General features: G+C 62.0%; 58 protein-coding genes and 1 tRNA gene (2 of these 59 running past the window's edge). 23 read left to right on the forward strand and 36 right to left on the reverse strand.

Features of this window, described 5'->3' with window-relative positions:
* The 4 genes from EK416_RS12530 to ybaK form a co-directional block, all read left to right on the forward strand.
* Window positions 1–376, forward strand: the 3' portion of a protein-coding gene (locus EK416_RS12530) for an MFS transporter (protein WP_127077977.1). The gene continues 806 nt to the left of window position 1, outside the view; 376 of the gene's 1,182 nt are visible here — the last part of the coding sequence; the start codon falls outside the window, past its left edge; the stop codon is at window positions 374–376.
* Window positions 377–449: 73 nt separating this feature from the next.
* A complete protein-coding gene (locus EK416_RS12535) occupies window positions 450–1,211 on the forward strand; it encodes a glucose 1-dehydrogenase (protein WP_127077979.1) in 762 nt (253 codons plus the stop codon).
* A 179-nt stretch (window positions 1,212–1,390) separates the two neighbouring features.
* Entirely contained in the window at window positions 1,391–1,684 is a 294-nt protein-coding gene (locus EK416_RS12540; RefSeq protein WP_127077981.1) for a YciI family protein, read from the forward strand.
* A gap of 77 nt (window positions 1,685–1,761) precedes the next feature.
* Window positions 1,762–2,235 carry a Cys-tRNA(Pro) deacylase gene (gene ybaK / locus EK416_RS12545; protein ID WP_127077983.1) on the forward strand — a complete coding sequence of 158 codons (474 nt, stop codon included), beginning with the start codon at window positions 1,762–1,764 and terminating at the stop codon, window positions 2,233–2,235.
* 321 nt (window positions 2,236–2,556) lie between these two features.
* Here the strand turns inward: ybaK and hemA are convergent, their stop codons facing one another.
* The 11 genes from hemA to egtB all read right to left on the reverse strand — a co-directional run bounded on the left by hemA (window position 2,557) and on the right by egtB (window position 13,498).
* Window positions 2,557–3,840 (reverse strand): 5-aminolevulinate synthase, encoded by a 1,284-nt coding sequence (hemA, locus tag EK416_RS12550; protein WP_127079760.1) that lies wholly within the window; start codon window positions 3,838–3,840, stop codon window positions 2,557–2,559.
* Window positions 3,841–4,067: 227 nt separating this feature from the next.
* The gene (gene carA / locus EK416_RS12555; RefSeq protein ID WP_127077985.1) at window positions 4,068–5,291 is read right to left on the reverse strand and encodes a glutamine-hydrolyzing carbamoyl-phosphate synthase small subunit; all 1,224 of its coding nucleotides are present in this window, start codon (window positions 5,289–5,291) and stop codon (window positions 4,068–4,070) included.
* Between the two features lie 92 nt (window positions 5,292–5,383).
* Complete coding sequence (locus tag EK416_RS12560) at window positions 5,384–6,328, reverse strand: 3-hydroxybutyryl-CoA dehydrogenase (protein WP_127077987.1); 945 nt, start codon at window positions 6,326–6,328, stop codon at window positions 5,384–5,386.
* 19 nt (window positions 6,329–6,347) lie between these two features.
* Window positions 6,348–7,286 (reverse strand): electron transfer flavoprotein subunit alpha/FixB family protein, encoded by a 939-nt coding sequence (locus EK416_RS12565; protein ID WP_127077989.1) that lies wholly within the window; start codon window positions 7,284–7,286, stop codon window positions 6,348–6,350.
* On the reverse strand, window positions 7,286–8,038 hold the full coding sequence (locus tag EK416_RS12570) for an electron transfer flavoprotein subunit beta/FixA family protein (protein ID WP_127077991.1): 753 nt from the start codon (window positions 8,036–8,038) through the stop codon (window positions 7,286–7,288). The genes EK416_RS12565 and EK416_RS12570 overlap by 1 nt, the downstream gene beginning before the upstream one ends.
* 184 nt (window positions 8,039–8,222) lie before the next feature.
* On the reverse strand, window positions 8,223–8,921 hold the full coding sequence (locus tag EK416_RS12575; RefSeq protein WP_127077993.1) for a rhomboid family intramembrane serine protease: 699 nt from the start codon (window positions 8,919–8,921) through the stop codon (window positions 8,223–8,225).
* Window positions 8,922–8,954: 33 nt separating this feature from the next.
* Window positions 8,955–9,512: a cob(I)yrinic acid a,c-diamide adenosyltransferase gene (locus EK416_RS12580; protein ID WP_127077995.1), complete on the reverse strand. Its 558-nt coding sequence runs from the start codon at window positions 9,510–9,512 to the stop codon at window positions 8,955–8,957.
* Window positions 9,513–9,557: 45 nt separating this feature from the next.
* A complete protein-coding gene (locus tag EK416_RS12585) occupies window positions 9,558–10,142 on the reverse strand; it encodes an acyloxyacyl hydrolase (RefSeq protein WP_127077997.1) in 585 nt (194 codons plus the stop codon).
* 204 nt (window positions 10,143–10,346) lie between these two features.
* Window positions 10,347–11,147: a hypothetical protein gene (locus EK416_RS12590; RefSeq protein WP_127077999.1), complete on the reverse strand. Its 801-nt coding sequence runs from the start codon at window positions 11,145–11,147 to the stop codon at window positions 10,347–10,349.
* Window positions 11,148–11,270: 123 nt separating this feature from the next.
* Window positions 11,271–12,230 (reverse strand): L-histidine N(alpha)-methyltransferase, encoded by a 960-nt coding sequence (gene egtD, locus EK416_RS12595; protein WP_245434046.1) that lies wholly within the window; start codon window positions 12,228–12,230, stop codon window positions 11,271–11,273.
* Window positions 12,227–13,498, reverse strand: a complete 1,272-nt coding sequence (gene egtB, locus EK416_RS12600) for an ergothioneine biosynthesis protein EgtB (protein ID WP_127078001.1) — start codon at window positions 13,496–13,498, stop codon at window positions 12,227–12,229. The genes egtD and egtB overlap by 4 nt, the downstream gene beginning before the upstream one ends.
* A gap of 175 nt (window positions 13,499–13,673) precedes the next feature.
* On the opposite strand from egtB, the gene EK416_RS12605 reads away from it, so the two are divergent.
* Entirely contained in the window at window positions 13,674–14,066 is a 393-nt protein-coding gene (locus EK416_RS12605; RefSeq protein ID WP_164730094.1) for an MmcB family DNA repair protein, read from the forward strand.
* A 445-nt stretch (window positions 14,067–14,511) separates the two neighbouring features.
* Window positions 14,512–14,787, forward strand: a complete 276-nt coding sequence (locus EK416_RS12610) for a hypothetical protein (protein ID WP_127078005.1) — start codon at window positions 14,512–14,514, stop codon at window positions 14,785–14,787.
* Between the two features lie 176 nt (window positions 14,788–14,963).
* On the opposite strand, the gene hisF is transcribed toward EK416_RS12610, so the two are convergent.
* Window positions 14,964–15,764, reverse strand: a complete 801-nt coding sequence (gene hisF / locus EK416_RS12615) for an imidazole glycerol phosphate synthase subunit HisF (RefSeq protein WP_127078007.1) — start codon at window positions 15,762–15,764, stop codon at window positions 14,964–14,966.
* 20 nt (window positions 15,765–15,784) lie between these two features.
* Window positions 15,785–16,252 carry a hypothetical protein gene (locus tag EK416_RS12620; protein WP_127078009.1) on the reverse strand — a complete coding sequence of 156 codons (468 nt, stop codon included), beginning with the start codon at window positions 16,250–16,252 and terminating at the stop codon, window positions 15,785–15,787.
* Between the two features lie 168 nt (window positions 16,253–16,420).
* Between EK416_RS12620 and EK416_RS12625 the strand changes: the two genes are divergently transcribed.
* Window positions 16,421–16,496 (forward strand) — tRNA-Phe (locus EK416_RS12625).
* A gap of 205 nt (window positions 16,497–16,701) precedes the next feature.
* Window positions 16,702–17,841, forward strand: coding sequence for a DNA polymerase IV (dinB, locus tag EK416_RS12630; protein WP_127078011.1), 1,140 nt, complete (start codon window positions 16,702–16,704; stop codon window positions 17,839–17,841).
* Between the two features lie 306 nt (window positions 17,842–18,147).
* Here the strand turns inward: dinB and EK416_RS12635 are convergent, their stop codons facing one another.
* Together EK416_RS12635 and EK416_RS12640 are read right to left on the reverse strand one after the other, a co-directional pair.
* Window positions 18,148–18,957: a lytic murein transglycosylase gene (locus tag EK416_RS12635; protein WP_127078014.1), complete on the reverse strand. Its 810-nt coding sequence runs from the start codon at window positions 18,955–18,957 to the stop codon at window positions 18,148–18,150.
* 100 nt (window positions 18,958–19,057) lie between these two features.
* The gene (locus EK416_RS12640; RefSeq protein WP_127078016.1) at window positions 19,058–19,522 is read right to left on the reverse strand and encodes an RrF2 family transcriptional regulator; all 465 of its coding nucleotides are present in this window, start codon (window positions 19,520–19,522) and stop codon (window positions 19,058–19,060) included.
* A 587-nt stretch (window positions 19,523–20,109) separates the two neighbouring features.
* On the opposite strand from EK416_RS12640, the gene EK416_RS12645 reads away from it, so the two are divergent.
* Entirely contained in the window at window positions 20,110–21,474 is a 1,365-nt protein-coding gene (locus tag EK416_RS12645) for a pyridoxal-phosphate dependent enzyme (protein WP_127078018.1), read from the forward strand.
* Window position 21,475: 1 nt separating this feature from the next.
* Complete coding sequence (locus tag EK416_RS12650; RefSeq protein ID WP_127078020.1) at window positions 21,476–22,642, forward strand: trans-sulfuration enzyme family protein; 1,167 nt, start codon at window positions 21,476–21,478, stop codon at window positions 22,640–22,642.
* 36 nt (window positions 22,643–22,678) lie between these two features.
* On the opposite strand, the gene EK416_RS12655 is transcribed toward EK416_RS12650, so the two are convergent.
* From EK416_RS12655 to EK416_RS12665, 3 genes are read right to left on the reverse strand one after another with little or no spacing between them, the layout of a single operon-like run.
* Window positions 22,679–23,476, reverse strand: a complete 798-nt coding sequence (locus EK416_RS12655; RefSeq protein WP_245434047.1) for a DUF1847 domain-containing protein — start codon at window positions 23,474–23,476, stop codon at window positions 22,679–22,681.
* The gene (locus tag EK416_RS12660; protein ID WP_127078022.1) at window positions 23,382–24,179 is read right to left on the reverse strand and encodes an ABC transporter ATP-binding protein; all 798 of its coding nucleotides are present in this window, start codon (window positions 24,177–24,179) and stop codon (window positions 23,382–23,384) included. The genes EK416_RS12655 and EK416_RS12660 overlap by 95 nt, the downstream gene beginning before the upstream one ends.
* Entirely contained in the window at window positions 24,173–25,192 is a 1,020-nt protein-coding gene (locus tag EK416_RS12665) for an ABC transporter permease (protein ID WP_127078024.1), read from the reverse strand. The genes EK416_RS12660 and EK416_RS12665 overlap by 7 nt, the downstream gene beginning before the upstream one ends.
* Window positions 25,193–25,747: 555 nt before the next feature.
* On the opposite strand from EK416_RS12665, the gene EK416_RS12670 reads away from it, so the two are divergent.
* The 8 genes from EK416_RS12670 to EK416_RS12705 all read left to right on the forward strand — a co-directional run bounded on the left by EK416_RS12670 (window position 25,748) and on the right by EK416_RS12705 (window position 35,039).
* On the forward strand, window positions 25,748–26,875 hold the full coding sequence (locus EK416_RS12670; protein ID WP_127078026.1) for an ABC transporter substrate-binding protein: 1,128 nt from the start codon (window positions 25,748–25,750) through the stop codon (window positions 26,873–26,875).
* A gap of 386 nt (window positions 26,876–27,261) precedes the next feature.
* Window positions 27,262–27,549: an accessory factor UbiK family protein gene (locus EK416_RS12675; RefSeq protein ID WP_127078028.1), complete on the forward strand. Its 288-nt coding sequence runs from the start codon at window positions 27,262–27,264 to the stop codon at window positions 27,547–27,549.
* 419 nt (window positions 27,550–27,968) lie between these two features.
* On the forward strand, window positions 27,969–28,466 hold the full coding sequence (locus tag EK416_RS12680; protein ID WP_127078030.1) for a type III secretion system chaperone family protein: 498 nt from the start codon (window positions 27,969–27,971) through the stop codon (window positions 28,464–28,466).
* Complete coding sequence (proC, locus tag EK416_RS12685; protein ID WP_127078032.1) at window positions 28,463–29,275, forward strand: pyrroline-5-carboxylate reductase; 813 nt, start codon at window positions 28,463–28,465, stop codon at window positions 29,273–29,275. The genes EK416_RS12680 and proC overlap by 4 nt, the downstream gene beginning before the upstream one ends.
* Before the next feature lie 124 nt (window positions 29,276–29,399).
* A complete protein-coding gene (locus tag EK416_RS12690) occupies window positions 29,400–29,771 on the forward strand; it encodes a hypothetical protein (RefSeq protein ID WP_127078034.1) in 372 nt (123 codons plus the stop codon).
* A gap of 84 nt (window positions 29,772–29,855) precedes the next feature.
* On the forward strand, window positions 29,856–30,323 hold the full coding sequence (locus EK416_RS12695; protein WP_127078036.1) for a copper chaperone PCu(A)C: 468 nt from the start codon (window positions 29,856–29,858) through the stop codon (window positions 30,321–30,323).
* Window positions 30,324–30,434: 111 nt separating this feature from the next.
* Entirely contained in the window at window positions 30,435–31,136 is a 702-nt protein-coding gene (locus EK416_RS12700; RefSeq protein ID WP_127078038.1) for a superoxide dismutase, read from the forward strand.
* 246 nt (window positions 31,137–31,382) lie between these two features.
* Complete coding sequence (locus EK416_RS12705; protein WP_127078040.1) at window positions 31,383–35,039, forward strand: AsmA family protein; 3,657 nt, start codon at window positions 31,383–31,385, stop codon at window positions 35,037–35,039.
* Window positions 35,040–35,161: 122 nt separating this feature from the next.
* Here EK416_RS12705 and aptA read toward each other — a convergent pair whose 3' ends face one another.
* Window positions 35,162–36,505, reverse strand: coding sequence for an omega-aminotransferase AptA (aptA, locus tag EK416_RS12710; RefSeq protein WP_127078042.1), 1,344 nt, complete (start codon window positions 36,503–36,505; stop codon window positions 35,162–35,164).
* A gap of 78 nt (window positions 36,506–36,583) precedes the next feature.
* On the opposite strand from aptA, the gene EK416_RS12715 reads away from it, so the two are divergent.
* Window positions 36,584–37,309, forward strand: coding sequence for an SDR family oxidoreductase (locus EK416_RS12715; protein ID WP_127078044.1), 726 nt, complete (start codon window positions 36,584–36,586; stop codon window positions 37,307–37,309).
* Between the two features lie 6 nt (window positions 37,310–37,315).
* Entirely contained in the window at window positions 37,316–38,092 is a 777-nt protein-coding gene (pxpA, locus tag EK416_RS12720) for a 5-oxoprolinase subunit PxpA (protein ID WP_127078046.1), read from the forward strand.
* An 8-nt stretch (window positions 38,093–38,100) separates the two neighbouring features.
* Here the strand turns inward: pxpA and tsaE are convergent, their stop codons facing one another.
* A complete protein-coding gene (gene tsaE / locus EK416_RS12725) occupies window positions 38,101–39,585 on the reverse strand; it encodes a tRNA (adenosine(37)-N6)-threonylcarbamoyltransferase complex ATPase subunit type 1 TsaE (RefSeq protein ID WP_164730012.1) in 1,485 nt (494 codons plus the stop codon).
* 173 nt (window positions 39,586–39,758) lie between these two features.
* Between tsaE and EK416_RS12730 the strand changes: the two genes are divergently transcribed.
* Entirely contained in the window at window positions 39,759–40,001 is a 243-nt protein-coding gene (locus EK416_RS12730) for a DUF2188 domain-containing protein (protein ID WP_127078050.1), read from the forward strand.
* 129 nt (window positions 40,002–40,130) lie between these two features.
* On the opposite strand, the gene EK416_RS12735 is transcribed toward EK416_RS12730, so the two are convergent.
* The 3 genes from EK416_RS12735 to EK416_RS12745 form a co-directional block, all read right to left on the reverse strand.
* A complete protein-coding gene (locus EK416_RS12735; RefSeq protein ID WP_127078052.1) occupies window positions 40,131–40,391 on the reverse strand; it encodes a hypothetical protein in 261 nt (86 codons plus the stop codon).
* A 246-nt stretch (window positions 40,392–40,637) separates the two neighbouring features.
* The gene (gene rocD, locus EK416_RS12740; RefSeq protein WP_127078054.1) at window positions 40,638–41,873 is read right to left on the reverse strand and encodes an ornithine--oxo-acid transaminase; all 1,236 of its coding nucleotides are present in this window, start codon (window positions 41,871–41,873) and stop codon (window positions 40,638–40,640) included.
* Window positions 41,863–42,726, reverse strand: a complete 864-nt coding sequence (locus EK416_RS12745; protein WP_245434048.1) for a dimethylarginine dimethylaminohydrolase family protein — start codon at window positions 42,724–42,726, stop codon at window positions 41,863–41,865. Before EK416_RS12745 ends, rocD begins: the two co-directional genes overlap by 11 nt.
* A 162-nt stretch (window positions 42,727–42,888) precedes the next feature.
* Here EK416_RS12745 and EK416_RS12750 point away from each other — a divergent pair, with 162 nt between their 5' ends.
* A complete protein-coding gene (locus EK416_RS12750) occupies window positions 42,889–43,317 on the forward strand; it encodes an Lrp/AsnC family transcriptional regulator (RefSeq protein WP_210210999.1) in 429 nt (142 codons plus the stop codon).
* An 82-nt stretch (window positions 43,318–43,399) separates the two neighbouring features.
* Here EK416_RS12750 and EK416_RS12755 read toward each other — a convergent pair whose 3' ends face one another.
* Together EK416_RS12755 and EK416_RS12760 are read right to left on the reverse strand one after the other, a co-directional pair.
* Complete coding sequence (locus EK416_RS12755) at window positions 43,400–43,621, reverse strand: hypothetical protein (protein WP_127078060.1); 222 nt, start codon at window positions 43,619–43,621, stop codon at window positions 43,400–43,402.
* 95 nt (window positions 43,622–43,716) lie between these two features.
* Window positions 43,717–43,926: a cold-shock protein gene (locus tag EK416_RS12760; protein ID WP_127078062.1), complete on the reverse strand. Its 210-nt coding sequence runs from the start codon at window positions 43,924–43,926 to the stop codon at window positions 43,717–43,719.
* A 311-nt stretch (window positions 43,927–44,237) separates the two neighbouring features.
* Between EK416_RS12760 and EK416_RS12765 the strand changes: the two genes are divergently transcribed.
* On the forward strand, window positions 44,238–46,472 hold the full coding sequence (locus EK416_RS12765; protein ID WP_245434049.1) for a primosomal protein N': 2,235 nt from the start codon (window positions 44,238–44,240) through the stop codon (window positions 46,470–46,472).
* A gap of 53 nt (window positions 46,473–46,525) precedes the next feature.
* On the opposite strand, the gene EK416_RS12770 is transcribed toward EK416_RS12765, so the two are convergent.
* The 11 genes from EK416_RS12770 to EK416_RS12820 form a co-directional block, all read right to left on the reverse strand.
* A complete protein-coding gene (locus EK416_RS12770; protein ID WP_127078064.1) occupies window positions 46,526–47,395 on the reverse strand; it encodes a GNAT family N-acetyltransferase in 870 nt (289 codons plus the stop codon).
* Between the two features lie 132 nt (window positions 47,396–47,527).
* Window positions 47,528–47,953 carry a YidB family protein gene (locus EK416_RS12775; RefSeq protein WP_127078066.1) on the reverse strand — a complete coding sequence of 142 codons (426 nt, stop codon included), beginning with the start codon at window positions 47,951–47,953 and terminating at the stop codon, window positions 47,528–47,530.
* A 318-nt stretch (window positions 47,954–48,271) separates the two neighbouring features.
* Entirely contained in the window at window positions 48,272–48,697 is a 426-nt protein-coding gene (locus EK416_RS12780) for an HIT family protein (RefSeq protein ID WP_127078068.1), read from the reverse strand.
* 63 nt (window positions 48,698–48,760) lie between these two features.
* The gene (locus tag EK416_RS12785) at window positions 48,761–49,771 is read right to left on the reverse strand and encodes a LysR family transcriptional regulator (RefSeq protein ID WP_127078070.1); all 1,011 of its coding nucleotides are present in this window, start codon (window positions 49,769–49,771) and stop codon (window positions 48,761–48,763) included.
* Between the two features lie 16 nt (window positions 49,772–49,787).
* On the reverse strand, window positions 49,788–50,162 hold the full coding sequence (locus EK416_RS12790) for a hypothetical protein (RefSeq protein ID WP_127078072.1): 375 nt from the start codon (window positions 50,160–50,162) through the stop codon (window positions 49,788–49,790).
* A 23-nt stretch (window positions 50,163–50,185) separates the two neighbouring features.
* Window positions 50,186–51,025, reverse strand: coding sequence for a hypothetical protein (locus EK416_RS12795; RefSeq protein ID WP_127078074.1), 840 nt, complete (start codon window positions 51,023–51,025; stop codon window positions 50,186–50,188).
* A complete protein-coding gene (locus EK416_RS12800; RefSeq protein ID WP_164730013.1) occupies window positions 51,022–53,406 on the reverse strand; it encodes a fimbria/pilus outer membrane usher protein in 2,385 nt (794 codons plus the stop codon). The genes EK416_RS12795 and EK416_RS12800 overlap by 4 nt, the downstream gene beginning before the upstream one ends.
* Before the next feature lie 159 nt (window positions 53,407–53,565).
* A complete protein-coding gene (locus EK416_RS12805; protein ID WP_127078078.1) occupies window positions 53,566–54,303 on the reverse strand; it encodes a fimbrial biogenesis chaperone in 738 nt (245 codons plus the stop codon).
* 96 nt (window positions 54,304–54,399) lie between these two features.
* The gene (locus EK416_RS12810) at window positions 54,400–55,005 is read right to left on the reverse strand and encodes a hypothetical protein (RefSeq protein ID WP_127078080.1); all 606 of its coding nucleotides are present in this window, start codon (window positions 55,003–55,005) and stop codon (window positions 54,400–54,402) included.
* Window positions 55,006–55,021: 16 nt separating this feature from the next.
* A complete protein-coding gene (locus EK416_RS12815) occupies window positions 55,022–55,444 on the reverse strand; it encodes a hypothetical protein (protein ID WP_127078082.1) in 423 nt (140 codons plus the stop codon).
* Between the two features lie 251 nt (window positions 55,445–55,695).
* Window positions 55,696–55,911, reverse strand: the end of a protein-coding gene (locus EK416_RS12820; protein ID WP_127078084.1) for a spore coat protein U domain-containing protein. 303 nt of this gene lie beyond the right edge of the window; only the last 216 of its 519 coding nucleotides appear in the window; its start codon lies beyond the right edge, outside the window; the stop codon is at window positions 55,696–55,698.

Consider the following 55,911-nt stretch of genomic DNA (forward strand, 5'->3'; position numbering starts at 1 on the left):
CGTTGTCAGGACCGTGATGATGGCTGAGGCGACAACAGCCTCGCTGATCGTAGCGACGCTGTTCACGCCGCTGCCCCTGACGCTCATCCTGCTGCCTCTGCTCGGAGTTGTGCTCAATGGCACATCGTCGGTGCTCTACGGCACCGTGCCTGAACTGTCGGACGGCGATACAGGTCGGGCTTTTGCGATCTTTTACACGAGCGTTATCGGCTCTGGCGGTCTCGCGCCGATCCTTTATGGCGCAATCGCCGATTACAGCAGTCGGACGGTCGGGCTGCTCGCCGCGGCGGCAACCGCCATTCTGATCATTCCGCTTGTCCTGGCGTTAGGCCCTCACCTGAAACGCCCCACAGCCAAGGCCACAACGGTCGCATAACCGACCTGAAACCCGACAGCCGGCCGGCCTGCTCCTGACCGGTCTCGTCCAATTCCCTGAGAAAGGCCAAGAAATGAATACGGTTTCGCGGACGCCCCTGATGTTGATAACCGGAGGAAGCCGTGGCGTGGGTGCTGCGACAGCGCGGCTTGCCGCTGCCAAAGGCTATGATGTCGTCATCACTTTCGTCTCCAATGAAGCCGCAGCACGTGCGGTTGCAGCCGATATTGAGGCTACCGGCCAGCGGGCTTTGGCCGTGCGGGCGGACAGTGCCGATCCTGATCAGATTGCCCAGCTATTTTCGACGATCGACCGGGAGTTTGGCCGAATCGATGTGCTGGTGAACAACGCCGGGATCATTGCGCAGCAATCCCGGCTGGAGAACCTCAGCTTCGCGCGCATGCAACGCATATTCGCGGTCAACGCGATCGGCCCGATGCTCTGCGCCCAGCAGGCGGCCAGGCGAATGTCCACGCGCAACAACGGGCGAGGCGGCGTCGTGATCAATATCTCGTCGGCATCGGCGCGGCTCGGTAGTCCAAACGAATATGTCGATTACGCCGCCTCAAAGGGCGCTCTTGAAACATTCACGACTGGCTTTTCCAAGGAAGTGGCCCGGGAGGGAATACGCGTCTGCTGTATTCGCCCCGGCCACATCTATACCGAGATGCACGCCAGCGGCGGAGAGCCGGGACGGGTGGATCGGGTCAAGGACACAATCCCCATGGGAAGAGGCGGGCAGCCGGAAGAAGTCGCTCGAGCGATACTGTGGCTGGCGAGCGAGGAAGCCTCTTTCATCACCGGCACATTCCTGGACGTTACCGGCGGCAAATAAGCGAGGTGTCGTGGTGGCGGAAGACACCACCCGCGTGAGGGGATCAAAAAACACCCTGTCGCGGACACCAAGCGCTTTGAATGTGGAGAAAACATCGCCATACCTCGGTAGAATGCGTGTTTGCAATCGCATAGAAATGACCAGAATTGACGCTCTGGCCATGAAGTAGGACATCTGCAATGACCACAATCTATGTAGCGATCCTGACCTATGTCCGGCCGGTCGAGGAAATCGACGCGCAGATGCAGGCGCATGTCGCATGGTTACGAAAAGGCTATGAGGACGGGGCGTTTCTAGCGTCGGGGCGGCGCGTACCGCGCACCGGCGGCGTCATCCTCGCCAAGGGAGATAGTCTCGAAGAGGTTGAAGCGCGGTTGAACGAAGATCCGTTCCAGCGCCTCGGCCTCGCCACGGTGGAAATCATCCCGTTCCAGGCAAGCATGGCCGCGGAGGCGTTCAAAGCTATCCTTTGACGCGCAACGGCGAAGCCGCTACCGCAAAACAGGCTTGAGCGGGTCGCTCGCCGGTGGCGGTTACGAGAGGGGCTGCGATGTCGAAATCCACGCGCGCGACGAAGATGCTTGAGAAGGCCGGGATCGCCTTCACGGTGCACATTTACGACTACGATCCCGACGCCGACCGGATCGGCATGCAGGCGGCGGAGGCTCTCGGCGAAGCGCCCGGACGCGTGCTCAAGACGCTGATGGCGCTCGTCGACGACAAGCCGGTTCTCGTTATCGTCCCGTCGGACCGCGAGGTGTCGATGAAGAAGCTTGCGGCGGCGTTCGGCGGGAAGTCTGCGCACATGATGAAGCCGGCGGATGCGGAACGAATTTCTGGCTACAAGATCGGCGGCATCAGTCCGTTCGGTCAGATGAAGAAGCTTCCCGCCGCCATCGAAGAACAGGCGATGACGCACGATCTTGTCTTCATCAACGGCGGCCAGCGCGGATTGCAGGTGCGGCTTGCCCCGCGCGACGCAGCCAGGGCGCTGAATGCAATCGTCGCGGCGCTCGTGGCTTGAGGCCAAATGGCAGATGTCCATCGCGACCCATGTCACGGTGCGGCCGGCTCAGGCGCCGACGGCCGTCGCTCCGCATTCCACCAAAGGAGGTGATGATAAGTTAGGCTTTCGAATTTAGCCTAGACGGAACTGCAAGCCGCCAGCACGTGTTCAAGAAGGGGCACGCAGAGAGAGGAAGGCGTTCATGGCATTTCGGACAGGCACCGAAAAAGGTCTCCCACCACTGTTCTTCAAAGAAGCGGCGCTGCCCTGGATAAAAAGAGGCCGCCCCAAACTTTCGTCGGGACGGCGCTTTTCAAACTACTTTGCAGCGGCTGTGCCTCAGCCGCCAGCGGCGACGCCCAGTTCAAACTGGCCGGCGACCGCGATACGGCCGCGCCAAAGCTGGCACCAGTCGTAACCGTTGCGAAGGCCCATCTCGTCCCAGAGGGTGCGGAGAGATTTCACCAGGTGCTCCATCTGGGCCTCGGTGTGCAGAGGTCCAGGTGTGAGCCGGATGCGCTCGGTGCCGCGCGACACGGTCGGGTAATTGATCGGCTGAACATAGATGCCAAAGCGGTCGAGGAGCTGGTCGGTAAGCTGCTTGCACTGCACCGGGTCGCCGACGAGCACAGGCACGATGTGGCTCGGCGTATGCATGACGGGCAGATTTTCGAGCGCGAGACGCTCCTTGAGAAGCGCCGCATTGAGCTGATGCTTCTCGCGCTCCACGTTGCTCTGCTTGAGATGGCGAACGCTGGCGATGGCGCCTGCGCAGATCACCGGGGCAAGCGATGTCGAGAAGATGAAGCCCGGTGCGTAGGAGCGGATCGCGTCGATGACCTTCGCCGTAGAAGCGATATAGCCGCCCATCAGGCCGAAGCCCTTGGCAAGCGTAGCTTCGATGATATCGATACGGTGCATCGCGTTGTCGCGCTCGCAGACGCCCGCGCCGTGGTCGCCATACATGCCGACCGCATGGACTTCATCGATATAGGTGAAGGCGTTGTACTTCTCTGCGAGATCGCAGATGTCGTTGATCGGAGCGATATCGCCGTCCATCGAATAGACGGATTCAAAGGCGATGATCTTCGGTGTGTCGTTGTCATATTCCTGAAGCAGTGTTTCGAGATGCTCCAGATCGTTATGACGCCAGACGCGCTTCGGGCCGCCACCGTGGCGAATGCCCTCGATCATCGAGTTGTGGTTCTTCTCGTCCGAAAAGATGACCGCACCCTTCAGGATCTTGACGAGGGTCGACAGCGTGGCGTCGTTCGACACGTAACCCGAGGTGAAGAGCAGCGCCGCTTCCTTGCCATGGAGGCTTGCCAGTTCGCGCTCAAGTTCAACGTGATAATGCGTTGTGCCGGAGATGTTGCGTGTGCCGCCAGAACCCGCGCCGACCGTGTCGATCGCTTCGTGCATCGCGGCGAGCACCGACGCATGCTGCCCCATACCGAGATAGTCGTTGGAGCACCAGACGGTGATCGGCTTCGTTCCTTCGGGAGTATGATGGACCGCACACGGGAAGTCCCCACGGCGTCTTAGAATGTCGGCAAAAACACGGTATCGGCCCTCGGCGGTCAAGGCTTCGAGAGCTTCGCCAAACTTCCCCTGATAGTCCATGTAGCGTTCCTCGTTGGCGGGAATCGGCGCTCGCACGGATGCGCGCCTTGGAGCGGAATGGCCAACTGTCGGGTTCGCTGGCAGGATTTCCGCCCTGCTGGGGCAGATAATTGCGCGAACGCAAGCAGAAGTCTACCACTTAGAAGGCTTACAAACTGACGCACGTCAATTTTTTATGACATTGTTGTCTGTCAACGCACCCTGACAGTGGAAGCGGCGCCAAATGATCAACCCTCGCGTGCGTTCACCGGGGGTTGCGAAGCCGCATGCGCTCGCATCAGATCGACAAAACGCTTGAAAAGGTAGTGGCTATCCTGTGGCCCCGGCGACGCTTCGGGGTGGTATTGAACGGAAAAAACAGGGCGCCCGCGAAGGCGGATGCCGCAATTGCTTCCGTCGAACAATGAGACGTGCGTTTCCTCGACATCGGACGGCAGGCTCGCGCGGTCGACCGCGAAACCGTGGTTCATTGAGGTGATCTCAACCTTGCCGGTTGTGTAATCCATGACGGGATGGTTCGAGCCGTGATGGCCATGCGGCATCTTTATGGTGCGGGCGCCGAGCGCGAGACCGAGCAACTGATGGCCGAGGCAGATGCCAAAGACCGGCACCCCTGCACCCACCACCTCGCGGATGACCGGAATGGCATATTCGCCCGTCGCCGCCGGATCGCCGGGGCCGTTCGACAGGAAGACCCCGTCGGGGTTGCGATCCAGGATTTCGTGCGCCGTCGCATAGGCGGGCAAAACGGTGACACGGCAACCGGCGGACGCGAGGCAGCGCAGGATGTTGCGCTTGATCCCGTAGTCGACCGCGACGACGTGAAATTGCGGGTTCTGTTGTTCGGCGAAGCCCTCGTCCCAGGCCCAACGCTGTTCGGTCCACGGGTAGCTTTGCGTTGTGGTGACGGCGCGGGCGAGTTCCGCACCTTCCATGGAGGGGCAGGCACGCGCCCTTGCTTTCAGAGCATCGAAATCGAAAACACCGTCGGGATGATGGGCGATGACCGCGTTCGGCATGCCGGACTCGCGGATCAGAATGGTGAGCGCGCGCGTGTCGACGCCCGAGATGCCGACGATGCCGCGCGCGCGAAGCCAGTGGTCGAGGCTCTGCCGCGCGCGATAATTCGACGGCGTGGTGATCCCGGCCTGAAGGACGCAGCCGCGCACGCCCGATGACGCAGCAAGGTTCGTCGTCTCGATGTCGTCCGGATTGGTGCCGACATTGCCGATATGCGGGAAGGTGAAGGTAATGATCTGACCCGCGTAGGACGGGTCGGTGAGAATTTCCTGATAACCGGAAATGGCGGTATTGAAGCAGACCTCGCCTTCTGCCTCCCCCTCCGCTCCGACGCCATATCCCTGAATGACCGTTCCGTTGGCCAGGACGATGGCGGCTGTGTAGGGGCGTTCCGCCCATGCAGTGCTGCCGGCGGGGTCGATAAGAGACATGGCGTGTTCCTGCTTGTTCCGCGCGAGGTTTAAGGCGGCGCGCGCCGCCTTACAACCGCGAAATTGATCGTAAGTATGCTGGACGCGCGGCCTTATCGCGTCGGAACCGGGACTTCGCCCCGATAATCGTAAAATCCGCGCTGGGTTTTGCGCCCGAGCCACCCGGCTTCAACGTATTTTACGAGCAGCGGGCACGGCCGATATTTGGTGTCCGCCAAACCTTCGTACAACACTTGCATCACCGAAAGGCATGTGTCGAGGCCGATGAAATCGGCGAGCTGAAGCGGCCCCATCGGGTGGCGCGCGCCGAGGCGCATGGCAAGGTCGATGGCCTCGACGGAGCCGACCCCTTCGTAAAGCGTGTAGACCGCCTCATTGACCATCGGCAGAAGGATGCGGTTCACGATGAAGGCCGGGAAATCCTCCGCGACGGTGACGGTCTTGTTGAGCGTTTCAACGAAATGCCGCGCGGTGTGGAACGTCGACTCGTCCGTGGCGATGCCGCGGATCATCTCCACCAGTTCCATCACCGGCACCGGGTTCATGAAGTGAAGCCCGATGAATTGTTCCGGCCTGTCGGTAACGGCCGCAAGGCGCGTGATGGAGATGGAAGAGGTGTTGCTGCCGATGAGCGTATGCGGCTTCAATTGCGGACAGAGCGCGATGAGGATCTTGCGCTTGACGTCCTCATCCTCGGTGGCCGCCTCGATCACGAGATCGGCCTCGTGGAACGCATCGACGGCGGGCGCGTAAACGATGCGCGAGAGCGCGCCATCGCGGCATTGCTCCGTGATCTTGCCGCGATGAACCTGACGGCTCAGATTGCCGTTGATGGTGGCGAGCGCGGCTTCAACGCGCTCCTTGCTGATGTCGTGCAGCAGCACGTTGTAACCGGCCAGAGCGACGACATGGGCGATACCGTTGCCCATCTGTCCCGCGCCGATAATACCTACCGTCTTGATGGCGACAGGCTCGCGCCCCTTCGCGTGGTTCACGAACGGATTTCCACGAGAGGCAGTCGTTGCAGTGTGGGACATCGTCAACTCTGGTTTGGCGTTATTTACGGCTGTCGAGTGCCGCTTCGATCTCGGGCAGGATCTGGAAGAGATCGCCTACAAGGCCGTAGTCCGCAACCTGAAAGATAGGCGCTTCCTCGTCCTTGTTGATGGCGACGATCACTTTGGAATCCTTCATGCCAGCCAGATGCTGGATCGCTCCCGAAATACCGACGGCGATATAAAGTTCCGGGGCGACGACCTTGCCGGTCTGGCCGACCTGAAAGTCGCCCGGGATGAAACCTGCGTCCACGGCCGCGCGGCTTGCGCCGACGGCGGCGCCCAGCTTGTCGGCGATCCGCTCGATAAGCTTGAAATTGTCGGCGGACCCAAGGCCGCGGCCACCTGAGACCACGACCTTTGCGGCAGTAAGGTCGGGGCGCGCGGACTGAGAGATGTCCTCGCTCACGAACTTCGAAAGCTCGCTCTGCGCGGGCGCCTCGATCTTCTCGATGGCGGCGGAACCGCCCTCGGGCGCGGCGGCAAACGCCGTCGTGCGGATCGTCAGCACCTTCTTCGGCGCGGTGACTTCGACGGTCTGGATCGCGTTGCCGGCATAGATCGGCCGCTCGAACTGCGTCGGCGACAAGATCGCGGTCGCCTCCGAGATCTGCGGCACGTCCAGCAGCGCGGCGACACGCGGCGCGAAGTTCTTGCCGGTGGTGGACGCCACCACGACGAGGGCATCGTAATTCGCCAGCAGCGGCACGATGAGCGCCGTCAGATCTTCGGCGAGATGCGCGGCGAGGTGAGGCGTGTCGGCGACAAGCACCTTTTCAACGCCTTCGAGCGCGGCGGCTTTCTGCGCAACGGCATCGACGCCGGCGCCCGCCACAAGTACATGGACGGGCGCGCCGAGCGCCTTCGCGGCGGTCAGCGCCTTTGCGGTCGCGCCGTTCAGCGCCTTGTTGTTGTGTTCAGCGACGAGAAGAACGGCCATTATTGCAACACTCCCGCTTCGGTGCGCAGCTTGTCCACGAGTTCGGCAGCAGTCTTGAGTTTGACGCCAGCCTTGCGCGTGGGCGGCTCAGCCGTCTTGAGCACTTTGAGTTTGGGCTCGATGTCGATGCCGAGAGACGCGGCGTCGATCTCTTCGAGCGGCTTTTTCTTCGCCTTCATGATGTTGGGCAGCGATGCGTAGCGCGGCTGATTGATGCGAAGATCGACAGTGACAATGGCGGGAAGGCGCAGCGCGAGCGTCTGAAGACCGCCGTCCACTTCGCGGACGACTTCGACAGTTTCGCCCTGCGGGGTCACCTTGAATGCGAATGTGGCCTGCGGCCAGTTCAAAAGCGCGGCGAGCATCTGCCCGGTCTGGTTGGAATCGTCGTCGATGGCCTGCTTGCCGAGGATCACGAGGCCCGGCTTTTCCTTGTCGGCGGCGGATTTCAGAATTTTTGCGACGGCGAGCGGCTCGACCGGAAGGTCTGTCTTGTAAAGGATCGCGCGATCCGCGCCCATGGCAAGGGCGGTGCGAAGCGTTTCCTGAGCCTTGGCGGGACCGATAGACACGGCAATCACTTCTTCGGCGTGCCCTGCCTCCTTCAGACGGATCGCTTCCTCCACCGCGATTTCGTCGAAGGGATTCATGGACATCTTTGCGTTGATGGTGTCGACGCCGCTCCCATCGGGCTTCACGCGGATCTTGACATTGTAGTCAACCACCCGCTTGACGGGGACAATTATCTTCATATGGAACCATGCCCTGATTTTTCTTGTCCGCCAATTATGCTGCACCGCAGCGCGGGGTCAACTCCGGTTGCATCCTACTTACGTAGCTGAGGTTAGCCCAGGCAAAGGTATTTCGCACTTGCGAAAGTGTCAATGGACAGCACCTTAAACAATTATTAGCGCGCCGTTAAATGAAGTCGCGGGACTACACTCCCGTTGCCGAATCGAACAGAGGGACCCCGCGCCGCTTCAGGACGACGATCAGCAGCGCGCCGGCAAAGAACCCTCCGATATGTGCCCACCAGGCCGTTCCGTGATTGGTGAGATAAAGAGCGGAAACGATCTGGTAGACGATCCAAACCCCGATGACGGCGCCAGCGGAGAAGCGAAGCGGCAGGAACGGGATGACGGGGTTCTGGAAAAGAACCCAGACCCTGATGTTCGGATGCAGCATCAGATAGGCGCCGATGACGCCGGCGATCGCGCCGCTCGCACCGATCAGCGGGATGTCCGGCGTCGTCGTGACGAGACTGTGAACGATTCCCGCCGCGACTCCGCAAACGACGTAGAACGCGGAGAAGCGCACATGCCCCAGCGCGTCCTCGACGTTATCGCCGAAGACGAAGAGAAAGATCATGTTGCCGAGAAGGTGAAAGACGCTCCCGTGGAGAAACATGTAGGTCACAAGCCGGAACTGGTCGGGGATATGGTCGATGAAGGCGCTCACCGTTTCCACATCGCGCGGCTTGAGCGCGAGCGCATCGACGAAGCTCGCGGGAGACGAGAGCAAGAGGTGCGTTTCGAAGACGAAATAGACGAGGCAATTCAAGATAATCAAGCCGACGGTCACATACTGGAATTTAACCCTCTTAAGCTGGTTCATGTCCCAGAGCGGCACAAACATCGGCAGTCCGATCGAAATTCAAATGAAGTGCAATCAGGAAGCGGAGTGTTGCTTCCATAGAAAGTCGTTTGCGCCTTTGCCGTTCACGAAACGGCTGGCCACGAAGAGATGATCCGAGAGCCGATTCATATAGGCGAGGATGGCGTCGCTCACCGGTTCGCCCTGCACGTCCTTTAGTTCGACAATGCGGCGCTCCGCACGGCGGCAGATGCTGCGCGCCAGATGCAGCGCGGCAGCGCCTTCGGTTCCGCCCGGCAATATGAAAGCATTGAGCGGCGGCAATTCGGCGGACAAAGCTTCGATTTCGTGTTCGAGGCGGGCGACCTGCTCCGCCTTCAGTCTTTGGGGCGCGGCGGCGTCGGCAGCTTCCAGATCCGCGCCGATGTCGAAGAGATCGTTCTGGATGCGTTCAAGCATCTCCGCGACGGCGGTCTGATCAGCCGGCAGCTTGAAGCGCGCCACGCCGATCGCCGCGTTCGTCTCGTCGACGGTGCCATAGGCTTCGATGCGGATATGCGATTTCGAGAGGCGGACGCCATTTGCAAGAGTGGTCTTCCCGCCATCGCCTGTTTTCGTCGAAATGCCCGTCATGCCATCACCTTTTGCCGCTGGAGCAAGGCTTCAGGGATAGCACACTTAGAACTTGTAGCCTAGACGCACACCAGCATTTGTAAGGCCGCGATTGGTGTCGCAAAGGCCAGCGTTCGACATGTGATCGATGGTGGCCATGATCTTCCAGTCCGCAGACAGCGCGATGCCAAGCGACGCCGATTCGCGGAAGTTCACGTCGCATCCGTAAGATGCTTCGGTCTTCGAGCTGAGCGGGCCGTCATGCGCCGCGCCGCCGAAGGACGTTTCGAAAAACACGCGATCCGTCAGCTTCACGTCCCAGGTGGCACCCCAGTAAATCTGACTGGTCTTGTCGAAAGCATATGTGCCGCCGATGTGGAGGCGGGGCGTCAGGAAGATATTCAGGACGCTGTTCTCGTAAGCTCCCGGGATCCGGCCGCTCAGAACCTCAAGATTGATGGCGGGGCCGCCTTCGCCGGGCGCATCGTCGATCGCTTGCTTGAAGACGCCTGCGCGCACTTCATCGATTGCCCAGAACGGATGATTGGCTTCCGTGAAAGCTTCAAGGGCGGCTGCCGGTGCCGACAACCCCGCACATATCACAGCCGATGCTGCGAGCATGCGCCCGATGCTGAATGTGTGCCCGCCCATTTTCTTTCCCCGTGGTCCGTATTCTTTTTTTGAGGCCGACCGCCCTTCTTTGTCAAACCGGGCGAGAGCTTCGGAATCCGGTTTGCCGGGCGCTGTGAGAAAATTGACACGAGAGCAAGCAACGCGGGCACGAAATCTTTGACAATGCGTTACATCTTGCAACCGGGAGCAAGCAGGGTGGCTTAATACGTCATCAGGCGATGTCTAACGGTCGAGGCGGCGATGCGTGAACACGCCGTCGCCCGCGATCCCCAACCGCTCCCGCTGTCTCCGCCACCACCAACTGTTGAGGGCACGCTCGATATCCTGATGGCCGTTGACAAGGCGTGGGTCGGGATGGCTCTCGACGCGCGCGCAGATGACGTCCAGAAAGAAGCGACGTTCCACCAGCAAAGACTGATTGGTCCAGTTCCGGTAGCGCGAATCGGTGACGAAGTTTCCGCTCGGCAGCTTCAGCACGGCCTTCGGCTGCACTTTGTCAGGCTCGCGTTCGAGGAATGTCGAGGCGGAACGAAATTTGTCCGGGTTGCCGTATTCGGCCAGCATTCTGAGGCGGGTCCACAGGGGAGAGCGCCGTGGCCCAATGCCGGGCACGAATGGATCGACCGCGCCGAAAAAACTGAGATATTTTCGGTAAATCACACCCTCTCCCGGCTCTCGCAGGGAGCGCAGCGAAAACGTTCTGATATCGTTCCCCATCATATCCGCAACGCAGGATTCGATACAGCCGCGAACATCCGCACCGGGGAGCGGGGTTATGTCGTTTTCGAGGATCAGCACATAAGGCTTCGTCGCACGCTCGGCGATCGCGCGAAAGCCGCCGTAGATGCCGCCGTTCTCTGCCGATCCCGCGAAATCGACGCCCGCTTCCGCCGCGATGGCGCGATCCGTTTCGGACAGTTCATTGAACCAGACGAAAAACTCGCCGGCAGCGTCGATCAGGCCGCTCTCGCGATGGCGGGCCAGCGCGGTTCTGATCGTTTCCGGCGCCCGAAAGCTGAGCACGCCAACGGAAACAAGAGAGGCCAGGGACGCGCGCGTTTCTTCTTGCGCTCCTCCATGAGGTACGCGGGAATCGTCAGTAAGAAGCATCGGATCAGCCGGTCAAGTTTGAGCCCGGCCTGATCTTTATGCGAGAAGGTTCACGGAAAAAAGGCGGTTCTCGTCGTAGAAAGCGCGCGATACCTCCCAGCCGCCATCTTGCGCCAGCCGTCCGAAGCGTTCGGGGGTATATTTGTGCGAATTCTCCGTGTGGATCGTTTCACCAGCCGCGAAGAAGAAGCTTCGCCCCGCAACGCTCGCGCTTTGCCGCGCCAGCGAGCGCAGATGCATCTCGATCCGGTGATAACGCTCGTTGTAAATCGCCGCGTGTTCGAAAGCGTCGAGGTCGAAGGTGCCTTCGAGATCGCGGTTGATGCGCGCGAGGAGGTTGATATTGAAGGCGGCCGTCACGCCATCGGCGTCGTTATAGGCAGGCAGCAGGATGTTCAGGGGTTTCTGAAGGTCAGCGCCAAGAAGAAAGGCCGCACCGGGACCGAGGAGACGCCGCGCCGACAGAAGGAAGTCGACTGCCTCTTGTCGCGCGAAGTTTCCGATCGTGGAGCCGGGAAAAAAGCCGATGAGCGGCGAGTCGCCGAGCGGGAGCCGCATGCGCGCGAGATCGTGGAAGCCGCCGAGAACCGGGTAGACACCCACATCGGGAAAGCCTTGCTCGATGCGGCGCGCTGCGGGATAGAGCGCGGCGGCCGAAATATCGATGGGAACATAGGCGCAGGGCCGGTCGAGCGCGGCAAGCAGCAGTTCGGTCTTGCGGCTGGATCCCGAGCCGAATTCCACCACGACCGCGCCGCTCGGCAGCGCTGCTCCGATCTCGGCCGCTCGCGCCGTCAGCAAACCGATTTCGGTGCGCGTCGGATAATATTCCGGCACTCGGGTGATGCGCTCGAAAAGATCGGAGCCGCGCGCGTCGTAAAGGAAGCGGCTCGGTATCGATTTCTTCGGAAGCGAAAGCCCGTGAAGCACGGCGTCGAGAAAATCGTCGTCGGGCGCCTGGTGCGGTTCATGCGCGTGAAACGGTTCCAGCATCATGCGTCACTCGCAAGCCTGAGGCCGGTCATCTGCCAGCGCTGGTGCGGATAAAAGAAGTTGCGGTAGCTCGGCCGGATGTGGCCGTCCGGCGTCAAGGCGGAGCCGCCGCGCAACACCATCTGATTGCACATGAACTTGCCGTTGTATTCGCCGAGAGGCCCTTCAAGCGACTTGAAGCCGGGATAGGCAAGGTACGCGCTTGCTGTCCATTCCCACACGCCCCCGAACATGGGCGACACACCGTCTTCGGCTGGCGATGGCAGCAGCCGCGCGAAGTCGAACGGCGCGGGTTCCGGTTCGCCGAACGCGGCGACTTCCCATTCGAATTCGGTTGGCAGCCTGGCGCCTGCCCAGCGCGCGAATGCGTCCGCCTCGTAATAGCTGACGTGTATGACAGGGCGGGCGGCTTCCACAGGGCGAAGTCCGTAGAGGGTCATCTGGTGCCAGAGATCGCCGATGCGCTCCCAGTAAAGCGGCGCCCGCCACCCCTCGCTTTCCACCGCCGCCCAACCGTCGGCGAGCCAAAGCGACGGCGTCTGATAGCCGCCTGCTTCCATGAAAGCGAGCCATTCGCCGTTCGTCACCGCACGGCTGAAGATGCGGAAATCGCGCAGCAGAACCTCGTGCGCCGGACTTTCATTGTCGTAGGCGAAGCCGCCGCCGCGATGGCCGGCCTCATGGATGCCGCCCTTCACGGCCCGCCACTCGCCCGTGCCGCCTTCGAGCGCCGCCGGTTGTGGGGCTTCGGCGCGGCAGACGGGCCGAAGCGGATTTGCGGCGAACAGGGCGAGGATGTCCGTCAGCATCAATTCCTGATGTTGCTGCTCGTGATTGATGCCGATCTCGACAAGCGAGAGCGCGCCCTCGGCCATCGGCGCATCGAAGAGACGTCGCAGATGTTCGTCCACATGGGCGCGATAGGCGATCACCTCGTCGGCTCGGGGCCGTGTCAGCACCCCGCGCTTCGGGCGGGGGTGCCGCTCTCCGAGACTGTTGTAGTATGAGTTGAAGCAATAGGCGAAGCGATCGTCAAAGATGCGGTATCCCGGAAGAAACGGCTTCAGAAGCAGCTCCTCGAAGAACCACGTCGTATGCGCGAGATGCCATTTCGTCGGGCTGGCGTCCTCCATCGCCTGAACCGTCTGATCTTCGGCGGAAAGCGGGCGGGCGATGTCCAGAGAAAGTCCGCGGGTTGCAAACAGCCTTTCAGAGAGCTTAAGCTGCTGACGGTCGCTGGCGGTGATCGGGGGAGGATAATCGAGGGGCATTGCCGTGCGCCTTCCTTGGTTTCCTTGGAGGGTCGTTCTCCGTCGACCGGAGACCTGAGCAACAATTCATCTCCGAAGTGGGTCCATCGTGGCATCAGATCGCGGCGCGGCCGCCACCCCAATCCTCGTTTCGCCCTCCCGTGCCAGGCCAGCGCCCAGACCGTTGCGCGGCGCGATGCGACTGCTCGAAACGCTCGGCCACGGCGCGCTTACCGAATTCCCTCTGAAAAGCGGACGACGCGCCGACATTCTTTCCATCGGCACGAAGGGTGAGATCTGGATCGTCGAGGTGAAGTCTGGCGTCCCCGATTTCCGCTCGGATCACAAATGGCGCGATTATCGCGAATGGTGCGACCGGTTCTTCTTCGCGGTCGGTCCAGCCTTTCCGCAGGAGATCCTGCCGCCGGAAGCGGGCCTCCTCGTCTCGGATGAGTATGAAGCCGTGATGGTGCGTGAGCCGGAAGCCTCGCCCATTGCGGCGAGCCGCCGCAAATCACTCACGCTTCATTTTGCGCTGCTGGCGGCCCGCCGTTTGTCAGGCCGTGACGATCCGATCTTTCCCGTCTGAAACCTGCCGAGCGGTAGGACGGCGCTGTTCCGCCGATAGACACTGAACCGCGGGCTCATCGCGCGTTTTCCCGCTTTCGACAAAGACAAACCGGTCAGCCCTGTTCCACTGGCTGACCGTGTGGAACCTCACGGAAACAAGCCTGCTGGCCGAGGCCGAAGACGCGACAGGCTGTTTTTGCCGAGAAGCGCGCCTCCTGATCGGGTGGCTCGCGCTTATCCAGATCGCTATGCTTCGTTCAAGCCGGCTTCGAGATCGATGTGTGTGCTGTTTCTGCCACTCATTTTGCGGATCGCTTGCAAAATTTGCTTACTTTGGAACAAATGTTTTAACGCGATGTTTACCAGCACTCAAAGGCCCAAAGGGCCGTTGGATTATCTGACATTCACATCGATTGGTTTGAGTTAGGGGAATTTTTATGAGCGCAGCCGCGACGAGGAAAGAAATGCTCCGGGGACTTGCGTTTTCGGTGGCGACCGAAGCAGGCGATGGCCGTAATGAGCCGAGACACTTCAAGACCAGGGTTTCCATCGAAAAAAACCTTGAAAACATGTGGCTCAAGTCGGAGCAACTCGGCTGGAATTATCAGGAATTCGTGTCTCAGGTTCTCGAAATAATGGTCGTCCTTCATCACAGGGACAGGCTGATCAAACGCGAAGCCACGCCTGAAATTGCGGGTCTGCGCCCCATGATCGCCGCTCCCGAAAAGGCACTGGCCTAGCTTTATCGTCGCGTCATATTGAATGTGAGGGCGTCTATGGCGTTGACGCGCGCTCCATAAAGCCGCCCCGAATGGACCCACCACGCCGCACCGCTCACCATGGTGCGGCGGGTGATTTAGGCTGCTGCACGGCGATCATAGAGCGGCAATTCCAAGACGGAGCTGAAACGCGCGTTTCAGCTAGAAAGCGCAGAAACGGCGTCAAGCCGCACAGGCAGCCCGGCCGCCGACATGTAACGCTTGGCCTCGCCGATGGTGTAATCGCCGAAGTGGAAGATCGAGGCCGCGAGCACCGCTGTCGCGCCGCCGTCGCGGATGCCCTCCACGAGATGATCGAGATTGCCGACGCCGCCGGATGCGATCACCGGCACCTGCACCGCGTCAGAAATCGCGCGCGTCAGCCCCAGATCGAACCCGCTGCGCGTGCCGTCGCGATCCATCGAAGTCAGCAGGATTTCGCCTGCGCCAAGAGCGACGACCTCCTTCGCATACTCGATCGCGTCGATACCGGTGCGGTTGCGTCCGCCATGCGTGAAGATTTCCCAATGAGCGCCGCGCCCGTCGCCCTCATCATCGACGCGCTTGGCGTCGATGGCGACGACGATGCACTGATTACCGAATTTCTCCGCCGCCTCGCCCACGAAAGCGCGGTTCGTGACCGCCGCCGTGTTGATGGATACCTTGTCCGCGCCAGCCCGGAGCAACGTGCGGACATCGTCGAGCGTGCGCACCCCGCCGCCCACCGTCAACGGCATAAAGCAGCGTTCCGCCGTCCGCGCGACCACGTCGAGAATGGTGCCGCGCTTCTCGTGGCTTGCCGTGATATCGAGGAAGCAAAGCTCGTCGGCGCCCGCTTCGTCATAAGCGGCAGCAGCCTCGACGGGATCGCCCGCGTCTCGCAGGTCGACGAAATTGATGCCCTTGACGACGCGGCCATCCTTCACGTCGAGGCAGGGAATGATGCGATTTTTCAGCATGGGATCATTCTTTTGAAGAGTCAGGCGCGACGGCGCGACCGGGAAGCGGCCGTCCGCGGCCCGCCATTGTCGCGCAGAACCAGAAGCAGAAAAACGAGCAAGCCGCCATCGAAAAGGAACGGCGCCGCGCCAAGATGCGCCATGTTCCATTCGAGCGTCGCGCCCGCCACCGAAGCCGCTGCCGCGAGCACATAGCCCGCAGCCAGCGCGGGCGAGACCTTCGCGCCGAATCTCCACCAGAGGATCGTGCAGGCCGCGATCAGAATGACAGTCTTGAACAGCGCGAGGGCGCCTATAAGAAGCGCGAATTCCGCCGAGCGGTCGACCGCGCCGCTTGCGCCTGAAGAAGCGAATGTCGCGGCCGCGACAGCGAGCGCACATCCGGCGGCAAGAGCAAGCCGCTCGCGCGTCGGCGCAAAAAAACCGCTGCGCGGCGTTTCGTTTTCCGCTTTGGCGTCAGGCGGTTGGGGGTCGGGGCGTTGAAGCATGGCGATAACCTCCGGTGCACTTTAACATAGGCGGTCGGCGTCAGCGACAACGAGCGTGGGGAGGATGGCCTGGAGCTGGCGAAAAGTTCGCTTTTTGCGCGTCGCACCCCCTCGACATCGCAGCACAAACCCCGTATAAGGCCGTCTCCAAAGCGCGAAAGCGCATATGCCCAGGTAGCTCAGTTGGTAGAGCAGCGGACTGAAAATCCGCGTGTCGCTGGTTCGATTCCGGCCCTGGGCACCACTTCTTCCCTCTTTTCTCTCTGTAGATTCCGGGCTTTGCGGAAGTCCTCGCGCCTTGCGAGCCGGTCGCCAGCTTGAAGAACGACTGGCTTTAACGGCGTGGAGGTAAAATCGAGAAGCCTGTTTGTCCTGGCTCCACAATCTCTCCAGCGTCGTGCGCGTCCGATTCGCGGTATGACGCTGTAAAGATCGGGGAGAAGCCAGCCATGTCGGAGCCGGGAGATCGGATACGGGAGGCAAGCGAGGCGGTCGGCAAGATCCGCAAGATCATCCATGTCGACATGGATGCCTTCTATGCCTCCGTCGAGCAACGCGACAATCCTGAACTGCGCGGCAAGCCGGTGGCTGTCGGCGGATCGGCCGCGCGTGGCGTGGTGGCCGCCGCCAGTTACGAGGCCCGGGTTTTCGGTGTACGATCGGCGATGCCCTCGGTCACCGCGAAGCGGCGCTGCCCCGAGCTGATCTTCGTGAAACCGCGGTTCGAGGTCTATCGCGCCGTTTCAGCGCAGATTCGGGACGTTTTCGCAGAACATACCGATCTCATCGAGCCGCTATCGCTCGATGAAGCCTATCTGGACGTAACCGAGAACAAGCAGGGCATCGCCGTCGCCTCCACCGTGGCGAAGATGATCCGGGATCGGATCAAGGAGGTAACGGGCCTCAACGCTTCGGCAGGGATCTCGTACTGTAAGTTTCTTGCCAAGATGGCGAGCGATCTGAATAAGCCCAACGGGCAAGCGGTCATCACGCCGTTGCGCGGCCCGGAGTTCGTAGCGGCGCTGCCCGTGAAGAAATTCCATGGAGTCGGCCCTGCGACGGCAGCGAAGATGGAGCGCCTCGGCATCCTGACCGGCGCCGATCTGCGAGAGAAATCCGTCGAGTTCCTGCACGAACATTTCGGGAAGTCGGGCAGCTGGTATTACCGCATCTCGCGCGGGATCGACCATCGACCGGTCGAGCCGCATCGCGAACGAAAGTCGGTGGGGGCCGAGGATACCTTCTCGGAGGACATCTTCGACCTCGGTCCAGCGAGGCGCGAGACCGCCGCGCTGGCAGACAAAGTTTGGCGGAGTTGCCTGGCGAAGGCGTTGACCGGCCGCACGGTGACGCTCAAGGTCAAATACGCCGACTTCCAGCAGATCACACGCAGCCGGACCTTCGAGCGGGCCTTGCGCGAAGCGGACGAACTGGCCGCGATTTCCAGCTCGCTACTTGAGCCGCTGTTTCCCGTCGGAAAAGGCATACGCCTCCTCGGCGTGACGCTATCGTCACTGGAACCGAGAAGGGAAGAAGCCGCCGTTCAGCTCAGCCTCGAATTGCCGGACGGTGTGAATCCGGGGGCATGAAATGGGCGCGCGGGAGCTGATCGCCCGACCAAACCGCCCACGGCTCGGACGTGACGAGCCGGACAGCGCTCTGATTTTGGCGCCACCATCCGGCGGCCCGGCTTTTCAGGGAAGCACTAGCGCGGGGTGCGGCGCCAGCATCATTCCTTTTCAATATCGGGAACGAGCGCCCAGCGCTTTTCCGCCGACCTCGGCGTTTGCAGCCGCATGCCGTTAATCGAGCGGGGCACGGCGCTCGCGATTTATGGTATCGCTCAGCTTGTCACATCTGATCAAGGATTTAGCGCAGGCTGATCTGGAAGTGCGTCACCGGCCTTCCGTCAATCGTCCGGCGAAATAGACGATCGTCTTGCGATACACTTCGGAACGATTCCATTCGCGCAGAACCTGGAAGTTCTCGCTTCCCTCTGCGTAGGACGCACCCGCACGCCAGCCATTGACCTTGAGAAGGTTGGCGGTGGAAGCGAGCACGTCGGGCACGCTGTGCCGAAGGTCGACATGGCCGTTTCCGTCGAAGTCCACCCCATATTTGATATATGATGAAGGCAGGAACTGGGTCTGGCCAATCTCGCCCGCGTAAGCGCCCTTCAAGTCCGAAAGCGGAAGATCGCCGCGCTGCACGATCTTGAGCGCCGCGATCAACTCGCGCTGAAACAACTCCGTGCGGCGGCAATCCCACGCGAGCGTCGCAAGCGTGCGGATCACCGGGAGTTTCCCCATGTCGCCCGAACCGTAATCGGTTTCGAGCCCCCAGATGGCGACGACAAGCTGCGGTGGAACGCCGAATCGCTGCTGGATGCGAGACAACAGAGCGGCATGCCGCTGCAGCATTTCCTTGCCGCGCTTGATGCGCGCCGGATGCACGCGCTTTGCGGCGAAAGCCTCGAAGTTCGGGCTGCTGAAGGAACTGCGCTGCTTGCGGTCGAAGGCCAGCACCGCCTGATCGAGGCCCGCGCCTGCGAGCGCGCTTTCGACGACGGACCGGGAAATGCCTGCCGCCGCCGCGTCGCGCGAAACCTGCGAAATGAAGCCCGAAAAGTCGCCGCCGCACTGCGCTGCGTGGCCCACCGGGACCGAAAATGAAAGCAGAACCGCCGCGAGGATGCACCTGATCACGTCATGCCCCTTTCTCTTGGCCGCCGCCTACATGGCACGGCGCCGGTCCCGGGGCAATAACGGCACGCCGCAAGTCCCGATCGGAACGCCGATGCGCGCGTCAGGCAGCCACAGCCGCCTGATCGCTGACCGCAGCACGCTTTTTCCGCCGCTTCGGCGATGCCATGTCCGCAAGCGAGCGATTGTCGAGCACGACCGAGATGGCATTGCGCACCTCCACCATGATGGCGCGGACCTCGCAAGCCTCTTCGCAATCGCAATCGTCGCAAGGACGGTAAGCGGTGACGCTCGCGCACGGGATCGGCGCCAGCGGACCGTCGAGCACGCGCACGATGTTGCCGACGCTGATTTCCGCAGCCGGTTTCGCGAGCGCGTAGCCCCCTGCCTTGCCCTTCTTGGAATAGACGAGCCCGCCCTTGCGAAGCTCAGCGAAAATCTGGTCAAGGAACTTCTTGGGGATCGAGTTTGCTTCCGCAATCTCGGACACCTGCGCGATATCGCCGGGCACAAGGCGTGCCAGATGCACCATGGCCTTGAGGCCGTATTTCCCTTTCGCGGTCAGCAAGGGTTTCTCCTTTCCTCAGATCACCCCTTCGCAAGCCCAGGCTTCGAATGGGATGACGACAAGAGAAAAATCATTTCTTGAGGCAAAAGTCCAGAATGTTAATCAACTAACGTGGTCACCTTAAGCGCTAGACCTTTTTTCCCTGGATGAAATGCGAAAAGACACAAGCCTATCTAATTTTTTCGCTACTTATGCGCGAACTCACCTATTTTCAAACGCTCCGGTATGCGCGCCTCGGCGATTTGCATCGCGGCAAAAAGCAAAGCAGCTGCAAAGTTCGCGGCAGACGAGGGAGGGAAATGCCGAGAATGATAAATTTATAGAACGTTATCTCAACAAGGTGCAATTTTGCGGGGCAATGCCTCCAAAAGCCTGGCCGAAGCTCAACAATTACGGAAAAATTTCGCTGGATTTCCGTGCGTTGACCTTGCACAGCAAGGAGACATTCCGGTTGCGGGCGGGGCGCGATTGTCCCGATCGCCTGCGTCGGGGCTGTTTTCCCCTCGTGGGCGGCCGATCGGTTTCCGACATACTTGAGACGTGTGCTGCGTTGAAGCGCGGCACTCGAAACGCAGGAAGGGTCGATCATGACAAACCACAAAGGCCCCTTGGCACTCGTCGGCGATACTCCCATCGTCGAACTGTCGCATCTCGACACCGGCCCTTGCCGCCTGTTCGCCAAGCTTGAAAGCCAGAACCCAGGCGGTTCCATCAAGGACCGCATCGCTGTTTCGATGATCGATGCCGCCGAGAAGTCCGGCACGTTGAAGCCGGGCGGCCGCATCGTCGAGGCGACCGCCGGGAACACCGGGCTCGCGCTGGCGCTCGTCGCCACGCTGCGCGGCTACACGCTGACGCTCGTCATCCCCGACAAGATGAGCCGCGAGAAGATCGCCCATGTCCGCGCTCTGGGCGCGGAAGTCGTTCTCACGCGCTCCGACGTACCGAAGGGCCACCCCGAATATTATCAGGACTTGGCAGAGCGCATCGCGAGGGAAACGGGCGCGTTCTTCGTGGATCAGTTCAACAACCCCAACAATCCTGCCGCGCATGAGCGCAGCACCGGGCCCGAAATCTACAAGCAGCTCGACGGCAAGGTGGACGCCATCGTGGCGGGCGTCGGTTCGGGCGGCACGATCACCGGCATCTCCCGTTACTTCGCGCGCGTATCGCCTTCGACGGATATCGTGCTCGCCGATCCGAAAGGGTCTATCCTTGCCGAATATATCAAGTCGGGCGTGGTCGGCGAGGCGGGAAGCTGGCTCGTGGAAGGCATCGGCGAGGATTTCATCCCGCCCGTCAGCGATCTTTCGCGCGTCACCCACGCCTACACGATCACCGACGGAGAGAGCTTCGCGGCGGCGCGCGAACTGCTTCTGAAGGAAGGCATCCTCGCGGGATCGTCGTCCGGCACGCTGCTCGCCGCCGCGCTTCGCTATTGCACCGAACAGACCGAGCCGAAACGCGTCGTCACGCTCATCTGCGACTCCGGCAACAAATATCTGTCCAAGATGTACGATGATCGTTGGCTGACCGATCAGGGCCTGCTTGAGCGGCCGCGCTTCGGCGACCTGCGCGATCTCATCGCCCGCCGTCACGATGAACACGCAACCGTGACGGTCGGCCCGGACGATACGCTGCAAACGGCGTACAGCCGCATGAAGCTCTACGACGTGTCGCAGGTGCCGGTGCTCGATGGCGACCGCTGCGTCGGACTTCTGGATGAAAGCGACCTCCTCGTCGCGCTCACCTCCGGCACGCTCGATTTTCATCGTCCGGTGAAAGCCGCGATGGCCGCCAAGGTCGAGACCGTCCAGGCCAGCCGGCCGCCCGAGAGCCTTCTCCCCCTGTTCGACCGCGGCCTCGTGGCAGTCGTCGTCGACGGCGAGCGCTTCCTCGGCCTCATCACCCGCATCGACCTCCTCAACCACCTACGCAGAAAGATGGACTGACGTGGCCAAACATCATCGACACACGAAAACGGCGACCAAGGTTGTGCATGCGGGCGTTGAGCACGATGCTACCGGCGCCGTCATGACGCCAATCTATGCCTCCTCCACCTTCGCGCAAAGCTCGCCGGGCAAGCACACGGGCTGGGAATATGCGCGCTCGGGCAATCCGACGCGCGCGGCGTTCGAAAAGGCCGTGGCCGACCTCGAAGGCGGCGTTGCGGGTTTTGCGTTCGCGTCTGGCATGGCAGCCGAGGCGACGGTTCTCGAACTCATCGACCACGGCAGCCATATCGTGGCGAGCGACGACCTTTACGGCGGCACCTGGCGGCTTCTCGAACGCGTCCGCAAGCGCACGGCGGGGCATTCCGTGACCTTCGTCGACGTAACCGACCTCGACGCCGTGAGGGCTGCGGTGCAGAAGGGCAAGACGCGCGTGATATGGATCGAGTCGCCGACGAATCCGCTTCTCAAGGTGCCGGACCTCGCCGCCATCGCGGCCATCGGCAAGGCCGCGGGCGCGCTGACGGTCGCGGACTCGACCTTTGCCTCGCCGATCATCCAGAAACCGCTCGATCTCGGCTTCGACATCGTTCTGCACTCGGCGACAAAATATCTGTCCGGCCATTCCGACATCATCGCGGGTGTCGTGGCGGTCAAGGAACCCGCGCTCGCGGACGCGCTGCGCTTCCTGCAGAATGCGACGGGTGGGGTGCTCGATCCGTTCCCGGCCTTCCTCGCACTTCGCGGCCTCAAGACGCTGGCGCTTCGCATCGAGCGGCACAGCGCCAACGCGCTCGCCATCGCGCAATCGCTCGAAGGGCACCCGAAGCTCAAGCGCGTGATCTACCCCGGCCTTGAGAGCCATCCGCAGCACGAGGTTGCCGCGAGGCAGATGAACGGCTTCGGCGGCATGCTGACGATCGACATCGATACCGATGAAGCCGGCGTGCGGCGCGTGCTGGAAAATCTGAGCCTGTTCACGCTCGCGGAGAGCCTCGGTGGCGTGGAAAGCCTCGCGGGGCATCCCTACACCATGAGCCACGGTTCGCTGCCGCCGGAACGGCGCGAGGCGCTCGGCATCGGCTGGGGGCTGGTGCGGCTGTCGGCGGGCATCGAGGACGCGGGCGACCTCATCGCTGACCTGCGGCAGGCGCTTGAACGCGCCTGAGCCCTCGCCTTGTGGGGAGGCGGCGGAAACCGCCTCCTATTTTTTCTTGGCCTTGCCGCCCTTCTTCGCCTTCGCGTCGGGCTTGTTCGGCCCCCAGACGCGGCTGTAATACGTATCGGCGAGTTGCAGCGCGGCGATCGGGTTATGACCGAGCACGCGATCCTTTGCGACGAGCACTGTCGAAAGCCCGTTGGCATATTTGAAAAACAGGCTGTCGTGGCCGAGGCAGAGCCCGAGCACGATATTGAACTCGGAACCGTGGCGGTTCAGCATCTCGGCCTGCGTGACGGGATTGCACATCGGCTCGAAGCCGCCGGGCTTGATCTTCTCGCCGTCCTTGAGGCCGATGTCTTCCTTCGGGATGTTCCCTGCCTTGCACGACACCGAAACCACCTCGAACCCGTGGCTTTCGAGGATGCGGGACAGCACATTCGCCTGCTCGATCAGGCCGATGCAGTTCGCGATGCCGAGCTTCTTGAAGCCCATGCGCTTCGAAAACTCGACGATTTCCTCGACGCGCGTCCACTTGCAGTAGCCTTCCGCCTCGACGCGCGCCGATACCTGCGCAATCTTCAGCGTCTCCGCGTCGTCGTAGAGGGACCAGCCGTCGAGGATGGTCGCGGGATCGACCTTGCTCGGGCAGAAGCCCGGCCCGCGCGCCTCAGCCTCGCCCTGCTTGCACGCCTGCACCGTGGAGGGACACAGCGCGCATGTCGGATCTTCGTAGGTCATCGCGGCCTCACCACGTCGCTTCAAGGCCGAGAAGGCCGAGGATTTCACGGCGAAGCTCCACGAGACGGGCATCGTCGCGGTGGCGCGGGTAGTCGCGATCAACGGAGATATCCGCCTTGATGGTGGCGGGGCGGTCGCTGAATACGATGATCCGCGTCGCCATCACGAGCGCTTCCTCGACGTCGTGGGTGACGAGCAGCGCCGTGAAGCCCTTCTGGTGCCAGAGCCGCACGATTTCGCCCTGCATCGAGATGCGCGTCAGCGAGTCGAGCTTGCCGAGCGGCTCGTCGAGGATGAGGAATTCCGGGTCGTTGACGAGCGCGCGAGCCAGCGCCACGCGCTGGGCCATGCCGCCTGAAAGCTGATGGGGATAGGCTTTCTTGAAGGGCGTGAGGCCCACGAGCGCCAACGCTTCATCCACGCGGTGGCGGCGCGTCTTCAGCAGTCCCTGGGCTTCGAGGCCGAGCGCCACATTGTCATAGACGCTGCGCCACGGATAGAGCGTCGGATCCTGAAACACGACGACGCGCGAGGGGTCGGGCCCGGTTATCGCCTTGTCGTCGACACGGATCTCGCCGCGCACGGGCTGGTCGAGACCGGCCACGAGGCGCAGCAGCGTCGACTTTCCGCAGCCGGACGGCCCGAGCAGCGCCACGAATTCGCCCGGCGTCACACGAAAATTGACATCCGCCAGCACCGGCAGCGGCTTGCCTTCGAGCGTGAACGAATGGGTTACGCCATGGACGTCGAGCGGCCGTGCAGCGGCGGCAACCGGCTCATCGGCATAAGCAACAGCGCTCACCATTTCACATCGCCTTTCTGATAGGAGAGAACACGGTCGCGAATCTTGAACAGCAGGGAAACGAGGCCCGTGCACATGACCGCCATCACGATCAAAGCCGCGTACATGTTCGCGTAAGCCGCCCAGCCCTGCGCCCACTGAAGATAGAAACCGAGGCCAGCCTTCACGCCCATCATCTCAGCCGTGACAAGCACGGCGAAGGACGCACCGAGCCCCATGAACAGCCCGACGAAGACATGCGGCAGCGCAGCCGGGATTGCCACCTTGAAGATGAGGAAGCGTTCGTTCGCGCCAAGCGTCCGCGCCACGTCGTAGTAAGCTGGGTTGACGCTCGCGACGCCGGACCACGTCAGCACGGCTACCGGAAAACCGGTTGTCAATGCGATGAGGAAAACGCTGGCGCTGAAGCTCGACGGGAAGGCGAAAAAGGCGATGGGAAGCCACGCGATGGACGGCACGGGGCCTATGAACCGCATGATAGGATGCACCCAATAGCCGAAGGTGCGCGACCAGCCGAGTGCGACGCCCACCCAGAAGCCGATGATGGCGCCAAGTGCAAAGCCGAAAAATTCCAGCCTGAGCGAAGCGATCACGCCTTCGATGAGTTTCGGGTAATCGTCGGTGAAGACTTCCAGCAGCCCGTGCGGCGGCGGAAAGAAAGGCTGCGGCAGAAGGCCGAGCTTGCCCGCGAGCAACTGCCAGATCAGCGTGAAAACGCCGAGTGCCAGCGACCATGGCAGCAGGCGGCGCACCTTCTCGCCAAGCGCGGGCTGCCAAATGCCCGCGACGACGCCAGCAAGAAGAGCGGCGGCAATGAAGACGCTCAGCGCCGCGAATTCTGTCACGCGTCCGAAATCGATAATGTCGGGCATATGATAGGTTACGCTTGCCGTCGCAAGCCACGACGCGCTCGCCGCGAACGCGAGCAGCAGCGCGGACGTCTTGATCGCCGGACGGGACCGGGGAAGGTTTGATGCTTCGCTTCCCTGTTCCAGCGTTGTCGTGATGAGGGTCATGAAACTCCCGAGAAGCGGCCTGCGTCCAGCGCGGCACAAACACATCCGGTTCGCAGCGGCGAGGCCGGCGAACGAGACAATTTTAGGGGTAGCGCGCCCCGCACATCAACCGATATTTTTCGTTTTGACGCTTGCCATCCTCCCTTTTGGGCATTTAATTTCAATGCATCGTTACTTGGTAAGATTCATTTATCGCAAAACGGTGTTGTACGAAGGGATTTGCTCCATTCTGTCGGGAAATATGGACTGCGGATTGCATCACCCTTACGGCGTTCAACGACGTCGCCTTCGCATCAGCGAAAAAGCCAAAAAGCAGTCGCATTCAGCGGGTGGACGGGATGGAATTGCGTCCTGACTTGATCTTTTGGCAAACCTGACCGCCGCCAGCCGCAAATCGGCGATAATTGCCTCCGATTGCACCGCGAATACTTCATTTTTGATGGGCCTTCCTTTTGTTTAAATTTGACCAAAACCATCGCCCTCGTCAGGATATCGGCTGAAATTTGACGGCTTTTCCGGGCGCAATCCGAGCCTGGAATTTCGGAGGACATGATCATGACCCACGGCACACAGAATTCGGACGACGCAGATGAAAAGGCGCCTGCGGAAACGCAGCCGGTCATCAGCCGCCGCGCGATCCTGACAGGCGCGGGCGCCGTCGCCCTCGCGGCGCCGTTTGTGCTCTCGGCACGAGGAAGCGTTGCCGGGCCCATTCCGCCATTCCCGACCGGCCTGCCCGATTCGGCCGTATGCCGCGTTGCGGACAGCGTAGCCGCCACGGGACCGCTGAAGAAAGTGAGCCTCGCCTGGAATGCGGGGGCCGCCTGCCTCGTCGGCATAACGACCACGAAAGAGAAGGGCATCTTTGCCAAGCACGGGCTCGACGTGGAACTCGTCAACTTTTCGGGCTCGACGGACCAGCTTCTTGAAACCATCGCCACCGGCAAGGCCGACGCCGCCGTCGGTATGGCGCTTCGCTGGCTGAAGCCGCTCGAAGGCGGTTTCGACGTGAAGATCGTGGGCAGCACCCATGGCGGCTGCTTGCGCCTCCTCGTGCCCGCGACGAGCGACATCAAGAAGCTCGAAGATCTCAAGGGCAAGACGGTGGCCGTGAGCGACATGAATTCACCGTCGAAGAACTTCTTCTCTGTGCGGCTCAAGAAAGCCGGGCTCGATCCGGAGAAGGATGTCGATTTCCGCCCGTTCCCGCTGCCGCTCCTTCGCACCGCCGTGGAGAAAGGCGAGGCGCACGCGCTCGCCGAAAACGACCCGATGCCGTATATCTGGCTGAAGGACGGTCAGTTCGTGGAAATTTCGTCGAACCTCACCGACGAATATGCGAGCCGCGTCTGCTGCCTCATCGGCGTGCGTGGCACAACGCTGCGCGAGGACAAATCCACCGCTGCGGCCATCGTTCGTGCGCTCGTGGAAGGTGCGTCCTATGCACATCAAAATCCGGAGGAGGCCGCCGCGACCTATGTGCCTTATACTGCCGGCAAGACCACGGTCGAAGATGTGACGAATCTGGCGAAGTACCACACGCACGGCCATCACCCGAACGGCGCCGAACTCAAGAAGGAGCTGGCGCTTTACGCCGAAGAACTGAAACTCGTGAACGTGCTGAAGCCTTCGACGGACATCTCCCGATTTGTCGACCGCATCTACGCGGATGTGGTCAGCTGAGACGACCTTGGCGGGCGCCTTGTGCTCCCGCCAGTATCGTGACCGCGCACGACAAAGACAGATCGGGCCTGCGTCGGATTCGACGCAGGCTGATCGGCGCCCCCGAAAGCGCTCGCCGCTTCTGATTTCTAGGCACGACGCCTTAGCGTCGCTGCCGCGAGTCCCGAGTGTTTCGTTACCTGGGCGCGCCTTGCTTGCGTCATAAGGGAGCGCGCGCCCGGTCCCGGGGCGCGTGTCGTGTACCCTAAGCCCTTGTTATCGCCCCACTGTCAAACAGAACCGGTCGACCGCGAACGAGTTCATCGGTTCATGGAGCCGGCGCGCGCTTGAAGCCGCACCGCGCAGTGATTAGGTTGCGCCAAACCACATTTCCATGGGGATCGATCATGACGCAGACTACGGGCCGGCTTTTCGACGATATCGCCAAGTTCATGACGGACGCGGCCGGCGCGGCTCAGGGCGCGCGGCAGGAATTCGAGACCGCCGCGCGCAGCCAGGCGGAACGCTTCTTTCGCAGCATGGACCTTCCGCAGCGCGAAGAGTTCGAGGCGGTGAAGGCCATCGCACTGAAGGCACGCGAAGAAAACGAGCGCCTCGCCAAGCGCGTTGACGAGCTTGAGGCTGCGGTTGCCCGACTGCAGGGCACGGCGCCGACTCATGGCGGAACCGTCTGACCGGCGGCGGCGCGGAGGCTCCCTCGCTTGCGTTCCGTGATCGACCCGGAGTGACGTGAGCGGAGCCTTGGTCGCTTGCGGCTATTTGCATGTGCCGCAACAGGGATTTTCGCCAGCGCCTCGGATCAAATCGCCGTCACTGGCGGCATTATTCCGGCGCGCCTGGCGCGGTTCGGGCCCTGCCCATTGCGGCTTATCCTCCTCCGCTTTTCGCCCGCGGTCGACACATCGGCAACACTATCGAGCTAACGCCCCATCCACGATGTTTTCCCCGTGGAGAAAGTGTCGACGCGATTGCGCGTGACAGGCGGATCACCCCATAGGCTGACAAGCATATGCGGTGAGACCGGGCGAATACGGCGGTTGTCGTAGTGGGGCATGTCCGGAACACTCTCGCCGCAGCTCAGAAGGGAATTGGGATGACCACTGCCGGGCAGGACTACAACCGACTTTCACACCCCGTGGACCTCGTGGAACAGATTGCGTGCGTGCAGGATTGGACCTTCGAGCGTTCGAGCGAAGATGAGTTGACTGTATCCGTGGCGGGCGAGTGGTGCGATTATCATATCTCGTTCAACTGGCGGGACGACCTTGAAAGCCTGCACATGGCGTGCGCGTTCGATTTCAAGGTGCCGCGCAACCGCATATCCGAGATCTATCGGCTTCTGGTGCTGATCAATGAGCAGCTTTGGCTCGGACATTTCGACATCTGGTCTTCCGAGGGTCTTCTGCTCTACAGGCAGGGTTTGATGCTGAACGGGGCCGAGCCGACCGCGAAGCAGTGCGAAGCGCTTTTGCAGGCTGCAATCGACACGTGCGAGCGCTATTATCAGGCGTTCCAGTTCGTCGTGTGGGCGGGAAAGCGCGCAGAAGACGCATTGGCAAGCACCATCTTTGAAACCGAGGGGCAGGCGTGACCGAAACCGGGCGGACTTCATCGATCTTTCTCGTCGGAGCGGGCCGCATGGGCGGCGCGCTTCTTCGCGGCTGGCTTCGTGCAGGATTTCCGCCCTCCGCCATCGCCGTGCGCGAGCCACAGCCCTCGGCGCAAATGAGCGCGCTCCTTCAGGACAAGGGCATCCCGATGCTCCCTGAGGACGAGCCGGATGTCATGGTGCTCGCGGTGAAGCCGCAGGTGCTCCCCGAGGTGCTGGCCGAGGTCGCCCATCATGCCGGGCCTCACACGGTGGTGCTGTCCATCGCGGCGGGTCGGACGGTGTCAGGCATCGCGGGCCAGTTCCGCGAAGGCACGGCCATCGTGCGCGCCATGCCGAACCTTCCCGCCGAGATCGGGCGCGGCGTGACCGGGGCTTTCCCCAACGCCAATGTAACCGATGCCCAGCGCGCTTTGTGCGACAAGCTTTTGCATGCCGTCGGCGAGGTGGTCTGGGTCGACGACGAAGCGCACCTCGACGCCGTGACAGCCGTCTCCGGGTCGGGGCCGGCCTACGTGTTCTATCTCGCCGAATGTCTGGCGCATGCCGCCGAGGAGGCGGGGCTTCCGCCCGACCTCGCGATGAAGCTCGCGCGGGCCACAGTGGAAGGTGCTGGCGAACTCATGCATCGCTCGCCGCTCGAAGCGGCGAAACTGCGCGAGAACGTCACCTCTCCCGGCGGCACCACCGCCGCCGCCCTCGCAGTCCTTTCGAAAGACGAAGGGCTCAAGGCGCTGATGCGCGAAGCCATCGCTGCTGCCGCGCGGCGCTCGCGCGAGCTGTCCCAATAGCCGCGCGGCTTGCGCGCATCGGTATCGCCTCGGTCCTGCTGTTACCTCCCATCGCAAATGTGTGCTTGGTAAAAAAAGGGCCCTTGGCGTAAGGTTCGGGCAAATCAACCGGTTCAGCGGTGTGATGGGTAAACCGTTTGGCCAATACCGCGCGGTTGCGCTGTGGTTCGCGTTAGCGGCAGCGCTGGCGCGCATCGTGCTCGCGGGCGGATTGATGCCCGTCCTGTCGGAAAACGGTTTCGCGCTCGTCGTTTGCCGGGGGCTCACTCAAACGGCGCCTGATTCGGGAAACGACGCCCCCGTCGACCGCACGCACGATCCCTGCCCCTTCGCGTTCAATGGCGTCAGCTCGGCGGCAGTCCCGCAGTTCCACCCGCCGAAGCCGCGATGGATTGCGGAGCGGAGGACTACGCCTGTTCCGAACGATCCGCCTCGCGCTGTCGTCCTCTCCACCTTCCGGCCACGCGCGCCCCCGGCCGTATCGATCCCTTCGTAATAAAATGCCCGATGCCCTCCGCTCGGTGGCGATGGCTTGCGGCTTCTCTTCTTCGCAACACACAGAACGAAACGGATTGATACCATGAAAAGATATCTGCTCGCAGCGGGCGCGCTCGCGCTTTCGGGCATCGCCGCAGCCTCCGCGCACTCCTACCTTCAGAAGGATATCTCGATCCTGCACCCATGGGCGCGACCAACCGCCGAAGCTGCGAAAACCGGCGCGGTCTACCTTTCGGTCAGCAACCGGGGCGAGACCGCCGATACGATCGTTTCCGCCTCGACGCCTGTAGCGGACAAGGCCGAGATCCACGAGCACGTCGAAGAAAACGGCGTCCTCAGGATGCGGGCCGTGCAGGGCGGGTTGAAACTCGCGCCGGGCACTTCCGCCGAGTTCAAGCCGGGCGGCCTTCACATCATGCTTTTCGGTCTCAAACAACGACTTGAGGAGGGCACTTCCTTCCCCCTCACGCTCGTTTTCGAGAAGGCCGGGCAGCTGGCCCTCGAAGTGAGGGTGCAGCGCGGGCCATCCGGGGATCACAAAGCCCATTGAAGTGTTCATGTTTGCGCCGCCTGAGCGAGGCGGCGGCGGGCTTTCATCAGGCAGCCTGAAACGAAGCCGCGGGCGGAAAATCCTGCGGCTTTCTCATTCAGGGAGATTTCGATGCCATCAGACATAACGGGAAACATGCTGAAGGCGGGCGCGGCGATGCTCGGCTTTCATCGCGAAGGCGCGGGGGGTACCTACTCCCTTCCCGCCCTGCCTTACGCCTATAACAGGAACGAGCCCGCCATCGACTCCGAAACCATGCGGCTTCATCACGACCGCCATCATGCGTCTTACGTGCAGAAGCTGAAGGCGGCGGCGTCGAAAGGCGGTGGGTGGACGAAGAAACCGCTGCACGAGATATTGGCCTCGCTTTCCTCGGTGCCCGAATCCGTAAGGGCGGCCGTGCGGACCAACGCGGGCGGCCACGCCAATCACAGCATGTTCTGGCAGATCATGGGCGGGGACGGCGGGGATCCATCCGGCGATCTTGCGGCAGCCATCGCGCGCGACTTCGGCAGCTTCGAGAATCTGCGGACCGCCTTCAATAACGCGGGCGTGGGGCTCACCGGCTCGGGCTGGGTTTTCGTCACCGTCGACCGGGATGGCAAGCTCGGCATCACAACGAAGCCGAATCAGGACACACCCTTGATAGATGGCGAGCGCGTTCTGTTCGGCAATGATGTCTGGGAGCACGCCTATTATTTGAAATACAACGATCGCCGCGCCGACTATCTCCGCGCCTGGTGGTCGGTGGTCGATTGGAACAAGATCGCCGAGCGCTACGAGGCTGCGAGACGAGGCGCTCTTACCATTTGACGCCGCTCGATTTCAACGCCGACCGGCGACAGGCTTTGCCGGCGCAACGCAACTGTGGAAGTCTTCGATGCGCCAATGTGGAAGGGCGCGCGGGAGCGGGCAAAATCTGGCACAATCCGAATCGGGGTCGACGCCTGTGTAAAGTGAGATTTCGCCCCTGCCCCTTGCAAGCCTTCTTTCAGATCGATACGTCAAGCTCGAAGCACGGCACGCGTTCTTCGTACCCCTGATCAAAGAGGAATCGTTTTGGGCCGCCTCCTGGCAACATTCGCGACGCTTCTGGTGCTCCTCATCGGCGCGGCCTTCACCGTGCCCGCCTTTCTGGACTGGAACGCATTTCGGCCCGACATCGAAGAGGCGGCATCCACCCTTTTCGGCCAGAAGATTCGCATCGTCGGTGATATCGACATCGCGCTCCTGCCAGAGCCGCATGTGCGCGCCTCGAAGATCGCGACCGATCCCGCTCCGGGCGACAGGCTCGCTCTGAGCGCGGAAGCGCTCGATCTGTCGCTTTCCCTGCAAGGGCTCATCGGCGGGCACGTGGAGGCAAGCCGTCTGAAGCTGGTTCGCCCCGTGGTCATCGTTCAGGGAGCGTCGCGCGGCGGCGCGAGCGTGAGCACGGCTGAACTCGCGCTCCCGTTTGCGGCGGATGTCCGCTCGCTGGAGGTGGAGGGCGGTCGCTTCACCTTCGTCCCCGGACATGGCGCGCCGCTTACGATTTCCGGCATCGATGGAAAGGTCACGGCCGCTTCACGCGGGGCGCCCTACCGCACAAACGTGAAGGCCACCTTCGACAACCGCCGGTTCGACCTGAAAATCATCGCCCAGATCGCGCAGGGCTCAGGCATCAAGCTCGCAGGCAGCGCAACGGAGCTTGCCAGCAAGACGGTTCTCCATGCGGACGGCGTCCTTCGCCCGGGCTTCGCTCCGACCTTTGAAGGTGCGCTGACGCTGAACGCACCGAAGACGGCGGGGCTCGGCGCGCCCTTGGACGTGCAGGCGAGCGCGCGGGCAAAAGTCGATCTCGACAGCGCGTCGCTTTCCGACCTCGTGCTGACTCTCGACGGCGCGAACCGGCCTCAGATCCTGGCTGGTCGCGCGAAAATTCCATTCGCCGGAACCGCCCCGGCCGAATTCTCTCTTCGCGCGAAATCGCTCGACGCGGACGCCTTGCTGGCGAAGGCGAACCCCGCGGCTGGATGGGCTGTCACTGCCGGGAAGCAATGGGACGAAACTCGCGCCGCAACCGACCGCCTGCTCTGGCTTTATCCAGAAATGCCTGTGCGGCTCGACCTCGCGGCAGAGCATGTGCAGTTGAAGGATGACTTCATCGACAATCTGAAGCTCGAAGGCGCGCGCAACGGCGACGGCTGGGCGTTCTCAAGCGTCGGGGCCACCCTTCCCGGCGACACGACGCTCGGCTTTACCGGCTCGCTCGCCCGCGACAGCGGCAAATCCGAACTGGCGGGCAAGCTTTCCATCGATGCACGGCACCTTCCGCGACTCACCCGCTGGATGGCACCGGAAACGGACGGCAAGAATTCGCCAGCGCGATCCATCGCGTTCACGGGCGGGCTCAAACTCTCCGAGACCATCGCGGCGCTCGAAGACCTTTCCGGAACGATTGACGGCGCACCCTTCACCGGTGGCGTCAGACTGGACAGCCAGCCGGTTCGTCGACTTTCGCTCACGCTGGCAGGCGACCGATTTGTCCTCGCCGGGGCAGATGCGGGAAAAGACGCTGATGCCTTTTCAACCGACGCGCTGAAGTCGGTGTGGCAAGGGACACTCTCGCAGCTGGCGCCTTTCTTCGGCGAAGACGTTTCCGACATCAAGACCGGCGAGATCAGCCTTTCCGCCGGCGAACTTCACACAAGTCTCGTTCACGCGAAGAATCTCGCCGCGCAAATCAGGTTCAATCCGGATCTTGTGACCGTCACGAAGCTCAGCGCCGAGACGCTCGACGGCCTCTCGGTGCAGGGCGAAGGCGCCGTGGCGCTGAAGACCGCCGCCCAAGGAAGGTTCGAGGGACGCGTCGAGGCGCGCACGCCGGAAGCTGTCGCTCAAGCCGCCGCCCTTCTCGGCGTCGCACCGGATCAACTTGGCGCGCGGACCCGGATGATGGCTCCGGCCCTGCTCGCGATCAACTACGGAGCGGAGACGAGAGGACAAGGCGGCGCGGCGCTGATTTCCGGCTCGCTCGGCGATGTCCGTGTCGATGGCCGCGCGCAGATCAGGGGCAATCTCGCAGACTGGCGGACGACGCCGTTCACGGCACAGATCGGCGCATCCTCGGCCGATGGCAACAAGCTCCTTGCGCTTCTTTACCCGAAAGCCGCCCCCGCGTCCTCGACTCCTTCCCCCGGCACGCTCAACCTTCGCCTTTCGGGCACATCGCAGCGGTTCGACACGTCGGGCACCCTCAAGACGCAAGCCTTGCAGGCGCAGGTCGACGGCGCCACCGAGATGAAGGAACAGAAGCCTTTGTTCTCAGGCAAGGTTTCCGCAACGGCACCATCGCCGGAGCAATTCCTGTCGGCGCCGCTTCTGGCGCTGCTCGGCGCGGACACCAAAGCGCCGCTCCGTGTCGAGGCTACGGTCACGGCGACGCCCGAACGCATCGAAGCTACGAAGCTCAAGGCCGAGTCCGGGCGCAATGCCATCAATGGCACGCTCGCCGCCATCCTCGCCGAACAGTTGGGCATCGAAGCCTCCCTGAGCGCAGACCAGTTGTCGCTCCCGTCGTTGCTTGGTCAGTTCCTCGCTCCGCCCGCCAACGAAACCGCTCCGAGCGACGCGTCTCCGCTCTGGAGCGAGCGCCCGTTCAACAAGATCGCGTTCGAGGAAACCACAGCCCGCATCGCGCTTGGCGTGCGGACGCTCAAGATTGGCGACGGCTTTGCGCTTTCCGATTCGCAAGTTTCCGCGGTGCTCGACAATGGGCGCCTCGACATCCGCAAGCTCGAAGGCAAGGCGCTCGGCGGCACGCTGGCGGGGTCGCTCGTGCTCGACGCGAAAGGCCCCACCGTCAAGGCAACCGCGAACATCTCTCTTGCGAATGCGGATCTTTCGCTTCTGCCGGCGCAAAATTCGCCGCCGCTCATGCAGGGCCGCGTTTCTCTGATCGTCAAGGCGTCCGGTCAGGGGCTCAGTCCGCGCGGGCTTATCGCAGTTCTCGGCGGCAAGGGGGCGATTGCGCTTTCGGAAGGCCAACTCGCGAGGCTTTCCCCGGCCGCGCTGCAGAAAAGCGGAGACGATTTGCAGTCGGCCAGCGCGCCCCTCGCGGAAGATGTCATCGCACGCAAGGCACAGGACGCGCTGCAATCGGGAGACTTCAAATTCCGCAAGCTGCGGTTTCCGCTCGTCATCCGCGACGGCACGCTGGAAATTCCGCGCGCCTCGTTCCGCCATCTCCGCGACGGCACCATTCGCATGCAGGCCGACCTCGACCTCGCAACCATGCAGGCGGACACAACGTGGCAGGTCGGCGTCAGTTCGGACCGACGCAAATGGCCACCGGTCAAGCTCATCCTCGCGGGGCCGCTGCGCGAGTTGGGCACCGCGCGGCGCTCGCTGTCGGCCGAGGCGTTTGTTCGCGCCGTGATGGTCCGCAAGATGGAAAACGACATTGCACGGCTTGAAAGCCTGAACAGGCCGCAGCCGTCTCAGTCCGTTCAAACGTCGCAGCCCGCCCCGATGGCTCTGCCGCAGCCACCTGCCACGCCCGCCCAGACTTCATCGTGGACGACGGCGCAGGAGCCCGCGCCGCGCCCCCGCCGCAGTCCGAACTCGTCTTCGGCGAAACAGCCCGGCGCTACACCGGCGCGCCTGCCATCCGATCCGTCGTCGGCGGACTTCGACAAGCGCATCCGCGATACGCTCGCGCCGCAAGGCGGGCGTTGAAGGGCGAACGCTAATCCGGAGCCCGCCCGATCTGATCGATCGCAATCAGACCGGTAAAATCGTCTCTTCAGAGTTCAAAAGCGGATACATCCATCAGGTAGGATCGACGATCGGATCTAACCCTAGGCGACGCGTCGGAGCGCGTTGCGCAGCGCATGCACGATCTCGCCGATCTGGCTCTCGGTCACGATCAGCGGGGGCGAGAGCGCGATGATTTCACCGCCCTGTCGCACGAGCACACCGTTCGCGAAACAGTCCTGATAGACCTCGAAGGCGCGCTTGCCCGCCCCGTCGGCGCGCGGCGCAAGCTCGATGCCCGCAACGAGTCCCTGATTGCGGATGTCGACGACGTGGGGCTCGCCCCTGAGCGAATGCACGGCCTCTTCCCAGGCCGGCGCGAGTGTGGCAGCGCGCTCGAAAAGCCCTTCGCCTTCGTAGATGTCGAGCGTTGCGAGCCCCGCCGCGCAGGCCACGGGGTGGCCGGAATAGGTGTAGCCGTGGAACAGCTCGATGACGTGTTCCGGCCCCTGCATGATGGCGTCGTGAATCTGGCGCTTCGCGATGGCGGCGCCCATGGGGATCGCGCCGTTGGTGATGCCTTTCGCCACGGTGAAAATGTCGGGCACGACGCCGAACGCCTGCGAAGCGAAGGCGGCGCCCATGCGCCCGAAGCCCGTGATGACCTCGTCGAAGATGAGGAGCAGCCCGTGTCGGTCGCAAATCGCCCGGAGCCGTTCGAGATAGCCCTTCGGCGGCAGGATCGCGCCTGCCGAGCCGGACATGGGCTCCACGATCACGCCCGCGATGGTGTCGGCGCCATGCAGGGCGATGATGCCTTCGAGCGCCTCGGCAAGTTCCGCGCCGTGCTCCGGCTGGCCCTTTGTAAAGGCGTTGCGCTTGATGTCGAGCGTGTGCGGCAGATAGTCGACATAGGGAAGGAGCGCTCCGAAGGCGCGGCGGTTGTTAACGAGGCCGCCGACCGACATGCCGCCGAAATTAGCCCCGTGATAGCCCTTTTCGCGACCGACGAATCGCGTGCGCTGGCCCTGCCCTCGCGCATGATGGTAGGCGAGCGCGATCTTGAGAGCCGATTCGACCGCCTCGGAACCGGAATTCGCGAAGAAGACCCGGTCGAGGCCCTTCGGCGCGATGCGCGCGAGCCGCGCCGCCAGTTCAAATGCGCCCGGATGCCCGATCTGGAACGCGGTCGCATAGTCCATCTTCAGAAGCTGACGCTCCACGGCTTCCGCGATTTGCGGCCGCGCGTGGCCCGCGTTCACACACCAGAGCCCCGCCACGCCATCGAGAACCTTATGGCCATCGATCGCGGTATAATGCATACCTTGCGCCTCGACGAGCACGCGGGGGCTGGCCTTGAACTGGCGGTTCGCCGTGAACGGCATCCAGTAGGCCGACATGTCGAGTTCGTTGGACAACGGGGCGGCAGCGCTCGAATTCTGGTTCATGTGCGTAACCTCTTTTGGCAACGGGGTTTAAACCTCTGAGGGCGTTGTCACAAGCCGAATGCACGGAAAGGAAATCAGATGTCGAAAAGTGCAAGGGTCGCGGTGATTACCGGTGCGGGCAACGGCATCGGTGCGGGCGTGGCGCGCGAACTTGCGGCACAAGGCTACGTCTGCGTCTGCGCCGATAGAGACAAGGCGCGCGCAGCCGAGGTCGCCGGGCAGGTCGCGGGCTGCGCCGTCGCCTGCGACGTATCAAGCGAGGCGGATGTAAGCCGGCTCGTTTCGGAGGCCGCCACGCGCTTCGGCGGCATCGACGCCATCGTGTCGAACGCGGGGATCATGCAGCGAACCCCGCTCGCCGAAACCTCGCTCGAAGACTGGAACCGCGTCCTCGCCACGAATCTCACGGCGGCATTCTTGCTCGCGAAGCATGGGGAAGCGCATCTGCGGTCCGCGAAAGGCGGCATGGTGCTGATCGCGTCGACGCGCGCGCATATGTCGGAGCCAGACACCTTCGCCTACTCCGCCAGCAAGGGCGGCCTCGTCGCGCTGACGCATTCGCTGGCGGTCACGCTCGGGCCGGACGTGCGCGTGAATTGTATTTCGCCGGGATGGATCAACGTCGACGAAAGCGCGGTGCTTTCGGCGGAAGATCACGCGCAACATCCCGCCGGGCGCGTCGGCGTGCCAGCCGATATCGCGGCTGCGGTGGCATTTCTACTTTCACGCGAGTCCGGCTTCATGACAGGCTCGGAGCTTATCGTCGACGGCGGGATGACCCGGAAGATGATCTATCGGGAGTAGAGTGCGATGCACATCGATCTCAATGCGGATATGGGCGAAGGTTTTGGCGCCTATCGCATCGGGCATGACGAGGAGCTTGTCGGCATCGTCACGTCCGCGAACGTCGCTTGCGGCTTCCACGGCGGCGATCCCACCATCATGCATGGCCTCGCGGTTCAGGCGGCGGCGCGCGGCATGGCGCTCGGCGCGCACCCCGGCTTCAACGACCTGTGGGGTTTCGGCCGTCGCGCGATCCCGATGGCCGCGCGCGAACTCGAATATATGGTGGCGTATCAGATCGGCGCTCTTCAGGCGCTCGCGGCCTATGCTGCGGCACCGCTACGCCATGTGAAACCGCATGGTGCGCTTTACACCATCGCCGCGGAGGACGCGGCCTGTGCGGGCGCGATCGCGGGAGCCGTGCGCACCGTAGACGAGCGGCTGATCCTTGTTGGGCCGCCTGGGTCCGAGCTTGAAAGGGCTGCCAATCTCGCGGGCCTTGCTTTCGCGCGCGAAGGCTTCTGCGACAGGCTCTATCGCGAGGACGGCTCGCTCGTGCCGCGCGACGAACCGGGCGCGGTCATCGCGAACGCCGACGCCGCCGCGTTGCAGGCGCTCCGGCTCGCGACGGAAGGCGTGGCCTACACGGCGGGCGGCGGCAAGGTGAAGCTCGAAGTCGATACGCTGTGCATCCATGGCGACGAGCCCGCCGCGGTCGCCGTCGCGAAAGCGGTTCGCCGCGCGCTCGAACAGGTGGGCGTGGAATTGCGCCCTCTCTCGCCATCCGTCGCGTCGGCTGTGTGATCGATGGATCAAGCCGTGTTGAGATGCGCCTCGTACCACGCCTTGAGGTCGCCGAGGGCCGGATGCGCGAGGTTCTGCCAGAGATAACGGCGGATGCGCGGCAGATGGCGGAGATAACCGTGCTTGCCGTCGCGCATCGACAGGCGAACGAAGATGCCGAGGATCTTCGTGTTGCGCTCGGCGCCGAGGATGGCGTAGGCGCGGGCGAATGCGTCGGCATCGAAAGCCGGATCGGCAGCGGAGGCACTCTCGCAATAGCGCGCATAAAGCGTGCGTTCGACGGCTTCCGGCACGTCCAGCCGCGCGTCCTGCAACAACGAAACGAGATCGTAGGCTGGATGCGCCCACACGGCGTCCTGGAAATCGATGACACCGAGCCGCTTGAGCCCGTCGCGCTCGCGACAGATCAGCAGGTTCGGCGAGTGGTAATCGCGCAGCGCGACGGTCTTCGGCTGATTTTCGAGCCAATCGAGATGCGGCGCCCATGCAGCAACGAAAGAGCGGGCTGTCTCGGCCGGGTCGGCGCCCGTTGGCTCAAGCCGGAAATACCATTGCAGCAGAAGGTCGAGTTCGACGTCCATCGCCTCGCGGTCGAAGGCGGGAACCTCATAGAAGCCGCCGCACGGCAAGGGAAGCGAGCGCGGCACGCCGGATGCGTGGATCGCCCACAGGCCGTCCGCCGCCAGCGCATAAAGGGGTTCCAGCGCTTCACCCTCGGTGATCAGATCGCCGAACACCGCATCGCCGAGATCCTCGATCAGATAAAGTCCGGCGTCGGTGTCCGAAGCCGTAACGGCGGGCGCGGATAACCCGGCGCGATCCCGCAACCAATTCGAAACCGCAATGAACGGGGTGCCCTCACGCGCGAGATGGGCGATGGCGCAATAAGGGCGGCCGCCACGGATCGGCGGCCCGTCACTTTTCGGTGGCCAATCCATGAGCATCACCGTCTCTCCCGCCCGGGCGAGACGCAAGAATTGCCGCGCCGAGGCGTCGCCGCGCAAACCGAGGCAGCGCGCACCCGCCCAGCCGCACCGAGCAAGAAACGCTTCGATCTGGCGGAAGCGCGCAAGCTTCCTTTCCCACGCGCCGAGGCCCGTGAGCGTGACGCGGCGTGTCGTGCCATCGCCCTCTATGCGAACGTCGAGCCGATCATCTGGCAGCGCGCCGGCCACAATGTCGGGCCATTCGACGAGCACCGCTGCCGTCTGGCACATCTCCGCAAAGCCGATTTCTTCTTCGTCGCCCGGACTGAGCCGATACAGGTCGCAATGATAGACGGTGCGGCGCGGCGTTTCGTAGGCGTGGACGATCTGATAAGTGGGGCTCGTCGCCGCCTCGGTCACGCCGAGTGCCGCAAGCAGCCCCTGCGCAAAGGTGGTCTTGCCTGCGCCGAGATCGCCGGACAGCGTGATGATATCGCGCTCCGAGACGAAGGCCGAGAGACGGCTTGCCAGCGCCTTCAATGCTTCCGGGCTATCGATTTCCCACACGGGCACCCCTCCGATTCCTCCGCCGAACGTTCTTCTACGATCGTCCAGCATCGCGGTCAAAATCAGGATGCGCACACGCTGCGAAAAGAGGTTCCGCCTGTATAAGGGTCAAGGGAGCGTTATCGAAGCTCGCGTGTTCTTTTCGCGAGCGCATGTGGAAACGCGAGGTCCAGATGACAAAAGTCCATTACGAGATTGTGGAGCACGACGGCGGCTGGGCCTACAAGGCAGAAGGCGTCTTTTCCGAGCCATTTCCAACGAAACAGGCCGCCTTGGCCGCGGCCGAGCTGGCGGCAGGCGAACAGCGCATTTCAGGCACGTCGCAGGATATCGAGTTCGAGGATGCGTCAGGCCGATGGCATCTCGAATTCGAGCCGGGCACAGACCGCCCCGAAACCGACGTCACCGCAGAATGACAGCCAGCCAAGGCGCGTGCTCAGAGTCGCATCGCTTCACCCGCTTGTTTCTGGAAGGCGGGCAATAAGCGGCCAGGTTGCGCCACCAAGCAAGGAGTGACGAGCGAGCCGCCAGTTCAGCCAGCGAGATCAGCCTTGTGCACGCCCGACGACGATGGCCTTGCTCTCGGTCACGCGCGAAAGATCTTTCGCGATCTGCCGCATGGTGCGGACCTGGCCAACCTTGGCGCTCAGCACATACTGCCAGTCGTGATAGCTTTCGCGGATCTGAAATTCTTCGTAAAGCTTCGCCAGTCGGTCGGCAGCCTTTGCGGCGGCGTTCTGGAGGTTGGAAATTTCCTCCTCCGCGCGAGCCAGCCGCTCGCGCAGGATGGTATCGTCTCTCGTCATGGATGCCTCCCTTGTTGTTCTTCCTTGAGGCGCACGTTCCTTCGCGGGAGCGTGTCTTTTCAAGACTATAGCGCGAAGTCGTGGACGATTTGCTACGCTACTTTCGATGCAACCGACGTATCGCTGTGGAGTTGTGTTCGAAAATCCTCAGACGAAATCACACCTTGTTGAACGTACAAATGACAAGTGGCCGGAGAACCCGGCCACTTGATCGACATCACACGGCATGAGCCGCGAAAGACACGTTCACGCCAGAACGGCGGCGAACTTCACAAGCGCCTGATCAACCTCTTCGCGCTTGATGATGAGCGGCGGCGAAACCCGAATCGTGTGCTCTTTCGTGTCCTTGCAGAGGATGCCGCGATGCTTGAGCGCCGCGCAGTAGCGGCGCGCGCCGCCGGCGTCCGGGTGCAATTCGATGGCCATCATCAGGCCGCGTCCGCGCACTTCTTTCACCACGTGGCTGTTGATCGCCTTCAGTCCCTCGCGGAAATAGGCGCCCATCGCGGCCGAATTCTCAACCATGCCTTCGTCGGTCACGACTTTCAGCGCCGCGCGGGCCACCGCGCAGGCAAGCGGGTTGCCGCCGAAGGTGCTGCCATGCTCGCCCGGCTTCAGTACGCCCATGATCCGCGAGGTGGAGAGCACCGCCGATACGGGATAGAAGCCGCCGGAAAGGCCCTTGCCGAGCAGCGTCATGTCGCTTTCGACGCCCTCATGCTCTTCCGCGAGCAGCTTGCCCGTGCGGCCGAGACCCGTCTGGATCTCGTCGAGGATGAAGACGATCTTTTCGCGTGTGCAAAGTTCGCGCGCGGCCTTCACGTAGCCGGGCGGCGGGATGATCACGCCGGCCTCGCCCTGAATCGGCTCCATCAGCACGGCGACGGTGTTCGGCGTGACGGCGTTCTCAAGCGCCGCGATATCGCCGAAGGGAATGATCTTGAACCCCGGCGTGAACGGGCCGAAGCCTTCGCGCGCCGTCGGATCGGTCGAGAAGCTGACGACGGTCGTCGTGCGGCCGTGGAAGTTCTTGTCGAAGACGATGATCTCGGCCTTGTCCTGCGGCACGCCCTTGACCGTGTAGCCCCACTTGCGGACGATCTTGATGGCCGTCTCGACCGCTTCCGCGCCGGTGTTCATCGGCAGCACCCGATGCGACCGCGTCAGCTTGCAAAGCTCTTCGAAGAACGGTGCGAGCTGATCGTTGCGGAAGGCGCGCGACGTGAGCGTGAGCTTGCCCGCCTGCTCGACCAGCGCCTCGCGGATTTTCGGATGGCAATGGCCCTGATTGACTGCGGAATAACCGGCGAGACAATCGAGATATCGGTTGCCATCGACATCCCAGACCCAGACGCCTTCGCCCCGGCTCAGCACGACGTCGAGCGGCTTGTAGTTGGTCGCGCCGAATTCGTTTTCGGTCGCGATGAAATCATGGGCCGAGGAGAAGCTGCGCGCCGGAGCGAATGCGGTGTCAAACGTCATGGGTTTCACCTCTTTTGGTTGCCGAATCGGATTTGAGATCGAGCCGGAGCGTCATGCAGTAAGCGCCGCCGCCGGACATGATGAAGGGGCGCAGATGGAGCGAGGTCACGGCATAGCCGCGCTCGCGCAGCTCGTCGGCGAGGCGCTGTGTCGGCTCCGCCATGACGATGTCGCGCCCGATATTGACGGCGTTGACGGCGAAACGCGCCGCGTCCTCGTCGCTCGCCTCGATGCGCTTGTCGGCGGCCACGTGATCGCGGATGACCGACAGCGAAGCCTTCGAGAACGCTTGCGGGTAATATAGAACCTCTCCGCCGCTCAAAGGCACGAAACAAGTGTCGAGATGGTAAAAGCGGCCGGAGACGAGTTCGAGCGGATTGACCGGAACATCGAAGAAATCGTGAAGCACATCCGCCGCATCAAAAGAGGAACGCGGACCGAAACCGGTCCAGAAAAACTGCCGATTTGCGTCGAAAATCGCGTCGCCTGCGCCTTCCTGCCAATAACCCTTCGGCATCTGGCCGACGTCATCGAAGGTGCCTTCGTCTTTCAGTCGCGCGAATGCTTCGAGGAAGTGCCGCTCCTCACCCTGCCGCTCGGGGTAGCGGAAGCGGGCGGCCATCACGCGGCGGTCGAGGATGACGGCGGCATTCGCCGGGAAGACCATGTCCGGCAGGCCCGGCGCGCCGTCTATATGAAGAACTCGCGCGCCCGCCTGCCTTAACGCTTCGGCCAAAGATGCGGCAGCGTGCCGCGCTTCTGCCCGATTTCTGACCTCGTCCCTACGCCATTCCTCTGGCGTCATCCAAGGATTGATCTTGTACGACACCTCGAAGTGGCTGTCGTCGGTCATTAAAAAGGTTGGCGTTTTTGGCATCCTGCCTCTCGCGACGATTCGCATGCAATTTCCATGCAAATTATCGCCGTTGACCTCATCAGTCTAAAGGATGCAAGTTGCGCGAAACGTTGCAAAAAGCTGACAAAGTGCGGGCGCGGCTTAGCAAAGTGCCAAATCATGCCTCTCGACGAGATCAACCGACGACTGATTGCTCTGCTGCGTGAGAATGCGCGGATGCCCGTGGCGACGCTCGCGGCAATCCTCGGCCTCAGCCGCGCCACGGTTCAGAACCGAATCGACCGCCTCGTGCATGACGGAGTGATCACCGGCTTCACGGTAACGTTGCGCCGCGAAGCGGAGCCCGACGCCGTCTGCGCCATCATGATGATTCAGGTGGAGGGCGAGCGAACCGAGCCTATCTATAAGGCGCTGCGCGGCTTCCCGGAAGCGGTCGCGATTCACACGACCAACGGACGCTGGGATTTCGTTGTGGAGTTGCGGACGCCCGATCTCGAAGCCTTCGACCGCGTGCTGCGCCGCATCCGCGAGTTGAAGGGAATATCAAGCTCCGAAACGAGCCTGCTTCTGTCGAGCCACCGGCGCTAGGGCATGCCCCGCAAAAGTGGATGCCGGATTTGCGTCAGATCTTGAGATGAAAAGCGATGAGCAAAAGCCGCCGGGCGGCAGGTCAGAATCGGATTTGCCTGGTCGCCGCTTTCGCTGCCCGAGCCTTTTTCGCAACGACCGGCTGCTGCGCTTCCATTTCGAGGCGCGCCTGACGAAGCTTCTCGATCTTGGCGACGCGGAGCGCACTTTCGGAATCGATGATGGCGCGAGCGGCGGTGTCGGTCATGTCCGCCTTTGACTGCGGCTTGCGCGGCGAAGCGAACAATGTGTCTTTCGTAATCATGGGTTTTTCTTTCCTTAAGTGTGCAAAAGGCCGGGCGAGAGCCCAGCCTTCCGCGATTTCTGATGCTTTCCCAAAGGAAAACTTTTGGCGCGCATTTACGCGGCCTGAAGATTTTCCGCGGAGCTTTTGCCCGAGCGATTGTCACGCACGATTTCGAACGAAAGCTTCTGGCCTTCGGTAATCGTGCGCATGCCGGCGCGCTCAACTGCGGAGATGTGAACGAAGACGTCAGCCGAACCGCTGTCGGGTTGGATGAAGCCATAGCCCTTGTTCACGTTAAAAAATTTCACTGTGCCAGTATTCATGACGATTTCCTTTCAATCGGTCATAAGTTTTTCCTCGCCGTTCCTGCGTGGACCAGCGATTGTTCAGGATCGATTTTGGCAGAAAGATCGTCAGGACGCGCTTAGGCGCGGGAAACAAGCTCAGCAATCAAGATCGATGATGTTTATATAGCCGCGTCCGGTGTCCGAAACAAGGCAAGTGGCGAAATATTTCTGTTGAACGACTTTTCAACCCGAGAATATTTCCCGAAGCTTGCGGCGGCATATGCGCTTGCGATCTCGACCGCAGCGACGGTTGAAATCAGCCCGCGCATCGGCGAAGCTCGCGCGCGATGGCGCCCTCAGACCTGCCCCTTTTCGATGCGGATTTGTCCGAGCCCCCCGCTCGCGCTAAGGCGCGTGCGACGGTGCCGGTGCTGCTGCCGCTCGCGCTCGACGAGCCTTACACTTATGAAGTGCCGGACGGTGAAACGCTCGCGCCCGGCGATTTCGTGGTGGTCCCCCTCGGCCCCGTGAAGCGCATCGGCGTCGTGTGGCGCGAGGCGGCCGCTCGTCCGGTCGATCCCAGGAAGCTCAAGCCCGTGCTAGCACGCCTCGACGAGGTGCCGCCGCTGCCGCCGCTCAATCTCGCCTTCGCGGACTGGGTCGCGCAATACACGCTCGCGCCGAGGGGCATGGTGCTGCAAATGATGATGAGCGCCAGGCTCGTCTTCGAGGCGGAGGAACCGCGCTTCGGCTTTCGAGGAGGAAGCGGCGTGCCGTCGCGGATGACGGAAGCCCGCCAGCGCGTCATGGCCGCCGTGACCGATGGCGCGGTTTGGTCGAAGAAGAAGCTCATGGATGCGGCGGGCGTCAGCGCTGCGGTGATCGACGGCCTTGCGGAGGCCGGCGCGCTCATCCGCGCCGAGCTTCCACGCGCGCGCGCCTCCGCTCCGAAGCCGGATTTCGCCTTCGCCAGTCTCACGGATGCGCAGCTCACTGCGGCGGACGCGCTGCGGGAAACCATCGCGGATGGCGGCTTCTCCGCAACGCTCCTCGACGGCGTGACCGGCTCCGGCAAGACGGAGGTCTATTTCGAGGCTGTGGCGGAAGCGCTGCGGCATGGCGAGCGGCAGGTGCTCATTCTGCTGCCTGAAATCGCGCTGACGAACCAGTTCCTCGAACGCTTCGAGCGCCGCTTCGGCTGCCGACCGTGCGAGTGGCATTCCGCCGTTTCACCGAAGGAGCGCGCGCGCGTCTGGCGCGGGGTGGCGCTCGGCGAGGTGCGGGTGGTGTGCGGCGCGCGCTCTGCGCTGTTTCTGCCCTTCGCGGATCTCGGCCTCATCGTGGTGGACGAAGAGCACGACCCGTCCTTCAAGCAGGACGACCGCGTGACCTATCAGGCCCGCGACATGGCCGTGGTGCGCGCCTCGCTCGGCAAAATCCCCATCGTGCTCGCCTCGGCGACGCCGTCCGTCGAAAGCGTCGTGAATGTCCAGCGCGGCCGCTACCGGCACGCCATTCTGCCCGGCCGATTCTCGGGCAATGCCCTGCCAGATGTCGAGGCGGTGGACTTGCGCGCAACGCCGCCGGAGCGCGGCGCGTGGATCAGCGAGCCGCTCATCGGCGCGGTGAACGAGGCGCTCGCGAAGGGCGAACAGGCGCTCCTGTTCCTGAACCGACGAGGCTATGCGCCGCTGACGCTCTGCCGCGCGTGCGGCCATCGCTTCACATGCCCGCAATGCACGGCCTATCTCGTGGAGCATCGCCTGCGCGGGCGGCTGATCTGCCACCATTGCGGCTTCTCGCTGCCGTTTCCGAAGTCCTGCCCGTCCTGCCACGGCGAGGGGACGCTCGCCGCATCCGGTCCCGGCATCGAGCGCGTGACAGAGGAAGCGCAGAACCGCTGGCCCGAGGCGAGGCTCGCGGTGCTGTCGAGCGATCTCGTCCCGTCGACGGCGGCGCTGCGCGAAATCCTGACCCGCATCACGGAAGGCGACGTCGACATCGTCGTCGGCACGCAACTCGTCTCGAAGGGCCACAACTTCCCGAAGCTGTCCTTCGTCGGCGTGGTGGACGGCGATCTGAGCCTTGCCACCGCCGACCCGCGCGCAGGCGAGCGCACGTTTCAGCTCCTGCATCAGGTGACGGGCCGCGCTGGCCGCTTCGGCGCGCCGGGACGCGGGTTGATCCAGACGCATTTCCCCGACCACCCCGTGATGCGCGCGCTCGTCTCCGGCGACCGTGAGGCGTTCTATGAGGCGGAAATCGGCTTGCGCGAGGAGGCGGGCTATCCGCCGTTCGGGCGGCTCGCGGCGCTGATCGTATCCGGCAAGACGCGCTACGACGCGGAGGGCTACGCGCGCGCGCTCGCGGTTGCCGCGCCGGAGGCATCACGCATTCAGGTGCTGGGGCCCGTGGAAGCGCCGCTCGCGATCATTCGCGGCCTGCACCGCCAGCGGCTCCTCGTGAAGGCCGCGCGCGAGGCCGATCTTCAGGCCTATTTGCGGGCGTGGCTCAGCAACGCGGACGCGCCGCGCGGCGGCGTCACGCTACACATCGATGTCGATCCGCACAGCTTTCTTTAGGAGCCTGATCCGCAAAGGCGGACGCCGGTATTGATAGACGCCTTAGCAGGAAATCAGCCGATCTCCAGGCTCGTGAGGCCGAAGCAGCGATCGCTTTGCACATTCGGGATGCCGCCGGTATACATGCGCGCCGTTTCGAACATCGGCTCCATGCCGTAGCGCTGCGCAAGCTCGGCGCTACGCGGATTGGCCTCGGTCGTGTCGAGAAAGATCGGCTCGCCCCGAAGCCGCGACGACAGCCCTTCGAATAGAGCGCCCGCGACATGCGCGGCGTCGGCGAACAGCGGCCCGATCCTGAAGCCCGAGCGGCTCGCGCGCGCGACGCCATAACCGGCGAGACGATTCCCGCTCAGAACGCCGAGCGCGACCACTTGCGGCTGATCGATCCACCGGCGCAGGAGGCCGACGCGCGGAACGGGAAACACGGTTGCGTCATAGCGGCAAATTTCGTCGAACCCGATGGAGGAGAGCTGCACCAGACCGGCAGGTTCGGTGCCGCCTCCCGTGCCCTGATACCGCATGTTGCGGTAGGCGAGCTTGAAGCCGGACTTCCTGTAATTGTCCTGTTGCGCAACGACGCCATCGAGGCCGACGTTGCGCGCGCCCATGTAGTCCATCGCCGTATTCCAGAGCTTCAAACCGAAACCCCGGCCCCGATAGGGCGGCTTGACGATATAAAGGCCGAGAAAGCCGAAGGTGCCGTCATACGCCACCGCGGAGATGCAACCGACCGGTTCGCCGTCCAATTCCCCAAGGAAAAAACCGCGAGGATCGGCGGCATAAAAACACGACGCATCGTGACGGCCGGGATTCCACCCTTCGGCGTCCGCCCATTCGAGAGCGAGGGCGATACCGCTTTCGTCCATCCTGCGGACCTTCAATTCCTGAGACGCCACGGCTTCGGCTCCATCTTCTTTGCGCATGCTCTCGGACGCGGCACTCGGCAACTTTTCAGGGAATGCCAAAAAGCCTGCCCCAGCCGGGGGCAGGCTTCCTTATCTTCCTCTCAAGAAGTGCGTAACTCGCTCTGCATGGGGCGTTCGCTCGGAACGTTGTCAGTGCGTCTGCCCGTAAGGGTGAACGATCTGGCCGCTCGGGCTTGCCTTGTCCACGGTCTCCGGGAGATACTTCTGCAGAATGTCGAGGATCTTTTCAGGCGGAATGCCGATCTTCTGGGCGAAGCGCTGCAAATCCTGATCGCCGAGAGCGTGACGCAGGTCTTCCTTCTCGACCGGAAGATTTTCGCCCTGACCGAGCCATGACTTCACATGCTCCTCAAGGCCGCCCTTGCTGAGCTTGTCGACGATCACGGTGAGATTGCCGAAGCCCGCCTGGTTAAGAATGTCCTGCAAGGACGTCGGAATGGCCGGGCCCGAACCCGCCTGATTTGCCTGCGGCGCGGACGGACGTTGTACCGGGGGCTGTTGTCCCTGCTGGCCAGCCTGATTGAGAGCGGCGGTGATGGCTTCGAAGATGTTCATGACGCGACCTTTCGAAATCTTTCTTTGGTCGCGAAGGTATCATGGGAGGCACGCGCAATCGGGCAAATCGCGCGAAAACGCCAATGAACGGCGAACGGAGACTTTTCAATTCGACAAATCGTCCGAAGGAAGCCGAGTGCCGCAAGCCCTGGAGCCTTCTGGATTTCTCAGAACCTCGCCCCCCTTCCCGCTTCGGTCGTTTTCGAGAGACATTTGCATCCCTCGCGGCACCCTCGCGAGACACGATCACGAGGGCTTCGTTCCGCCGGAATCTGTTTGACCGTCTCCGCAAAAAAATGCGTGCACCCGCAGGAGTCGTCAGGCGAGGGCGGCTTTCAGTTTCTCAGCGTGCCTTGATAGCAGGTCGTTATCAGCCATGATGCCGACCGGGCGAAGCTCGTCGCCCGTCTTGCGCGGCAGGATGTGAAAGTGGAGGTGGAACACCACCTGGCCGCCCGCCGGTTCCGAAAATTGCCAGAGCGACACCCCGTCCGCTTCGAACGCTCTCTTGGCCGCGACGGCGATGCGCTGCGCCGTGGCGATGACCGGCGCGAGCACCGCGGGCGAAGCATCGATGATGTTGCGCACCGGCGCTTTCGGGATGATGAGCGTATGCCCGTCAACGCGCGGCATGATGTCGAGAAACGCGAAGCTGTCGGCGTCTTCATAGACGAGATGGCAGGGCAGTTCGCGGCGAAGAATTTTCGCGAAGACGTTGTTCGAATCGTAGGCAGGCGCGCTCATGCCGGTTCCTCCGCTGGACGGGTTTACCTCGCTTTTCCCGCGAAGCGCGGCGCGGGTCAAGCGTCAGTGGCCTCCCACTTCCGCCGCGTGCAATACAGACCCGAAAGCGCTACGGGAGTGGGTTGAATGTCGATCGCCCGCATCGCAAGCGGCACATTTCGTACCTTGCCCGGTGCGGGTTGTTTCATTCAGCATGTCCTGCAAATGTTCAAGAACGATGCGCACTGCGGGGTGGCACGCGTCCGAGAATCTTGCCCATAGCCCATGATCCGGGGGCGTCTGATAATCAGCCAGGACGCGCTGCACCTTTCCTGAGCCGAGTTCCTCTTCCAGGCCGAGGGGATCGACAAGTCCGATACCGATGTCAGCGAGAATTGCCTGCTGGGCGACCTGGGTCGAATTCGTCTTCAGGCTGGCGATCGGGTGGTACTCTTCTGTTCCAGCCGACCCCGTCACGGTCCAGATGGGATCCTTTCCAACTATAAGCAAATGTTGGCGAAGATCCGCAATCGCGACGGGACAGCCGTTCGCTCCCAGGTAACGCGTCGAGGCCAGGAAAACTTGCGGCGTAGCCGCAAGTCTTCTTGTCTGGCCGTCCTCACGAGAACGGCCCGTCCACAGCCAGACTTCGGTGGCGGCGCACTGTTGAGGCGGTTGCTCGAAATCATCGGCTTCGATATGCAGATCAATGCGCGGATGCTGGCGGCGCAAGGAAACGAACAACGGACCGACGACACGGGCAGCGAGTTCTTCGGACCCCACGATGCGAATAGCGCATTTCACGGTCGCCCCAGCCCACGCCATTATGGCTTCCGCTTCCTTTACCTCCTGAACGATCCGCTGCGCTCGCTCGTAAAACTCGAGACCGGCGAGTGTCGGACTTGTGTGGCGTGTCGTTCGATGCAGAAGGCGGGCCTGCAGACGATGTTCGAGCCGAAGTATGGACTTCGAAATCGTGGGCGTAGATAGGCCGAGTTTCACTCCGGCCGCCTGCATCGATCCCTCATCGATACAGGCGACGAAATGTTCCAGACAGGCGGCGGTGTTGCCTTGCGACCAGCTTCGTCTCTTCATACCTGCCCCATTTAAGCTAGAGAGCGACGCCAACGGACACGGCTTTCAGCACTTTTTTCTCGGTTATCTCAAGGCATCCGGGTTCGAGTTCGAAGCAGCGCGACTTGGTCGTCAGGTGCAGATTGTAGCCAATCTCCGTGTTAGCGAGAAGGCCGTCTTCAAAGGAAGCCTGTGCCTGCCTCAACTGGAGGGTGACGAAGGAGACGTTTTCCGCACGCGGGTTGACTGAAACCTTGTTCTCCAGAATTTTCGCTCCCTCGAAAGCGTGCAGTTCTGAAACGCTCGCCGCGCTCAGGACGAGGTTCGGATTGGCCTTGTAATAGATCGGCAGATTATAGCCGGCAGCGATTATAGCGGCGCAGCCAAGAAACGTACCAGGATAAAAACGCATGACTTCACTCCTCCTACACACACCTAAAGATCAGACGCGATATGAACCGTGATCACGTCCTTGTAGAGACCTGCCAGCTTGTCTGCCGTGTCACCGATCGTGACATTCAACCGACGGCTTGATTCACCCGCCGGGCCGTTAACACGCCAGATCGCACCCTTTTTGAGTTGCGAAGATTGTCCATCGATTGTCACCACATAGGGAATGGAGGTGCTGTCGCCCGGCGGGCTTCCTTCTCGTATCAAGGCGCCGTTTTCCGCCTGAATTTCGAGACGATGATTTTGAGTGCTGCGCATTTGCAGCACGACAGCTTTCGAACGGAGTTTCAGATCATCGATTTCGAGAGTTGCCCGCAAGCCGGAGCCTGCAACATTGATTTCAAAAACCGGAGGAACGACGCAGTGGATGTCCACCTCGGTCTGGTCGAGGAGCGTCGTCCTGGCCTGCTCGGCAGCAAGAGCGAATCCGATTTTCTTGGTCAGCTTGCCTGCCAGCGATTGCTGGCCCCGCGCCACCGACAGCCGCAAAGGCAGCTTGATGCTCTGGCCCGGCGCAACTATGGGGGTCTGAATGGTGAGGCCGCTCGAATCCGCTGCCGACGGAGCTCTTTGGCCCGAGATGGTGAAATCGATGTTGCCAAACTGAAGCGGCAGATAGCGATCGGGGATCCAGAGCCGATAGGCGCAGGATTCGGTTCCCGTGTTTTGTACCTGAATGCTGAGTTGTTGATGCCCGTCAAGAGCCGAGAACGGATTGTAGACGAGCGTGCGGCGCGCGGACAACGCGTCTATCTTGCCGGTGCAGGCCAACGAGGGGGTTAGCCCACAAAACATCGCAAGCACAAGCATGAACGCCGTTCTCATGACGCACACCGCTGGGTGAGAAGGCCCGCATCAAAAATGCCCACGGTTTTTTCCGGGACCGTCAGTTGAAAGCACTGCGCCGTATCTCCCAGCATCTCGATACGCCAGCGGCCCGGTTTCAGTCCCTCGACGGCAAAGCGGCCGCCGCGGTTCGTAAAAAGCGCGACCTTACGGGGATCGGGAACGCCGTCTTCTCTCGCAAGCCCGCTTAGAAGCGAAAGGGGTTGTCCCTCCGCCTCAAGGCTTCCGACCGCCAACACGCTGTAGTCGGATCCGACTTTGATGGTGTAGCCGCTCTTGTATTGCGGGCGCACATCGATAACGCCCGTACCGAGATCGTAACCTTCAGGCGCCCCTTCCACATCGAGAGGCAACTGGGAATGAGAGTATGAAGGGATATCGGACACGAGCGCCGGACCCAGAAGGTCGGATGCAGCGCGTGCGGGAGCATCCCCGGTCTTCACTCGGACAGAAGCATCGGAAAGCGATTCATGCGCGGTGACGATCGCGAAGCTGTCGGTGACGGTTCGACCGACGGCCACCTGACCGTCCGCAAATGCGATCGCCCCCCCTGCGGAAACCGTGCTGACGTCGTTCACCACACCCCGGTTCAGGCCGTAGACGCGCCGCGACCGGCTGGCGGAAACGTCGAACCGGGTGTCGGAATAGGCGGCACTCAGGTCAACCTGGCTTTCCGGGTCGCCGCCGGTTACGGCGCTCGGCATCTTTTCGATATCGGCCTTTATCGCGTATCGGCCGCTGTCCGTTTCGCCCGCAGTGGAGACGCCGAGGACGGAAGTTCCATGGAGACCGTCCTGCGTGAATGCGATTTCCGTATCCTTGCCCGCCCGGATATTCAGGCGTCCCATCACAGTCCACGACGGCTGATAGTCCTCGGTCAGCAAATTCGTCGTGTGATCGCGGGACAAGGATAGCGACCAGTTGACATTGGGGCGAACGGCCTTCGACACGGTGATGCCGCCGCCAAGGCGATCCGAGGTATAGGCCGATCCCACAGCCGCGTTCGCCGAGAGAGACAAGGTGTAATCGTCGGGAAGCTCCAGACTGTAGAAGCCGTTCACGGAGAACCCATCGAGGCCTTCAGACGTCGAAAAGATGGAGGTAAAGCCCGCGCTCCTGTACTCGGCGGCGAGTTGAAACGAGCCGGGAATACTCCACTTCCTCAAAAGCGTCTCGGGGCTGTAGGTCAATGCAGTGGCAAACCCGCCATCACCGTTCCAGTCCTTGCTTACGGCGAATTCGGCTGCGACCCGGCCAAGCCACAACGGAGAGATCGCCATGATGCCCGCCATCGCGGACCGGGAATCGACCTGGGCGTGGAGGGTTCCGGTCAAGTCCTCCGTGAGGCCCAGCCGGTAATAGCCGGTCGCCGCCGGTTCGCTCCAGTAATAGTGCATGCGGTTCAGCCCGGAGAGGCTCTTGTAACCCGCCGAAAAGCCCCAGTCGCTGATGCCCGGCATCAGCAACGCGTAATCATAGAACTGAGAGAAGTTGAGAGTGGTTCGCTTCCCTGTGTCGTCGGTGATTTCGAGAACGACGACGTTCTCACCGCTTCTGAGGGGCAATTCGCTGATATCGTGATCGCCCGGCTGCATCTGAAGACGACGAACAACCTGCCCGTTGACGACGATATCGACATCGGACGGCCTTTCCAGCCGGAATGAGCGTTGGCCCGTGGGACGAACGCTCTTCTGAGGCTGGATCTTGTCGTAGCTTTTCTGGATCGATACGCCAAAGAAACTGCCGCCACCCTGTATACCTGCCGTCGGAGGCGTAACGTCGCCGGCGATGTAGCGAAGCGCATTCTCGGCATCGTCGTAGACGGCCCGGGTTCCTTGGCGCATGGCAACGCCGTTTGAGGTCGCCGCCTCTGTTTCAATAACGAGATTCATGACACGAACGGCCGACGAGAACCCGAAGCCTTGCGAGAACTCCCCGCGTTTCGAGCCTGTGTTCGCCGTCGAATACTGGGCACCGGCGGTTACGTTCATATATCCCGAATATACGGCGCGGGGCGCCAGTTGCTCGGGCACGATGGTTTCCGACCCCGCGAGCGAAACGTGCACTCCGGGACGCTGATCGGCGGTCGGGAAAAAGCTGAGCGTCATCTCTTCGATGTCGAAGGATATCGGAAGACCTGCCTCTTTCAGCGCTTTCACGCTGACGAAGCCGCCGACCGTAGGTAGCGCTCTGACAGCCGCGATAATTTCCGGCTTGAGGACCGGCGCCGCCAGCTTCAGGAAAGTTTCGTGATCTAGAAAGTTCAGGCTTTCTCCTGCCAGTTGGGCAGGAATTTCACCCAGGTAAAAGCGGCCATCCTTCAAAGCGAGGCTGATTGTGTAGACTTGCTTGTCTGTCATCGAATAAGCCGTGCTCGTGGGTTTCGCGGCAATTTCGGTGCGCGAATGGTTTTCTTGCGCAGTCGTCGCCGTTATGCTGGCGAGTGACATCGCAAGCCCGAAAATGATTGAGCGGCATTGCATCGGTGCTTGAGCCTGCACAGCGGGATATTCAACGTATTACCTCATGATTTTCTCGAGAAAGACTTCTGCGCTAACGCTCCTCGCGTCCGCAGGTAACTGCACCGGAAGCTTGAAGCGCCTCTTCTTCCCGGGCTGGACGATGCCTATACCTACCGCATGCTCAAGCTCACCCTGGGATAGCGTTTTGGACCAATTGCCGGCACGCAACATGACTGACGCTTCGCTGAGCTTCGCATGCACGGTTCCGGAGTTGCCCAGAAAAAGGCTGACGTAACGCTTGCCATCCTCCGAGGCGATGCTGCTCGAAAGAACATCGAGGGCTTTCTGACCTGTAGCGGGTGCGACATTTGCCACGACGTCGAAATTGAAGACGATCTGAAAGCCGCTCTTCTTCTCCGGCATCGCCACGGGAAGCTGATTGACGGAAAGAATGTAGGTTTGGCTCTTGTTCAAGGGCGCACCGGCCCACTGAACGCGGAAGACCTGCTTCGAGTGCGGGCGCAACATGCGGCTTGGCGGAAAGATGAGAAAATCGCTCGCCGCCGGGGTTAGCTGCCGCCCCCCGTCTTCGGAGATTTCCGCGCGAGAAACGACCACCTCGATGGGAACGTCCTTGTCACTGTCATTGCTGACCAGGATTTGCGCCACCCGCTTCGCCGGATCGCCTGAATTGATTTCGAGTACGAGAGGCGTCACCCCGAGTGCCAGAGCGGGTGCCCCGGTCAAGGCGAGCATCGCAGAAGCGATCAGCAAACTGGAGAAAAGTACGCGCATATGTCTACCCACCCTCAAACGTTGCCGCGAAGGGTCTCTTCATGTTGCCCAGTGCACTTCGATTGAGAAGGACGTGCCCAGCGTCCTGCCCCGGCGCTAGAGTTTGGCGCCGATCTGTACAGTTACGGTGTCGGTGTAATTTCCGTTGACGACAGGAACGGTGCCGTCTTTCGTGGCGAAGGTCAAAGTGAGGGGCCCCGAGTTGGCTCCGGCAGACTGAAGATTGACACTCCTCGCAGCCTTCGATGTATCGAGGACGAGATTGCTGATCGATCCCCAATTGGCGGTCACGGTATAGTCGACGCGGCTCAAGAAATCGCCTGCGGCTGCCTGTTTGGCATCGGATGACGTCATGCCGCCGTTCTGACTTGAAAGGCTTAGATACGCCTCGTAGTTGCACATCGCCCTGTCGAATTTGAGCGTCAGGGTCGAGCCCTTCACGAACGCCGTCGTCGAATCGATGAAATCCGTCAAGGTCACGATATTTGAGGAATAGGTGGCGTTGGTAACAGCACCGGCGACCGCGGCCTGCCCCGGAAGTTGGCAAACCTGAGGGGCGAAGCCTTTGATCTGAAACGTCGTGCTTGCGCTCGAAGTATCGGCGGACTGTGCCGATACTTCGGGCACCGCAAAGGCGATAGCAAGCGCCACCGAAAGCGTGAAATTGCGGGTCGTTCTTTCAAAGATTACTGGTACTGACACGGCCGGCGCCCTTTTCTCAAAGCAGGGGTGTAAAAACGATAACTAGATTGTCGGTGAACGTGCCAGCCACGACAGGCGCATCTGCTGCGTTTGCGCTGGCAATCGAGATATCGAGACGAAGATCTCCGGAGACTGCGCCAGGGGCGACGACACTCGGGGATGTCTGCCCCTGAACGCCTTCAGTCTGCAAAACGCTCACCGACGATGCCCACGAGATGCTGGCGCTATAGTCGATGTGCTGAATGAACTCGGAGCTGGCTTCCGTTTTTATGAGAGGTACCAGGCCGCCGTTCTTCGAGCTGACGGTCATGGTATGCGGGTGATTGCACATCCCCTTCAGCGTGACCGTAATGGAGGCCGAGGTGAGCTTGGCATTGAGATCGGTCAGTTGAGTGACGCTCAGAACATTCTGCGCCCCCGAACTGGCCGCAACTGCCATGTTCGACGCCTGCCTCGCTTGGGCAGGCTGGAAGCTGCAGACTGGCTGCGCCTTGCCGCGCAAAGCGAATGCCTGGCTTGCGCCGTCTTCGGCATCGACGCACGAAGTCCCACTGAGGGAAATGGCCGTCACTACACACACATATCGACTCAACACGCACACGACGCGGCCTGCTCATTATATACATTTTGTTGAAAATATTTCTTTTGCGGCGCATGTCAACCCAAATGAGGTGTAGGTTTTACCGCACCTCACAAACGCGGCGAAACCCGAAAGGCGAGCACGTCGCGGTAGGCGCCAGCCAGCGGCACACCTTCTCCAGAATCCCAATGAAATCCGAGCGTTAGGCTTTTGCTGAGAGCCGATGAATTTGGCGGGGTCTCGGACACACATGCCGAAGTTCCGTCGATCATGTTGTCGGAATGGCACAGGTCAGCAACTGCACCCGCAGAGGTGTCAAGGTTGTA

The sequence above is a fragment of the Rhodomicrobium lacus genome (genome assembly GCF_003992725.1).
GTDB classification, from domain to species: domain Bacteria; phylum Pseudomonadota; class Alphaproteobacteria; order Rhizobiales; family Rhodomicrobiaceae; genus Rhodomicrobium; species Rhodomicrobium lacus.

Excerpts from the sequence above, each read along its gene's own strand:
- EK416_RS12620 (WP_127078009.1), bottom strand. The coding sequence starts at position 16,252 with ATGCTTCAACGCCCCGACCCCCAACCGCCTGACGCCAAAGCGGAAAAC.
- EK416_RS12670 (WP_127078026.1), top strand. The coding sequence starts at position 25,748 with ATGACCCACGGCACACAGAATTCGGACGACGCAGATGAAAAGGCGCCT.
- EK416_RS12605 (WP_164730094.1), top strand. The coding sequence starts at position 13,674 with ATGCGACTGCTCGAAACGCTCGGCCACGGCGCGCTTACCGAATTCCCT.
- EK416_RS12795 (WP_127078074.1), bottom strand. The coding sequence starts at position 51,025 with ATGAGAACGGCGTTCATGCTTGTGCTTGCGATGTTTTGTGGGCTAACC.
- EK416_RS12560 (WP_127077987.1), bottom strand. The coding sequence starts at position 6,328 with ATGTCCCACACTGCAACGACTGCCTCTCGTGGAAATCCGTTCGTGAAC.
- EK416_RS12610 (WP_127078005.1), top strand. The coding sequence starts at position 14,512 with ATGCTCCGGGGACTTGCGTTTTCGGTGGCGACCGAAGCAGGCGATGGC.
- pxpA (WP_127078046.1), top strand. The coding sequence starts at position 37,316 with ATGCACATCGATCTCAATGCGGATATGGGCGAAGGTTTTGGCGCCTAT.
- EK416_RS12540 (WP_127077981.1), top strand. The coding sequence starts at position 1,391 with ATGACCACAATCTATGTAGCGATCCTGACCTATGTCCGGCCGGTCGAG.
- EK416_RS12700 (WP_127078038.1), top strand. The coding sequence starts at position 30,435 with ATGCCATCAGACATAACGGGAAACATGCTGAAGGCGGGCGCGGCGATG.
- EK416_RS12585 (WP_127077997.1), bottom strand. The coding sequence starts at position 10,142 with ATGGGCGGGCACACATTCAGCATCGGGCGCATGCTCGCAGCATCGGCT.
- EK416_RS12790 (WP_127078072.1), bottom strand. The coding sequence starts at position 50,162 with ATGCGTTTTTATCCTGGTACGTTTCTTGGCTGCGCCGCTATAATCGCT.
- hisF (WP_127078007.1), bottom strand. The coding sequence starts at position 15,764 with ATGCTGAAAAATCGCATCATTCCCTGCCTCGACGTGAAGGATGGCCGC.
- EK416_RS12775 (WP_127078066.1), bottom strand. The coding sequence starts at position 47,953 with ATGAACATCTTCGAAGCCATCACCGCCGCTCTCAATCAGGCTGGCCAG.
- EK416_RS12800 (WP_164730013.1), bottom strand. The coding sequence starts at position 53,406 with ATGACAGACAAGCAAGTCTACACAATCAGCCTCGCTTTGAAGGATGGC.
- dinB (WP_127078011.1), top strand. The coding sequence starts at position 16,702 with ATGTCGGAGCCGGGAGATCGGATACGGGAGGCAAGCGAGGCGGTCGGC.
- ybaK (WP_127077983.1), top strand. The coding sequence starts at position 1,762 with ATGTCGAAATCCACGCGCGCGACGAAGATGCTTGAGAAGGCCGGGATC.
- EK416_RS12645 (WP_127078018.1), top strand. The coding sequence starts at position 20,110 with ATGACAAACCACAAAGGCCCCTTGGCACTCGTCGGCGATACTCCCATC.
- EK416_RS12580 (WP_127077995.1), bottom strand. The coding sequence starts at position 9,512 with ATGACGGGCATTTCGACGAAAACAGGCGATGGCGGGAAGACCACTCTT.
- aptA (WP_127078042.1), bottom strand. The coding sequence starts at position 36,505 with ATGAACCAGAATTCGAGCGCTGCCGCCCCGTTGTCCAACGAACTCGAC.
- EK416_RS12735 (WP_127078052.1), bottom strand. The coding sequence starts at position 40,391 with ATGACGAGAGACGATACCATCCTGCGCGAGCGGCTGGCTCGCGCGGAG.
- EK416_RS12760 (WP_127078062.1), bottom strand. The coding sequence starts at position 43,926 with ATGAATACTGGCACAGTGAAATTTTTTAACGTGAACAAGGGCTATGGC.
- EK416_RS12575 (WP_127077993.1), bottom strand. The coding sequence starts at position 8,921 with ATGTTTGTGCCGCTCTGGGACATGAACCAGCTTAAGAGGGTTAAATTC.
- egtB (WP_127078001.1), bottom strand. The coding sequence starts at position 13,498 with ATGCCCCTCGATTATCCTCCCCCGATCACCGCCAGCGACCGTCAGCAG.
- EK416_RS12665 (WP_127078024.1), bottom strand. The coding sequence starts at position 25,192 with ATGACCCTCATCACGACAACGCTGGAACAGGGAAGCGAAGCATCAAAC.
- EK416_RS12765 (WP_245434049.1), top strand. The coding sequence starts at position 44,238 with ATGGCGCCCTCAGACCTGCCCCTTTTCGATGCGGATTTGTCCGAGCCC.
- EK416_RS12770 (WP_127078064.1), bottom strand. The coding sequence starts at position 47,395 with ATGCGCAAAGAAGATGGAGCCGAAGCCGTGGCGTCTCAGGAATTGAAG.
- EK416_RS12785 (WP_127078070.1), bottom strand. The coding sequence starts at position 49,771 with ATGAAGAGACGAAGCTGGTCGCAAGGCAACACCGCCGCCTGTCTGGAA.
- carA (WP_127077985.1), bottom strand. The coding sequence starts at position 5,291 with ATGTCTCTTATCGACCCCGCCGGCAGCACTGCATGGGCGGAACGCCCC.
- rocD (WP_127078054.1), bottom strand. The coding sequence starts at position 41,873 with ATGACGTTTGACACCGCATTCGCTCCGGCGCGCAGCTTCTCCTCGGCC.
- egtD (WP_245434046.1), bottom strand. The coding sequence starts at position 12,230 with ATGATGCTGGAACCGTTTCACGCGCATGAACCGCACCAGGCGCCCGAC.
- EK416_RS12535 (WP_127077979.1), top strand. The coding sequence starts at position 450 with ATGAATACGGTTTCGCGGACGCCCCTGATGTTGATAACCGGAGGAAGC.
- EK416_RS12780 (WP_127078068.1), bottom strand. The coding sequence starts at position 48,697 with ATGAGCGCGCCTGCCTACGATTCGAACAACGTCTTCGCGAAAATTCTT.
- EK416_RS12755 (WP_127078060.1), bottom strand. The coding sequence starts at position 43,621 with ATGATTACGAAAGACACATTGTTCGCTTCGCCGCGCAAGCCGCAGTCA.
- EK416_RS12565 (WP_127077989.1), bottom strand. The coding sequence starts at position 7,286 with ATGGCCGTTCTTCTCGTCGCTGAACACAACAACAAGGCGCTGAACGGC.
- EK416_RS12680 (WP_127078030.1), top strand. The coding sequence starts at position 27,969 with ATGACCACTGCCGGGCAGGACTACAACCGACTTTCACACCCCGTGGAC.
- EK416_RS12570 (WP_127077991.1), bottom strand. The coding sequence starts at position 8,038 with ATGAAGATAATTGTCCCCGTCAAGCGGGTGGTTGACTACAATGTCAAG.
- EK416_RS12675 (WP_127078028.1), top strand. The coding sequence starts at position 27,262 with ATGACGCAGACTACGGGCCGGCTTTTCGACGATATCGCCAAGTTCATG.
- EK416_RS12745 (WP_245434048.1), bottom strand. The coding sequence starts at position 42,726 with ATGACCGACGACAGCCACTTCGAGGTGTCGTACAAGATCAATCCTTGG.
- EK416_RS12715 (WP_127078044.1), top strand. The coding sequence starts at position 36,584 with ATGTCGAAAAGTGCAAGGGTCGCGGTGATTACCGGTGCGGGCAACGGC.
- EK416_RS12750 (WP_210210999.1), top strand. The coding sequence starts at position 42,889 with ATGCCTCTCGACGAGATCAACCGACGACTGATTGCTCTGCTGCGTGAG.
- EK416_RS12805 (WP_127078078.1), bottom strand. The coding sequence starts at position 54,303 with ATGCGCGTACTTTTCTCCAGTTTGCTGATCGCTTCTGCGATGCTCGCC.
- EK416_RS12695 (WP_127078036.1), top strand. The coding sequence starts at position 29,856 with ATGAAAAGATATCTGCTCGCAGCGGGCGCGCTCGCGCTTTCGGGCATC.
- hemA (WP_127079760.1), bottom strand. The coding sequence starts at position 3,840 with ATGGACTATCAGGGGAAGTTTGGCGAAGCTCTCGAAGCCTTGACCGCC.
- EK416_RS12815 (WP_127078082.1), bottom strand. The coding sequence starts at position 55,444 with ATGGCAGTTGCGGCCAGTTCGGGGGCGCAGAATGTTCTGAGCGTCACT.
- EK416_RS12690 (WP_127078034.1), top strand. The coding sequence starts at position 29,400 with ATGGGTAAACCGTTTGGCCAATACCGCGCGGTTGCGCTGTGGTTCGCG.
- EK416_RS12730 (WP_127078050.1), top strand. The coding sequence starts at position 39,759 with ATGACAAAAGTCCATTACGAGATTGTGGAGCACGACGGCGGCTGGGCC.
- EK416_RS12660 (WP_127078022.1), bottom strand. The coding sequence starts at position 24,179 with ATGGTGAGCGCTGTTGCTTATGCCGATGAGCCGGTTGCCGCCGCTGCA.